The 57,671-nt window shown below is 61.7% G+C and carries 42 protein-coding genes and 1 pseudogene; 36 read left to right on the forward strand and 7 right to left on the reverse strand.

Features of this window, described 5'->3' with window-relative positions; all coding sequences use genetic code 11:
• From Mhypo_RS03800 to Mhypo_RS03820, 5 genes are all read left to right on the forward strand, one after another.
• On the forward strand, window positions 1-1,076 hold a 1,076-nt coding region (locus Mhypo_RS03800), incomplete at its 5' end, for a TolC family protein (RefSeq protein ID WP_147371338.1).
• Complete coding sequence (locus tag Mhypo_RS03805) at window positions 1,073-2,077, forward strand: TolC family protein (RefSeq protein WP_119339979.1); 1,005 nt, start codon at window positions 1,073-1,075, stop codon at window positions 2,075-2,077. The genes Mhypo_RS03800 and Mhypo_RS03805, both read left to right, overlap by 4 nt.
• On the forward strand, window positions 2,077-3,294 hold the full coding sequence (locus Mhypo_RS03810; RefSeq protein ID WP_119339980.1) for an efflux RND transporter periplasmic adaptor subunit: 1,218 nt from the start codon (window positions 2,077-2,079) through the stop codon (window positions 3,292-3,294). The genes Mhypo_RS03805 and Mhypo_RS03810 overlap by 1 nt, the downstream gene beginning before the upstream one ends.
• Before the next feature lie 208 nt (window positions 3,295-3,502).
• Entirely contained in the window at window positions 3,503-6,856 is a 3,354-nt protein-coding gene (locus tag Mhypo_RS03815; protein ID WP_119339981.1) for an efflux RND transporter permease subunit, read from the forward strand.
• A 63-nt stretch (window positions 6,857-6,919) separates the two neighbouring features.
• Window positions 6,920-7,663 (forward strand): alpha/beta hydrolase, encoded by a 744-nt coding sequence (locus Mhypo_RS03820; RefSeq protein WP_119339982.1) that lies wholly within the window; start codon window positions 6,920-6,922, stop codon window positions 7,661-7,663.
• A gap of 3 nt (window positions 7,664-7,666) precedes the next feature.
• On the opposite strand, the gene Mhypo_RS03825 is transcribed toward Mhypo_RS03820, so the two are convergent.
• Window positions 7,667-8,509 (reverse strand): SDR family oxidoreductase, encoded by an 843-nt coding sequence (locus Mhypo_RS03825; RefSeq protein ID WP_119339983.1) that lies wholly within the window; start codon window positions 8,507-8,509, stop codon window positions 7,667-7,669.
• A complete protein-coding gene (gene acpS / locus Mhypo_RS03830; protein ID WP_119339984.1) occupies window positions 8,506-8,877 on the reverse strand; it encodes a holo-ACP synthase in 372 nt (123 codons plus the stop codon). The genes Mhypo_RS03825 and acpS overlap by 4 nt, the downstream gene beginning before the upstream one ends.
• Window positions 8,878-8,897: 20 nt before the next feature.
• Between acpS and rsmF the strand changes: the two genes are divergently transcribed.
• Window positions 8,898-10,271, forward strand: a complete 1,374-nt coding sequence (gene rsmF, locus Mhypo_RS03835) for a 16S rRNA (cytosine(1407)-C(5))-methyltransferase RsmF (RefSeq protein ID WP_119339985.1) — start codon at window positions 8,898-8,900, stop codon at window positions 10,269-10,271.
• 372 nt (window positions 10,272-10,643) lie between these two features.
• On the opposite strand, the gene Mhypo_RS03840 is transcribed toward rsmF, so the two are convergent.
• Window positions 10,644-10,865 (reverse strand): transcriptional regulator, encoded by a 222-nt coding sequence (locus tag Mhypo_RS03840; protein ID WP_119339986.1) that lies wholly within the window; start codon window positions 10,863-10,865, stop codon window positions 10,644-10,646.
• A gap of 183 nt (window positions 10,866-11,048) precedes the next feature.
• Here Mhypo_RS03840 and murA point away from each other — a divergent pair, with 183 nt between their 5' ends.
• On the forward strand, window positions 11,049-12,332 hold the full coding sequence (murA, locus tag Mhypo_RS03845) for a UDP-N-acetylglucosamine 1-carboxyvinyltransferase (RefSeq protein ID WP_119339987.1): 1,284 nt from the start codon (window positions 11,049-11,051) through the stop codon (window positions 12,330-12,332).
• 165 nt (window positions 12,333-12,497) lie between these two features.
• A protein-coding gene (prfB, locus tag Mhypo_RS03850; RefSeq protein ID WP_119339988.1) for a peptide chain release factor 2 occupies window positions 12,498-13,596 on the forward strand; the annotation gives its coding sequence in 2 pieces (ribosomal slippage) (window positions 12,498-12,548 and window positions 12,550-13,596; 1,098 coding nt in all).
• Between the two features lie 557 nt (window positions 13,597-14,153).
• Here prfB and acs (Mhypo_RS03855) read toward each other — a convergent pair.
• Window positions 14,154-16,100: an acetate--CoA ligase gene (gene acs / locus Mhypo_RS03855; RefSeq protein ID WP_119339989.1), complete on the reverse strand. Its 1,947-nt coding sequence runs from the start codon at window positions 16,098-16,100 to the stop codon at window positions 14,154-14,156.
• Window positions 16,101-16,283: 183 nt separating this feature from the next.
• Here acs (Mhypo_RS03855) and Mhypo_RS03860 point away from each other — a divergent pair, with 183 nt between their 5' ends.
• The 10 genes from Mhypo_RS03860 to Mhypo_RS03905 all read left to right on the forward strand — a co-directional run bounded on the left by Mhypo_RS03860 (window position 16,284) and on the right by Mhypo_RS03905 (window position 30,016).
• Window positions 16,284-18,923 carry an AMP-binding protein gene (locus tag Mhypo_RS03860; protein ID WP_119339990.1) on the forward strand — a complete coding sequence of 880 codons (2,640 nt, stop codon included), beginning with the start codon at window positions 16,284-16,286 and terminating at the stop codon, window positions 18,921-18,923.
• Between the two features lie 146 nt (window positions 18,924-19,069).
• A complete protein-coding gene (acs, locus tag Mhypo_RS03865; protein ID WP_119339991.1) occupies window positions 19,070-20,953 on the forward strand; it encodes an acetate--CoA ligase in 1,884 nt (627 codons plus the stop codon).
• Between the two features lie 352 nt (window positions 20,954-21,305).
• On the forward strand, window positions 21,306-21,560 hold the full coding sequence (locus Mhypo_RS03870; protein ID WP_119339992.1) for a DUF4212 domain-containing protein: 255 nt from the start codon (window positions 21,306-21,308) through the stop codon (window positions 21,558-21,560).
• 10 nt (window positions 21,561-21,570) lie between these two features.
• Window positions 21,571-23,298 carry a sodium:solute symporter family protein gene (locus Mhypo_RS03875; protein ID WP_119339993.1) on the forward strand — a complete coding sequence of 576 codons (1,728 nt, stop codon included), beginning with the start codon at window positions 21,571-21,573 and terminating at the stop codon, window positions 23,296-23,298.
• Between the two features lie 66 nt (window positions 23,299-23,364).
• Entirely contained in the window at window positions 23,365-23,790 is a 426-nt protein-coding gene (locus Mhypo_RS03880; RefSeq protein ID WP_240637106.1) for a hypothetical protein, read from the forward strand.
• A gap of 4 nt (window positions 23,791-23,794) precedes the next feature.
• Entirely contained in the window at window positions 23,795-25,600 is a 1,806-nt protein-coding gene (locus tag Mhypo_RS03885) for a putative nucleotidyltransferase substrate binding domain-containing protein (protein ID WP_119339995.1), read from the forward strand.
• Window positions 25,601-25,638: 38 nt separating this feature from the next.
• On the forward strand, window positions 25,639-26,244 hold the full coding sequence (locus Mhypo_RS03890; RefSeq protein WP_119339996.1) for a 3'-5' exonuclease: 606 nt from the start codon (window positions 25,639-25,641) through the stop codon (window positions 26,242-26,244).
• Window positions 26,245-26,349: 105 nt separating this feature from the next.
• Window positions 26,350-27,858 carry an ABC transporter substrate-binding protein gene (locus Mhypo_RS03895; protein WP_240637107.1) on the forward strand — a complete coding sequence of 503 codons (1,509 nt, stop codon included), beginning with the start codon at window positions 26,350-26,352 and terminating at the stop codon, window positions 27,856-27,858.
• A gap of 362 nt (window positions 27,859-28,220) precedes the next feature.
• Window positions 28,221-29,174, forward strand: a complete 954-nt coding sequence (locus tag Mhypo_RS03900; protein WP_240637108.1) for an ABC transporter permease — start codon at window positions 28,221-28,223, stop codon at window positions 29,172-29,174.
• Window positions 29,171-30,016, forward strand: a complete 846-nt coding sequence (locus tag Mhypo_RS03905; protein ID WP_119339997.1) for an ABC transporter permease — start codon at window positions 29,171-29,173, stop codon at window positions 30,014-30,016. The genes Mhypo_RS03900 and Mhypo_RS03905 overlap by 4 nt, the downstream gene beginning before the upstream one ends.
• A 323-nt stretch (window positions 30,017-30,339) precedes the next feature.
• Here the strand turns inward: Mhypo_RS03905 and Mhypo_RS03910 are convergent, their stop codons facing one another.
• Complete coding sequence (locus Mhypo_RS03910; RefSeq protein WP_119339998.1) at window positions 30,340-31,065, reverse strand: GntR family transcriptional regulator; 726 nt, start codon at window positions 31,063-31,065, stop codon at window positions 30,340-30,342.
• A gap of 107 nt (window positions 31,066-31,172) precedes the next feature.
• On the opposite strand from Mhypo_RS03910, the gene Mhypo_RS03915 reads away from it, so the two are divergent.
• From Mhypo_RS03915 to Mhypo_RS03935, 5 genes are all read left to right on the forward strand, one after another.
• Window positions 31,173-32,909, forward strand: a complete 1,737-nt coding sequence (locus Mhypo_RS03915; RefSeq protein ID WP_119340026.1) for an ABC transporter substrate-binding protein — start codon at window positions 31,173-31,175, stop codon at window positions 32,907-32,909.
• A 149-nt stretch (window positions 32,910-33,058) separates the two neighbouring features.
• Window positions 33,059-34,027: an ABC transporter permease gene (locus tag Mhypo_RS03920; RefSeq protein ID WP_119339999.1), complete on the forward strand. Its 969-nt coding sequence runs from the start codon at window positions 33,059-33,061 to the stop codon at window positions 34,025-34,027.
• A gap of 9 nt (window positions 34,028-34,036) precedes the next feature.
• Window positions 34,037-35,119 carry an ABC transporter permease gene (locus Mhypo_RS03925; RefSeq protein ID WP_119340000.1) on the forward strand — a complete coding sequence of 361 codons (1,083 nt, stop codon included), beginning with the start codon at window positions 34,037-34,039 and terminating at the stop codon, window positions 35,117-35,119.
• A 182-nt stretch (window positions 35,120-35,301) separates the two neighbouring features.
• The gene (locus Mhypo_RS03930; protein ID WP_119340001.1) at window positions 35,302-37,071 is read left to right on the forward strand and encodes an ABC transporter substrate-binding protein; all 1,770 of its coding nucleotides are present in this window, start codon (window positions 35,302-35,304) and stop codon (window positions 37,069-37,071) included.
• Between the two features lie 137 nt (window positions 37,072-37,208).
• Window positions 37,209-38,339, forward strand: coding sequence for an exo-beta-N-acetylmuramidase NamZ family protein (locus Mhypo_RS03935; RefSeq protein WP_119340002.1), 1,131 nt, complete (start codon window positions 37,209-37,211; stop codon window positions 38,337-38,339).
• Here Mhypo_RS03935 and Mhypo_RS03940 read toward each other — a convergent pair.
• On the reverse strand, window positions 38,328-40,940 hold the full coding sequence (locus Mhypo_RS03940) for a MalT transcriptional regulator family protein (protein ID WP_119340003.1): 2,613 nt from the start codon (window positions 40,938-40,940) through the stop codon (window positions 38,328-38,330). The genes Mhypo_RS03935 and Mhypo_RS03940 overlap by 12 nt on opposite strands.
• Before the next feature lie 250 nt (window positions 40,941-41,190).
• On the opposite strand from Mhypo_RS03940, the gene nifJ reads away from it, so the two are divergent.
• The 13 genes and pseudogenes from nifJ (at window position 41,191) to Mhypo_RS04000 (ending at window position 55,487) form a co-directional block, all read left to right on the forward strand.
• Window positions 41,191-44,766 (forward strand): pyruvate:ferredoxin (flavodoxin) oxidoreductase, encoded by a 3,576-nt coding sequence (gene nifJ, locus Mhypo_RS03945; RefSeq protein WP_119340004.1) that lies wholly within the window; start codon window positions 41,191-41,193, stop codon window positions 44,764-44,766.
• Entirely contained in the window at window positions 44,763-45,788 is a 1,026-nt protein-coding gene (locus Mhypo_RS03950) for a dihydroorotate dehydrogenase-like protein (RefSeq protein WP_119340005.1), read from the forward strand. Before nifJ ends, Mhypo_RS03950 begins: the two co-directional genes overlap by 4 nt.
• A 257-nt stretch (window positions 45,789-46,045) precedes the next feature.
• Window positions 46,046-47,068: a 3-oxoacyl-ACP synthase gene (locus Mhypo_RS03955; protein ID WP_119340006.1), complete on the forward strand. Its 1,023-nt coding sequence runs from the start codon at window positions 46,046-46,048 to the stop codon at window positions 47,066-47,068.
• The gene (locus Mhypo_RS03960) at window positions 47,059-48,531 is read left to right on the forward strand and encodes a class I adenylate-forming enzyme family protein (protein WP_119340007.1); all 1,473 of its coding nucleotides are present in this window, start codon (window positions 47,059-47,061) and stop codon (window positions 48,529-48,531) included. Before Mhypo_RS03955 ends, Mhypo_RS03960 begins: the two co-directional genes overlap by 10 nt.
• The gene (locus Mhypo_RS03965) at window positions 48,524-49,333 is read left to right on the forward strand and encodes an alpha/beta fold hydrolase (protein WP_119340008.1); all 810 of its coding nucleotides are present in this window, start codon (window positions 48,524-48,526) and stop codon (window positions 49,331-49,333) included. The genes Mhypo_RS03960 and Mhypo_RS03965 overlap by 8 nt, the downstream gene beginning before the upstream one ends.
• The gene (locus Mhypo_RS03970) at window positions 49,330-49,737 is read left to right on the forward strand and encodes a MaoC family dehydratase (RefSeq protein ID WP_119340009.1); all 408 of its coding nucleotides are present in this window, start codon (window positions 49,330-49,332) and stop codon (window positions 49,735-49,737) included. Before Mhypo_RS03965 ends, Mhypo_RS03970 begins: the two co-directional genes overlap by 4 nt.
• A 172-nt stretch (window positions 49,738-49,909) precedes the next feature.
• Window positions 49,910-51,073 carry an ABC transporter substrate-binding protein gene (locus Mhypo_RS03975; protein WP_119340010.1) on the forward strand — a complete coding sequence of 388 codons (1,164 nt, stop codon included), beginning with the start codon at window positions 49,910-49,912 and terminating at the stop codon, window positions 51,071-51,073.
• A gap of 76 nt (window positions 51,074-51,149) precedes the next feature.
• Window positions 51,150-52,007 (forward strand): branched-chain amino acid ABC transporter permease, encoded by an 858-nt coding sequence (locus tag Mhypo_RS03980; RefSeq protein WP_119340011.1) that lies wholly within the window; start codon window positions 51,150-51,152, stop codon window positions 52,005-52,007.
• A complete protein-coding gene (locus Mhypo_RS03985; protein WP_119340012.1) occupies window positions 52,004-52,915 on the forward strand; it encodes a branched-chain amino acid ABC transporter permease in 912 nt (303 codons plus the stop codon). The genes Mhypo_RS03980 and Mhypo_RS03985 overlap by 4 nt, the downstream gene beginning before the upstream one ends.
• 52 nt (window positions 52,916-52,967) lie before the next feature.
• Window positions 52,968-53,339: pseudogene (locus Mhypo_RS18870) on the forward strand (ATP-binding cassette domain-containing protein); the annotation flags it as partial.
• A gap of 192 nt (window positions 53,340-53,531) precedes the next feature.
• Window positions 53,532-53,624 (forward strand): ABC transporter ATP-binding protein C-terminal domain-containing protein, encoded by a 93-nt coding sequence (locus Mhypo_RS18875; RefSeq protein ID WP_420845995.1) that lies wholly within the window; start codon window positions 53,532-53,534, stop codon window positions 53,622-53,624.
• Window positions 53,625-53,658: 34 nt separating this feature from the next.
• Entirely contained in the window at window positions 53,659-54,381 is a 723-nt protein-coding gene (locus Mhypo_RS03995; protein WP_206074892.1) for an ABC transporter ATP-binding protein, read from the forward strand.
• A 347-nt stretch (window positions 54,382-54,728) separates the two neighbouring features.
• The gene (locus tag Mhypo_RS04000; protein WP_119340014.1) at window positions 54,729-55,487 is read left to right on the forward strand and encodes a 3-hydroxybutyrate dehydrogenase; all 759 of its coding nucleotides are present in this window, start codon (window positions 54,729-54,731) and stop codon (window positions 55,485-55,487) included.
• Between the two features lie 215 nt (window positions 55,488-55,702).
• Here the strand turns inward: Mhypo_RS04000 and dnaG are convergent, their stop codons facing one another.
• Window positions 55,703-57,496 carry a DNA primase gene (gene dnaG / locus Mhypo_RS04005; protein ID WP_119340028.1) on the reverse strand — a complete coding sequence of 598 codons (1,794 nt, stop codon included), beginning with the start codon at window positions 57,494-57,496 and terminating at the stop codon, window positions 55,703-55,705.
• Between the last annotated feature and the right edge of the window lie 175 nt (window positions 57,497-57,671).

Here is a 57,671-nt window from a genome sequence, read left to right on the forward strand (position 1 = left end):
CCAACCCCCTCAACCCCCAGTGCATCGCCCTGCCCACCGATGGGCGGCAAATAACCCTGGGCCTGACCTTTACCCCGTTTCCCTTTGGCGATGTATCGGATGCGGCCAATCAGGCTGCTTTGGGGGTCGAGCAGGCTGCGCTGGGCTTGCGGCAGGCCCGTACCCAGCTCGAGGCCCAGGCTGTCGAGAGCGCCCTGCGGGTGCGCCTGGCCGAATCGGGCCTCGAGGTAGCCCGCCTTGGGGTGCGGCTGGCCCAGGCCAACCTGGAGGCCACCCGGCTGCGCGAAAGCCGGGGAGCCGCCAGCCCAAGCGAGGTACGCCAGGCCGAGGCCAACCTGCGGCAAGCCGCCCTGCAGCAAGCCGATGCCGAGCGCAACCTGGCCCTGGCAAAGCAAAGCCTGGCCGACCTCATCGGGCAAAGCAGTGCCACACCCCCCCGCCTGGCGGTGCCAGCCGAGGGTGTTCCGCCCCAGGTGCGGCAAGCCGAACTGCAGGTAGCCAACGCCCAGATTGGCTTCGACCGGGCCGTGCGCGGGGTGCTGCCGGTAGTACAGGGCAGTTACACGCGCAACACCTCCGACAACGACTCGCTCACGCTGTCCATCAACTCCCGTACCCTGCAGCCCAGCCTGAGCTACACCAACCAGTCCCAGGGCCGCAGCGCCCCACAGGATCGCATTGTGGGCACCCTGCAAATCGGGCTTTCGGCCAACATTGCTTTTGGGGTGCTGGACGCCCTCGAGGCAGCCCAGAAGCAGGTGGATGCGGCCCGACAGGCCCTCGAGGCCGCACGCCGCAACAGCAAGCTCCAGGAGGATTTGCTCCGCTCCTCCTTGCAAACCGCCGAGCAAGGCCTGGCCAATGCCCTGCAAGCCCGCGCCGACGCTGAACGCAGCCTGGCTGAAGCCCGCGAACGCGAGCGGCTGGGGCTCTCGAGCCCCCTGGCTTCCCTCCAGGCCGAGCTAGCCCTGGCCCAGGCCCGCCTTGGCGTTGAACAGGCCGAACTCAGTCGCACCCAACGAATTTTGGATCTGTACCGTTTTTATGCCCTGCCCCTCAGCGAGGTGAACCGATGAAAATGGCTCTTGCCACCCGTTTGATTTCCCTGGTTGCTGTGTTTCTAACCCCCTTCACCCTGTCTCAGGCCCAGAACCTGACCCTCGAGGCCGCGCTGGCCAGGGCCGCCGAGCAAGCCCCGGTAGCAGCGGCCAAGGCCGAACTAGACGATGCCAGCGCCAACCTGCAAAGGGTGCTCTCTGACCCACTTCTAACCCGCCCCAGCAAGGTACAGGCCGAGCAGCGGGCCGCACTGGCCCAGGCCAGCTACGAGCGGGCACTGGTTCAGGCCCAGAGCAGCATTGTTGGGGCGTATGCGCAGGTACTCGAGGCCCAGTTGCAAGTGCGCCTGGCCCAGAAGGCCCTCGAGGTAGCCACCCGCGGCCTGGAAATTGCCCAGATTCGCCAGCGCAACGGCTCCGGCACCGCCCTGGACGTGCGCAACGCCCAGAACCGCCTGGACGACGCCCGCAGCAACCTCACCCGGGCCGAGAACGGGCTGGCCCTGGCCCAGGCCTCGCTGCGAAGCCTGGTGGGTGCGTTCTCCACGGTAGCGCCGTTGCCCAATCCCCCTGCCCTGCCGGAAGCCACCTCCGTGCAAGGGCTGCTGGCTAAAAACCCCGACGTCATCCAGGCCCGCCAGCGAACCGAGCTGGCCAACCTCCAGGTGGAACTGCTCGACCCCAGCTACGCGGCCCAGGCCGAGATAGCAGCCGCAAAGTCGCGGGCCGAGCAGGCCAGTGCGGGCGCTCGGGAAATCGAGCGGGGGCTGGGGCTGCAATACGACTCGCTGTACCAGAACCTGCAGGCCGCCGCTCGGGCCCTGGCCGTGCAACAGGCCGCCCTGGCCAACGCCCGCGAAGCCCTGGCCAACGATAAAAAGCGCCTGGACGCCGGGCTGATTAGCCAGGTGGCCTACCTGCAGACCGAGCTTTCCTTCATCCAGGCCGAGCTGGCCGCCCAGCAAGCCTTGGGCAACTACTGGCGGGCCTACTACAGCCTGCTGGCGGGAGGGCGCTAATGGAAAAGTCGTCCTACAGGGTTTGGCTCTGGCTGGGGCTGGTGGTGTTCTTGCTGGCCGGGTGCGGGCCGCGCCGCGCCGCTTCTTCAGAAAGCCCTGCCCCAGAAACGCCGGTGTCTCGAAGCATTAAGGTGCGGGTGGTGCAAGCCGAGCGGGGGACGCTCAGTACCATGCGCACCACCGGGGCTACCCTGTCGCCGGTACGAGAAAGCCAGGTCGGGGCAACAGCCTCGGGCAAGGTGCTGGAGGTGCGGGTAGCCGAGGGTAGCCGGGTGGCCCAGGGCCAGGTGGTCTTGCGGCTCGACCCGGCCAACGCCCAGACAGCCTTGCGCAACGCCGAGCTGGCCTTGCAGCAAGCCCAGGTGAACCTCGAGCGCGCCCAGCGCTCCACCTCCGGCTCCCTGGCGCCGTTGCAAGCCAGCCTGGAGTCGGCCCAGGCCAACCTCCAGGTAGCCGAGCGGCGCTATGTGGAAGGGCAGCAGCTTTTCAAGGCCGGGGCCATTTCGCAAGTTGAGCTTACCGGCCTCGAGGCCGCCTACAACCAGGCCCGGGCTGCCTTCGACAACGCCCGTGAAAACCTGGCCCGCACCCAAAGGGCCTCCAGCGAAGACCTGGCCTTGCTCCGCCTCCAGGTGCAGCAAGCCCAGAACCAGCTGGCCCAGGCGCGGCGGGCCGTGGCCGATACCGAGGTGCGGGCTCCCTTTGCAGGGGTGGTGGTAGAAATATTCGTGAACCCCGGCGAGTTCGTTTCGGCGGGGCAGCGGGCCTTCCGGCTGGCCGATACCAGCCAGCTCGAGGCCACCTTCCGCCTACCCCCCGAGGAGGCCGCCACCTTACCTCTGGGAACCAGGGTAGAGGTGCTTTATGGCGGTAATAACTACCCCGCCACCCTTCGCAAAAGCAGCAAAGTGCCCGGCACCGATCGCCTCGTCGAGCTGACGGCCCAGGTAGAAGGCAGCCTGCCCCCCGGGGCCAGTGTACAGGTACGCTACAGCCTCTCCCTGGCGCAGGGCAGCCTGCTGCCGGCCGGGGCCCTGCGCACCGAAGGCCGCAACACCTATGTTTTCGTGGTGCAAGATAACAAGGCCGTGCGCACCCCGGTGCGGGTGCTGGGCGATACCGGAACCCGGGTGGCGGTTGAAGGGGTCAACGGGCCGGTGGTTTTTCCGGTGCCCTCGAGCCTCTCCGACGGCGACGCGGTGGAGGTGGTACAGTGAGGGTTCGCCAGGCCCAAATCTATATGAACCCTTTGCCTTCTCCCCTTGCGGGAGAAGGTGACGACACCCCACCGGCGCCATTACGCTTCATTACAGCGACGCCATTGACTGGAGCGGGGGTGTCGCCGGATGTGGGGCACATGAAACGCCGCTCAAAAATAACCCTTCAGGTTGGGTTGGTATTAGCACAGCAGCAGGGGGTGCTGGCATGAGCCAGAAAGAACGTAAAAACCCACAGCCCGAAACCGGCGATAAACCGGAGAACCCGGTCATTGCGTTCTTTGTCAAGCGCTTCGTGTTCTCCACCGCGGTATTTCTGGCCATGGTGCTCTTTGGCCTCATCTCGGGCAGCCGGGTGGGGGTAGACCTGCTGCCCCGCTTCGAAATTCCGGTGGTGGCAGTCACGACGGCCTACCCCGGGGCCGGGCCCGAGGAGGTCGAGCAGCAGATAAGCCGGCCCATCGAGGATGCGGTCTCGACCCTTTCCGGCCTCGACCAGATCGCTTCGCTCTCGGGGGAGGGCTTCTCCCAGGTGATCGTTTCGTTCGAGTTTGGCCAGGACATCAACCGCGTGGCCACCGACGTCTCCCAGCGGGTGGCGGCAGTGCGGGGCCAGTTGCCGCGCGATGCCCAGGCTCCGGTGGTGCAGCGCTTCGACCCCGCGGCCGCGCCCATCCTGTTCATCGCGCTGTCCGCCGAGGGGCGTGACCTGCGCGAGGTGGCCAAGTACGCCAACGACGTGCTCAAGCCCCGTTTACAGCTTGTTTCGGGGGTGGCCGATGTGCAGGTGCAAGGCGCCCCCGACCGCCAGGTGCAGGTGCTGCTGGATCCATACAAGGTAGCCAGTTACAACCTTTCCCCTGCCCAGGTGGTGGGGGCCATCCAGGCCTCGTCCCTGGCCGTGCCCGCGGGCACCCAGAGCGACCAGGGGCAGCGCCTCCTGTTCACCATGCGCAACACCCCCGCCACCCCGGAAGAGGTGGGGCGCATTCTGGTAGACCCAGCCCGCGGCCTTCAGGTGCGCGATCTGGGCGTGGTGCGCGACACCCAGGCCGAGCCCACCCGCTTGACCCGGCTCAACGGCCAGCCGGTAATTCCCCTGGCCATCCGTAAAACCCCCGACTCCAATGCCGTAGCGGTAGCTCAGGGCATCAAGCGCACCCTGCAGGAAGCCCGCCTGCCCCAGGGCTACCAGGCCCGCATCGTGGGCGACACCACCACTTTCATCGAGAACACCGTCAACGATACCTTCCGCGAGGTGCTGCTGGTTGCAGCCATCGTCTCCTTCATCACCCTGATCTTTCTGGGCAAGCTGAACTCGGTGTTCAGCGTGGTGCTGGCCATTCCCATCACCATGTCGGGCGCTTTGATCGTGTTTGGCTTGCTGGGCTTTACCTTCAACATCATCAGCCTGCTGGCTATCATCGTGGCGGTCGGCATCGTGGTAGACGACTCCATTGTGCTGGCCGAAAACATCGAGCGTTACCGCAAGATGGGTTACGACAACCTGCAAGCGGTTCTAAAAGGGGCCACCGAGGTGCTCTCGGCGGTTTCGGCGGCCACCCTCTCGCTGCTGGCGGTGTTCTTGCCGATTAGCTTCCTGCCGGGCATTATCGGCGAGTTCTTCCGGCAGTTTGGCATCGTGCTGGCCGCGGCCATTGCGGTGAGCTGGCTCGAGGCCCTGTTCTTCCTGACCGTGCGCCTGGCGTATTTCCCCGACCCCGAGCCCCCAACCTGGCGGCAACTGGGGGCCCGCTTCCTGGGTCTGGGCCAGGACCTGCGCTGGGGGCTGCGGTTGCATGTCTACCGGCAGCCAGGCCTGAGCTGGGAGCGCCGCCTGTTCAATATTCTGATCACGCCCGTCACCCTGCTCCTGGCCCCCTTGCGCTGGTTGTTCTCGGTGATTTTTGGACTGGCTGGGGCCATTACCGGCAGCCTGCACGGGGTTTCGGAGCGGGTATTCCTGGGGCTGCGCGAGTTGTATGCCCGCACCCTGGCCGCAGCCCTGAAGCGAAGCGGTCTGGTGCTCTTGCTGGGCCTGGGCTTCTTCCTGAGCATTGGCTATGTAGGCCCCAAAATTCCTTTCAACTTCACCGCCAAAAACGATAACGGCCAGATGAACGTGGATCTGGTACTGCCCAAAGGCACCGCCCTCACCGAGACCGATGCCCTCGCCCGGCGGCTCGAGGGCTGGCTGGCGACCCGGCCCGAGGTTCGGGCGGTGCTCAACACCGTGGGCAGCTCACAAAACATCCTGGGCGCGGGCAACCCCGAACGGGCCCGCCTGGTAGTTGAGCTGGTCAATAAAGATAAGCGTCAAAACGTCTACGACCTGCTGCCCATCTACCGCGAGGCCCTGCAAAAACTGCTCGATGACCGGCCCGAGGCCGACCTGCGGGTGACCGTGCCGGAAGGGGGACCGGGCGGCGCCGCCGACCTGCAGTACACCCTGACAGCCCCCAGCCCCGCGCTGCTAGCCGAAAAGAATCGCCAGGCTCTCCAGGTCATGCGGCAGCTCCCCTACCTCATTGATGTGCGCAGCAGCCTCGAGGAGACCGCCAGCGAGCGGGTACTAGTGCCCAACCCCAACAAGCTCCAGGGCACCGGCCTGACCCCCAACGACCTCGCCCAGACCCTGCGCATTTACAACGCCGGCACCGAGGCCGGCAACCTGCGCTCCGGCGGCGACGATATCCCCATCGTGGTCAAGGCCGACCCTCGCTTTGTGCCCGACCAGTCCAGCCTGCTTTCGCTCCCGGTGGCCGCGCCTGCTCTACGGAGCAGCTTGCCCCTAGGCAGCCTGGGACAGTTCGAAAACCGCCAGACCCCCGCCCAGCTTTCGCGCACGAACCAGGCCTTCTCCACCGGCATCAACGCCAACCGTGCGCCCGGCACCGAGGTCGGCACCTTCCAGCTTTCCAACCTGGTGCGCCAGGAGCTGGAAAAAGCTGGGGTCTTTACCGATGGGGTGCGCCTTGAGACCCAGGGCTCCACCGCCTTCGTGGGTGACCTGGCCCGGAGCGCCCCCATTGCCTTTGGGCTGGCCCTCCTGCTCAACTTTCTGGTGATCTCGAGCCAGTTCAACACCTTCCGCTACCCGCTTTACCTGCTCCTGCCCGTACCGCTCGCGCTAGTGGGGGCCTTCTGGTTCCTCTACTTCTTCCGAAGCGGCCTGGACGTGGTTTCGGTGCTGGGGGTGGTCATTCTGATTGGCCTGGTCACCAAAAACGCCATTCTGCTGCTGGACTTTGCGGTGCGCGAGGCCCGCGAAAAACCCCTCTACGATGCCTTGGTGGAGGCGGCCCGGCTGCGCCTGCGCCCCATCCTGATGACTACCCTGACAGTGCTGATGATCTCCATACCCCTCATCGCCGCGGCTGGTGAGGGCTCGGAGTTCCGCAAGCCCCTGGGCATCATCATCCTGGGCGGGGTCTCGGTTTCGATGCTGCTGACGCTGTTTGTGGTGCCGGCTGCGTTCTACCTGTTCGAGCGAAAACGCTACGAGAAGCTGCGCCAGGAGCGTACCAGCTTACTGGGTGCCGCACCAGCGGTGGGGGACTAAAACACCTCCAGGCAGCACACCCGCGCTGACCCCTACGCCCTGTCCCCTGTTCGCTACGCATTTATGAGCAAATACCGCGTTTTCTGGCTGGTTTTCTTTGGAGGTTTGCTGCTTTTTGCCGGGGCCATGGTCTGGTACACCCGGCAGGCCCTCAAACCTTATCCGGCAAACCAGGCTGCTCAAGCAGCCCTACAAACCGATGCCCAGGTGCAGGTACGCGCCGCCCCCTACGGCTGGGTCTTCCTGCCACAAGGGCCGGTCAAGGGCGGGCTGGCCTTTTATCCGGGGGGTCTGGTCGAACCCCAGGCCTATGCCCCCGTGATGCGTCGAATTGCCCAGGGGGGATACCGGGTAGCGCTGCTCCAGGTGCGCTTTAACCTGGCCGTCACCGAGCAAGGCAAGGCCCGCCAGGCCATCGCCGAGGCGCCCGACCTGCCCTGGGCGGTGGGGGGGCATAGCCTGGGCGGGGTGGTAGCCTCCAACTTTGCCGACAGCAACCCCAGTGTAAAAGCCCTGGTGATGTGGGCGGCCTACCCGCAAAACAACCTCTCGGGAAAGCGCATTCCCACCCTGGCCCTCTTCGGTGAAAAAGACGGGGTGATTCGGCAAGAACAGCTCCAGGCCGCTCAGGGTAAGTTCCCGCAGGGCACCCTTCGAGAAACCATCCCCGGCCTCAACCACGCAGGGTTTGGTTCGTACGGCCCCCAGCGTGGCGATACCCCCGCCACCATCGCCCCTGAGGCCGGCTGGGATGAGGTTGCCAAACGAACCGAGGTCTTCCTGGATCAAGCGCTGAGCGCGCCTTGAGGTTTACCGCTGCCCAAAACGGCGCCCGGCGATAAAGCGGTCTACCCAGCGGTCGGGCAACACACGTGCCAGAAGGGCCCCTGCTCTGGCATCGCGCCCCACCACATAGCGGGTTCTGGGACGGGCCGCAGCGAGGGCCTGCGCCACCACCCGGGCTACCTCGTTGGGGTGTAAACCGCTGCCATCTTGCGCCCGGATGTAGTTCAGGATGCCGTCAATGGCGCGGCCGTACAATCGGATGGCTTCCGGGGGCAGTTGTTGTTTGAGCGCCTCGCCCCAGGCCACCCCCTTGCCCCAGATGGGGGTTTGGATGTTGCCCGGCTCGATAATCGAGACCTCTATTCCCCACGGCCCCAGCTCCCGTCTGAGGGCATCGCCGATGGCCTCGAGGGCAAATTTAGAGGCGGCATAGGGCCCCATCAGGGGTGCAGCCACCCGCCCGCTGATGGAGCTCATCAGCACCACCCGCCCCCTGGCTTTTCGCAGCAGGGGCAAAAAAGCCTGGGTGACGGCCACCTGCCCCACCACGTTGACCTCCAGCACCCGCCTGAGCTCCTGCAAGGGCAAGAACTCGAGCGGCCCCGCCACGGCAATCCCAGCGTTGTTCACCAGACCATCGAGTTGGGACACCTGGCTAAAGACAAACTGAGCCGCTTCGCGAATAGAGGTTTCGTCCATCACATCCAGCAGAACCGGCCTGAGGTGGCCTTTTGACTTTTGTTTGAGCGCCTCGGCATCGGTGTTTTTGCGCACCCCAGCAAAAACCCGGTAGCCCCGATCCTGCAGCCACAAAGCACAGGCCTCTCCAATGCCGCTGGAGGCGCCGGTAATCACAACGGTTTTCAAGCTTCCACCCTTTCCAGCACCACCATGGCCAGGGCGTAGTGCTTCTCGTGCGAAAGCGAAAGATGGGCCCTCAAGCGACCTTCTTCCAGCCTGGCGCGTAGCTCTGGAGCAAAACCCAGGCCTGGTTTAGGCCCTTGCATCTCCACCCAGACCTCGAGCCAGCCAAAGGATTCCGGCCAGCACTTCTGAAAGGCTTCCTTGGCCGCAAAGCGAACCGCCAACGAAGGGATCGGATCGGCCCTGGCCAGGCAGTAGGCGATTTCGGAGGGAACAAAGTGGCGCTGCAAAAAACGCTCAGCATGACGCGCCCAGACCCGGCGCAGGCGCTCGAGCTCTACAATGTCGGTTCCAATGGCCACGATGGACATCGGTTAGCATTGTAAGCGCTGTGCTGCCTAAAGCCTTCCTGACCCGAATGTCCGAGCTGTTGGGCGAGGAATTCCCCCATTTTTTGCAGGCCCTCACCGGGGCCGACCGCAGCTATGGCCTGCGGGTCAACACCCTCAAGCTAAGCCCTGAGCAGCTTTTACAGATAAGCCCCTGGAATCTGGAGCCCATTCCCTGGTCGCCTGAGGGCTTCTACTACCCCGCCGAGGCTCGCCCGGGGCCCCACCCTTACTACTACGCCGGGCTTTACTACATCCAGGAGCCTTCGGCCCATGCGGTCGGGGTGCTGGCCGATCCCAGGCCGGGGGAGCGGGTGTTGGATCTGGCCGCCGCGCCGGGGGGCAAAACCACCCATCTGGCGGCCCGAATGCAGGGCCAAGGGCTCCTGGTTTCCAACGAAGTGGATCTCGGCCGGATGCGCGGGCTGCTGGAAAACGTCGAGCGCTGGGGGGCCCACGTAGCGGTGGTCTCGGCGCCGGTGGAAAAGCTGGCCTGGGCCTGGGGGGCCTACTTCGACAAGGTGGTGCTGGATGCACCCTGCTCGGGCGAGGGGATGTTCCGCAAGGACCCCGAGGTGGTGCGTCACTGGGGGCCGGGGGCCCCGGCGCGGGCAGCACGGGTGCAACAAAGCCTGATTGCGGCGGCAGGCGAACTCGTGCGCCCGGGGGGTTTGCTGGTTTACTCCACCTGTACCTTCGCTCCCGAGGAAAATGAGCAGATAATTGCCCAGTTCCTGCGGAATCCTGGCTGGGAACTCGAGGACGCCCAAATCCACCCCTCCTTCGCACCGGGGGTTCCGGTTTGGGGCGATGGTAACCCGGCCCTGGCCCGAACCGCGCGGCTGTGGCCGCACCAGCTGCGGGGGGAAGGACACTTTTTAGCCAAACTTCGCAAGACCGAGGGCGAAGAAAACCACCCGGCCCAGGAGCAAGCCCCGCCGCTATCCCGTGAGGTGCGGGCGCTGTGGGAGTCCTGGCGCGAGGAGCACCTGAAAGGGGACCTCAGGGGGGAAATCCTCGAGCGCGCCGGACACCTTTACCTGCTGCCACCAGAGCTGCCCAGCCTGGCGGGCATCAAAGCCCCAGCGCCAGGGCTCTATCTGGGGGAAGCCCGGGTGGGAAAACGCAAGGACGCAGGGCGATTCCTGCCAGGAAAGCCCCTGGCCCACTACCTCCACCCCAGCCAGGTCAGCAATACCCTGCCGCTGCAATCCGACGACCCCCGGGCGCTGGCCTTTGCCCTGGGGCAGCCCGTCTTAGTCGAAGGGCCGGAAGGCTGGTATCTGGTTACGCTGCAAACGCCGGTGGGTTCTTTTGGCCTGGGCTGGGGACGGCTCAAGGGCGGTGTGGTACGACCAGGGAAGGCCGGGCTATAATACCAGATTCGGTTAGTTTGTCACCCTTTGGTGACGAACTAACCCGACCGAAGTTATCCGCGTAGCGGAGGGCGATACCGCCCCTTGGAAGGGAGACGCTTTCTTCGCCGACCGACAGTGAAGGGCCATCGGCCCCCGGCTAGCGCCGGTACTCAAGGGAGGGGTGTGCTCTAGGATTCAAAAAGACAGCCTCTAGTGTTTTTGGTTTTGTAAACTGTCTTTTTGAATCCGGTATAAAACCCTTTCCATTCATATGCAGCCCCGCTCAGCATGTGCCTTGTGCGCCCAGGTGTACCACCACACCCGACCGGCTCTTGCTGTGGGGTGTCTCACTGAGGTCAGGCCCAAACAGCTTTAGAGGAGCCATAGCGCTTACTCTTCCTGGGCCTCGAGCCGCTTCAGAAGCTCCTTGAGCTGCGCTTTTTGCTGACCCTCTTCCATCCCGTCGGCAAGTTTCTCGATGGCCAGGCGCACCACCTCCGACTTGGAGACCAGCTGCTCGGGGCTGGAAAGCTCGTAGGCCAGCTTGGTCAGGAGGGCATCCTGATCATCGCTGATGACCACCTGCAATCGCTTTTTTTCCTTTTTGGGCATAACCGATATACTTTGCGGCAGTACGAGTATGGTAACGGATAAATACTCGTATGCGTTTATGACTAAACTTTAGCACGTTACATTTGTGCTTGACAATACGGTTCCAACTTACTATGCTCAATGTGAGCATGATGTGTAATATACACAACCAAGCTTGGTAGCACGCTGGAGAAGCCCTTTCTTATGGATCGAACCCTTATTATTCGCGGTGGAATTCCCCTCAGCGGGGATCTGAGAATTTTTCCCGCTAAGAATTCTGCGCTCAAGCTCATGGCGGCCAGCATCCTTACCGCCGAACCCGTGACCCTCGCCGAGGTTCCGCGCCTGCGGGACATCGACGTTTTACTCGAGCTCCTGGGCCACCTGGGTACCCGCCACGCCTGGGAGGGCCGCACCCTGCATCTGCACACCCCGGAAATCCGCTCCACGCAGGCACCCTTCGAGCTTGTCAGCAAGATGCGGGCCAGCTTCAACGTACTGGGGGCGCTGGCCGCCCGGGCCGGGGAAGGCACCGTACCGCTGCCGGGGGGCTGCAACTTCGCCGAACGTCCGGTAGACCAGCACATCAAGGCCCTGCGCGGCCTGGGTTTCGAAGTCTCCACCGAGATTACCGAACAAGGGGTGGCCTATACCGTGCGCCGCCACAAACCCGCCTCGGGCCGGGTGGTCTACGACCTGCCGACCCTGGGGGGCACCGAGCAAGCCCTGATGGCCGCAGCCCTGGGCGGCGAGGCCGTTTTGGTCAATACTCCACAGGAACCCGAGATTGTAGACCTGTGCAACTTCCTGAGCAAAATGGGCGCCGAAATCAAGGGTATTGGCAGCAGCATCCTGCACATCAAGGGCAAGCCCAGCCTGCGCGGAGTCAGCTACAGCGTGATCCCCGACCGAATCGAAGCAGGCACTTACCTGTTTGCAGCGGCGGCCACCAGAGGCTCCATCACCCTGTCCAATGTGGAGCCTTTCCACATGGATGCGGTGCTAGACAAGCTCATTCAGTCGGGCCACCGCATCACCACCGGCAAGGACTGGATTCGCCTCGAGTCCACCGCACATCCCCAGCCCTTCAACCTCGAGGCCCGCGAATACCCCGGCTTCATCACCGACCTGCAACCCCCTGCCGCAGCCTACCTGGCTACCGTACACGGCACCTCGCTGGTCTCGGACCGGGTCTACCCCGACCGCTTTACCCACGCCAGCGAGCTGGCCCGCATGGGGGCCGATGTCACCCTCAAAGACCGCACCCTGATTATTCAGGGGCGCCAGCTTACGGGTGCCGCCGTGGAGGCCCGCGACATCCGTGCCGGTGGCGGCCTGATAATCGCGGCCCTGGCCGCCGAGGGCGAGAGCCATATCGCCGGCATGAAGTACATCGAGCGTGGATACGACGACATCGAAAACCGCCTGCGCTGCCTTGGCGCCCAGGTAGGGGTGCAGGTGCCCGAGCTGGCTTTGGCCGCGGACTGATTGATTCTGGCCGGGCAAAGCTTTCCCGTTTCTCCGCAAATCCTGGGGATTATTGCGCCCGTGGGTCACCCCCGGGCTATTGTTGTGCTGTCGATTGAAGGCCATCGGGGGTAGACCCCCGGCTGCATTTGACGTCTGCCCTCCGAAACCCTAGACTCAGGTGCTATGGATTTGCAGACCCTCCAACACCGACTCGAGGCCCTTCGGGGGTATCTTTGACATCGCTGGTAAGGAAGCCCGCCTAGCCGAACTCGAGCAACAAATCAACGATCCCCACCTCTGGAACGACCCGGCCCACGCCCGCAAGGTTTCGCAGGAGTCGGCCCGGCTGCGCAGGGTGGTGGAGGGGTTCAAGCGCCTGGAGTCCGACCTGCAGGGGCTTTTGGAGCTCTGGCCGGAGCTTATGGCCGAAGAACGGGAGCAGATGCAGCCCGAACTCGAGCGGGCCGGACGCGAGCTCGAGGACCTCTACCACCAGACCCTGCTCTCCTTCCCCTACGCCGAAAACGCCGCCATTGTAACCATCAAACCCGGCGCAGGCGGCACCGAGGCCTGCGACTGGGCCCAGATGCTCTATCGCATGTACACCCGCTTCGCCGAGCGCCACGGCTTTACCCTGGAGCTCATTGACCTGGAGCCGGGAGCCGAGGCCGGCATTGACTACGCGCAGTTCATTGTGCGAGGCGAGAACGCCTTTGGACTGATGTCCCCCGAAGCCGGGGTACACCGCCTGGTGCGGCCCTCCCCCTTCAATGCCCAGGGCAAGCGCCAGACCAGCTTTGCCGCGGTAGAGGTCATGCCTGAGGTAGACGAATCGGTGGATATACAGATTGCCCCCGAAGACCTGCGCATAGACGTAATGCGCTCGCAGGGCAAGGGCGGCCAGGGTGTGAACACCACCGACTCGGCGGTGCGGATAGTACACCTACCCACCGGCATCATCGTGAAGTGCCAGGTGACCCGCAGCCAGCAAAAAAACAAAGAGATGGCCATGAACATCCTGCGCTCCAAGCTCTTCGAGATTGAGTACAAGAAAAAGCAGGAAGAACTGGCCCGGCTCAAGGGTGAGGCCCGCCCCATTGAGTGGGGCAGCCAGATTCGCAGCTACGTGCTGGATAAGCAGTACATCAAGGACCACCGCACCGGCGAGATGCGCCACGACCCCGAGAACGTGCTGGACGGCGACCTGGAAAGCCTGATCTGGGCGGGGCTCGAGTGGAAAGCCGGCCGAAGAGAGACCGTGGCCGCAGCTGAGGATGAGTAGGCACTGGGAAGTCGCCATCTCCACCCAGCTAGAGAAACATCCTTTCGCCGAAGATACACTGGCCAAGCGCACCATCCGCAAAGGCGAAGTCGCCCCTGCTCTTCAAAGACTTGGCCGCCCGCGAAAACAAGAAGGGCCAAAGAGACCTGCCTCACCGCGGTGACACCAACTTTGATGGCCAGTTATCTTTGGGAGCCGCTCCTATGTCCCCTCATCCGGCGACACCCCAGGTGTAGAGAGTTGCGTTCCCATCACTGGTAAATAGGGTGGTCGGGGTGTTGCCACCTCCCGCCCAGAGAAGGCACGGGGTTCATGGTGGATTTGGGGTGATACGCTTTCTTCGCAGCGAAGTGGGGTGGCACACTGGTCTGCATTGAGTCTGGGCACAGACGCATTCTCGTTTTTGCGGGCAGCAACGTCTATGAAGGGCGCGATAAGCACCGGTGGGCCAAACCCGGCCCACGGGTGCTTGGGTTTCAAGTTTCTAGGCAGCAATAGTCTTGGCTGCAACTAAGGGTTCCTGATCCTGGGGGAACAAGACCTGTGTTACGAGCACTCTATTGCGCGGGTGTTGCTTTAAGCCGCTCCACCACCGCCCGGTCTTCCAGGGTGCTGGTGTCGCCCTTGATCTCCTCGCCCGAGGCCACCTGTCGCAGCAGGCGGCGCATGATTTTGCCCGAGCGGGTTTTGGGCAGGGCATCGGTCAGACGAATCTCGTCGGGGCGGGCGATGGCCCCTATGGCCTTGACCACGTGGGCCTTGAGCTCGCTGGCCAACTCAGCGCTAGGGGTCTGGCCGGTTTTGAGGGTTACGAAAGCCACAATGCCCTCGCCCTTGATGGGATCGGGGCGGCCCACCACCGCGGCCTCGGCCACGGCAGGGTGCGAGACCAGGGCGCTCTCCACCTCCATGGTGCCCAGGCGGTGACCCGAAACATTGAGCACGTCGTCCACCCGGCCCAGAATCAGGTAGTAGCCATGCGCATCACGCCGGGCCCCATCGCCGGTGAAATAGTTGCCGGGGTACTGGGCAAAGTACTGGCGCTCGAACCGCTCAGGGTCGCCCCAGACGGTGCGCAGCATGGAGGGCCAGGGTTTTTGGATAATCAGATGGCCGCCCTCGTCGGGGTTGTTCACGGGCTGGCCGGAGGTGTCTACAATTTCCGGCTGAACGCCAAAAAAAGGCTTTCCGGCATGGCCGGGCTTCATGGGGTGCACCCCCGGAAGGGTGGTAATCATAATGCCGCCGGTCTCGGTCTGCCACCAGGTGTCCACAATGGGGCAGCGCTCCTTGCCAATCACCTTGTAGTACCACAGCCAGGCTTCGGGGTTGATGGGTTCCCCCACCGAGCCCAGCAAGCGCAGGCTGTCAAGGTTGTACCTGCGGGGCCACTGCTCGCCCCACTTCATGAAGGCGCGGATAGCGGTGGGAGCGGTGTAGAGAATGCTCACGCTGTATTTTTCGATGATGTTCCAGATGCGACCCTCGTCGGGGGCGTTGGGGGCCCCTTCGTACATGAGGGTGGTGGCCCCGTTTTGCAAGAGCCCGTACACCACATAGCTGTGGCCGGTAATCCAGCCCACGTCGGCGGTGCAGAAGTAGGTGTCGGTGTCCTTGAGGTCGAATATGTACTGGGCGGTCAGGTAGGTGTAGACCGAGTAGCCGCCAGTGGTGTGCAGCACCCCCTTGGGCTTACCGGTAGAGCCCGAGGTGTAGAGGATAAAAAGTGGGTCTTCGGCGTCCATGGGCTCGGGCGGGCAGTCGGGGGAAGCATTGACCATGAGCTCGTGATACCAGTGGTCGCGGCCCGGCTCCATGTGTACCTCGTTTCCGCAGCGCTTGACAACCACCACATTCTCGATGGTCTTGGCGTCCGCTAAGGCCTCGTCGCTGTTGGCCTTGAGGGGCACCACACTCCCGCGCCGCCAGCCGCCATCGGCGGTAATGAGCACCTTGGCCTGGGCATCGTTGATGCGGTCGGCCAGCGCCGAAGCCGAAAAGCCGCCAAACACCACCGAGTGCACCGCGCCGATGCGCGCACAGGCCAGCATGGCAATGGCAGCCTCGGCAATCATGGGTAAGTAGATGGTGACGCGGTCACCCTTCTTGACGCCGAGCCCCTTGAGCACGTTGGCGAACTTACTTACCTCGCGGTGGAGTTGCTGGTAGGTCAGGGTGCGTGAGTCACCCGGCTCTCCCTCGAAGATGATGGCGGCCTTGTTGCCGCGGGTGGCCAGGTGCCGATCCAGGCAGTTGTAGGAGAGGTTGAGCTGGCCGCCAATGAACCACTTGGCGTTGGGGGGGTTCCACTCGAGCACCTTGTCCCAAGGTTTGAACCAGTGTAGCTCCGAGGCCACCCGACTCCAGAACTGCTCGGGCTGCTCGAGGCTCTCGCGGTAGAGGGCCTCGTAGGCCTCGAGTTCGCGGATCCGGGCCGACTGCCGGAAGGCTTCAGAGGGCTGAAAAACGCGTTCCTCTTTCAAAACCGCTTCTATTTTTTCCATATTCGACTCTCCAGCATTCAACAAGCACCGGTTCTTTTGCAAGTGAGCATAGGCGGCCTGAATGGCAACGTCAAGAAAAAGCCGGCTTTGGCAAATGTACGAAATAAGGCATTACTTGACAGTCTGTTGTAACATCGCCATCATATCGCCAGAAACATCTATTGCACCACCGATCGGATTGCTATGGCCCAAAGCCGTAAACTCACCACCGTTCAGGCCGCTTTGCGGGTTCTGGCTTACCTGGCCGAACACCCAGAAGGGGTGGAGGCCGCCAGACTGGCCGCTTTCCTGGGCAAAAGTCTTTCCACCGCCTATGCCCTGCTGGCCAGCCTGGTTTCGGAGGGTTTCGCCGAACGGGAGGGTAGCACCTACCGGCTATCCAGGACAGCCCTGGCACCTGCCCCGACCCGCCTGGCCGAGCCAGAGAAGCTGAGCGATGCACTGGAAGAGCTGTACCTGCGTACCCGTGAACGCTCCTATCTGGCCTTGCTCAACCACGAAGGCAAGCTGCGTCTGTCTACCAGGGGACGGCAGGGTTTGCCCAAGCTGGCCGGGCTGGAAGAGCAGGTATTTGAGGGTTTTCATGCCCTGGCCCTGGGCAAAGCCGTCTTGGCGTTTCTAGATGCCGAGGCCCAAGCACCCCACCTGCAAAACCTCCGGGCCTTTACCCACCTCACCATCACCGACCCCCTGACCCTCGAGGAAGAGCTGACCAAGGTGCGCCAGATGGGGTTTGCGGTAGAACTCGAGGAACATGCCGATGGCATCTCCGGGGTAGCCGCCCCCATCTTTGGCCCGGATGGGGTAGTGATGGGCGCTTTGGGGGTGGTGGTGCCCTCGAGGCGGTTTCCCTACGCTTTTACCCGACTGGTACAGGCCGTGCAGGAGGTAGCCCGGGCGGCCTCGAGCCGTTCGCGGGTGGAACCACCCCAGGGCGAAGCCAAGCCTCTTCCACCCAGCGAGCCGGTTTACCTGGGTTCGGCCAGCGAAGAGACTCCGGTCTGGGCCCCCAAGGCTTTAGTTGATCAGGCCAACCTCCAGGATTACCCTTCGGAGTACCGCAAAAGCCAGGAGCACCCCGAGGCCTTTTGGGGGGCCTGGGCCGAGCGGTTTCACTGGTTCACCCCCTGGAGGCAGGTACGGGAAATTAGCCCCCCCAACCACCGCTGGTTTGTGGGAGCCACTACCAACATCACCTACAACGCGCTGGATCGACACGCCGAGGGCCCCCGCCGCAACCAGCTGGCCCTGATTGCCCTGGCCGGCGATGGCAACGTTCACAAACTGACCTACCGCGAACTGCGCGACCTGACCGCCCGCCTGGCCGGGGGACTCTTGTCGCTGGGCATCAGGCCCGGCGACCGCGTGGCGGTCTATATGCCCACCGGCCTCGAGATGGCCCTGACTTTTCTGGCCTGTGCACGCATTGGGGCGGTGCATGTGGCGGTTCCTGCGGGGTTGGGGAGCCAGGCTCTACGCGAACGCTTGCAGGACACCGGGGCCCGTTTGCTGGTAGCCGCCGACCGCATGTACCAGGGCGGGCGCACCCTTCACTTCACACACCTGATCGAAGAGGCCACCCAGGGCCTGGACGTACCGGTGCTTTGGTTTAGCCGGGGGGGTGCTCGCAGGTCGCTGGAGTTTTGGGATTTGCTCGAGGCCCACCGCCCCACCACCAGGGCCCTACCAGTGGACAGCGAACACCCCTTGTTCATCCTGTACACCTCGGGCTCCACCGGCAAGCCCAAGGGCGTGGTGCACGTGCACGGGGGCTATATGGTGGGTATCACCTACCACCTGCGCACCCTGTTTGACCTGAAGGAAGGCGAAATCTCCTGGGCCACCGCCGACCTCTCCTGGATTGTGGGGCACAGCTACGGCCTGTACGCCCCTTTGCTCGAGGGCCTGACCACCGTACTGCGGGCCGAACGGCTCGACTACCCCGACCCCAACAGCTTCTACGAGACCCTAGAGGACTGCGGGGTCAACGTCCTGATCATCAGCCCCACCTGGCTGCGCACCCTGCGCAAACACGGCGACGAGTTTGCCCAGAAGGCCCACCTGTCCGACCTGCGGCTGGTGGCCAGCGTGGGCGAGTACCTGGCCCCCGAGGTCTGGCACTGGGCCGCCAAACACCTGGCCCACGTGGTGGATAACTGGTGGCAGACCGAGACCGGCGGGCCCTGCCTCTCCACGCCCCTCTGTATGCCCGCCAAGCCCGGCAAGGTGGGTTTTCCGCTGCCTGGGGTCGAGGTGCAGGTGGTGGACGCAGCGGGGCGCGAACTTCCCCCGGGTCAGAAGGGCCATCTGGTCATCCGCCGGCCATTTCCTCACTTTATGCGTACCTTTTGGAACAACGACGAGCGCTACGTCGAACAGTGGAGCCGCATCCCCGGCTGCTACAGCACCGGTGATATCGCTGTGCGCGACAGCGAGGGCTACATAGCCCTCCTGGGCCGTTCGGACGATGTGATTAAGGCCGGTGAAATGCGCATCGGCACGGCTGAAATCGAGGGGGCCATGCTTTCGCACCCCTCGGTGGCCGAGGTTGCAGCAGTCGGGCTTGCCAACCCCGAGCTAGGCGAGGTGATTAAGGTGTATGTGGTGCTTAAAACCCGCGAGGCGAGCCTCGAGGTTCGCACCATCCTGGCCGACAAGCTACAAGCCCACCTGCGCCGACAGCTTGGTAGCATCCACCTCCCCACCGAGGTTGAAATTATCGATCAGTTGCCCCGAACCAAGAGCGGCAAAATCCTGCGCCGCCTGCTCAAAGCCCAGGAACTCGGCGACGATCCAGGCGACCTCTCCACGCTAGAACCATGAAGGCGTATCCGAGCGCTTACCAAGCCGTCGTCCTTTTGCTTGTGCCGGTGCAGTTCAGGCGGCCCATTCCGGGAACTTGCTGCCCCTGAACCAAAACGGCATTTGTCCCTCAGTCCCTCTGCAAAGATAAACCCTCAGGAGGCCCCATGGAACTCGAGCAACTGCTAAAATCCAAGGTCAGTTACCAAGCCCCCGCCGCCTTACGCCAAAATGCCAACATCCCGGACTTCTGGGCCGAATATAACCGCAGCCTACAAGACCCCGAAGCGTTTTGGGGTGAGCAAGCCCGGCAGTTTCACTGGTTCGAGCCTTTTGAGCGGGTGCTCGAGTGGAACTTCCCCGACCACAGGTGGTTTTTGGGTGGGCAGACCAACATCACCTACAACGCCCTGGACCGCCATGCCAAAGGCGCCAAGCGCAACCAGGTGGCCCTTTTGTACCTGGGCGAAGACGGCAGCGAGCAAAAGCTTACCTATGGTGAGCTTCTGGATCGGGTTTCGCGCCTGGCCACCGGGCTAAAAAGCCTGGGGGTGCAGAAGGGCGACCGGGTAATTATCTACATGTCGCTCACCCTGGAAGGTGTGATGGCCATGCTGGCCTGTGCCCGCATTGGGGCCATCCACTCGGTGGTGTATGCGGGCCTGGGGGTTTCGGCCCTACGCGAACGCATTACGGACGCAGGGGCCAAACTCGTCATCGCAGGGGATGTCTCCTACCGGCGGGGCAAGCCCGTGGATCTGGAATCCATTGTCCTCCAGGCCATCGAAGACCTGGACGTGCATACGGTCTGGTTCAGCCGCAGCAAAGCGGTTCCAGAGGGGCCGCGCTTCCACAATTTCAACCAGCTGCTCTGGTCGCACAAGCCCGAAGCTGAGGCCGTTCCCCTGGACAGCGAACACCCCCTGTTCATCCTTTATACCTCGGGCTCCACCGGCAAGCCCAAGGGGGTGGTGCACGTACACGGGGGCTACATGGTGGGCACCGCTTACCACCTGCGCTCATTCTTCGACGTGAAGGACACCGATGTCTACTGGGCCACCTCGGACATCGGCTGGATTGTGGGGCACAGCTATATTGTGTACGCACCGTTGCTGATGGGCATTACCAGCGTCTTGCGCGAGGGCGCGCCCGACTACCCCAACCCGGCAGCCCTCTGGCAGGCTGTGGAGCGGTATCGGGTGAATGTAATGTTCACCGCCCCCACCGCCGTGCGCATGTTCATGAAGTTTGGGCCCGAGTGGCCCGCTCGGCACGACCTCTCTTCGCTGCGGTTCATTGGCGTGGCCGGCGAACCGCTCAACCCCGAGGCCTGGCAGTGGGCGGTTGAACACCTGATGGATGGCGGCCGGCGCGGTTTTGTGGCCGACAACTGGTGGCAAACTGAGCTGGGCGGCCCCACCCTGGGTACCCCGCTGACACTGGAGGGCAAGCCCGGTTTTGTGGGTGTGCCTCTGCCGGGCGTGGAAGCAGCAGTGGTGGATGCCGATGGCAACGAGGTAGCACCCGGAACAGGGGGTTTGCTGGCCCTCAAGCGCCCGTTCCCCCACATGATGCGCACCGTTTGGGGCAACCACACCCGCTATACCCAGTATTGGACGGAATTCCCCGGGAACGTCTATGCCGCCGGCGACGTGGCCAGCAAAACCGCCGAGGGCTACTTCACTGTGCTGGGCCGCGCCGACGACGTGCTCAACGTAGCCGGGCACCGCATCGGCACGGCAGACGTGGAGAGCGCCCTGGTCTCGTACCCCGCCGTAGCCGAGGCCGCCGTGATTGGGGTGCCCGACCCCATCAAGGGTGAAAACATCAAAGCTTTTGTGGTACTGCGGATGGGGCACGAAAAAACCGAAGCGCTCAAGACCGAAATTGTGCAGCACGTGAGGCTCGAGCTCGGCCCCATCGCTACCCCCAGCGAGCTGGTGTTTCTGGACAAGCTCCCCAAAACCCGCAGCGGCAAAATTCTTCGGCGCTTGCTCAAAGCCCAAGAGATGGGGCGCGATCCCGGCGATCTAAGCACGTTGGAAGAGTAGCTTTTGATAAGCCCTAGTTATGAGCTGATAAGGGATTCCCCTCTATCCGTTGCACAAAAGGCCTCGAAGGCTACCTCGAGACATGCAGGGGTGTACTACTTAGATTCAGCGCTCAAACCGCATTGCATGGACAAATCCTGCGCTGCGCTTTTCCTCCAGCGAAGCTACGTTCGACTCGAGTGCGGCTCTCATCAATCAAATAAAAGCGACGACTTTCGCAGATATACAAAAACATCAAATAACTTGCCAGACTACAATCTCGGTGTTAGATTCATGGCGCAAGTCTGAAAAGCGCTAAAGCGACCACCCCAATGGCTCTGGTGGCCGGACTTGTGTTACATGGAGGTTAGGCATGGATAAAGCTAAGGCCGATGCGTACTGGAAGGCCAACATCAGCCTGATCCGTAACCTGCTTATCGTATGGGCAGTGGTTTCTTACGGGTTTGGCATTCTGTTGGTTCAGCCCCTCAACAACATAAAGCTCGGGGCCGTTCCGCTGGGCTTCTGGTTTGCCCACCAGGGTTCCATCATCATCTTCGTCATCTTGATCTTCATCTACGTTTCGCAGATGAACAAGATTGACCAGCAGTTCGACGTGCACGAATAGGGGGCTGCTCATGAGCGTAGAACTCTGGACCTGGATCATTGTGTTGCTGACTTTTGGCTTGTATGTGGGCATTGGAATCTGGGCGCGGGTGCGCGAAACCGAGGGCTTTTATGTAGCCGGACGCGGCGTCCCCCCCATTGCCAACGGCATGGCCACCGCCGCCGACTGGATGAGCGCCGCCAGCTTCATCTCGATGGCGGGGCTCATCTCATCCCTGGGCTACGACGGCACCATTTACCTGATGGGCTGGACCGGCGGCTACGTGCTGCTGGCCTTGCTGCTAGCCCCCTACCTGCGCAAGTTTGGCAAGTTTACCGTGCCCGACTTCGTAGGCGACCGCTACTACTCCCAGACCGCGCGCATTGTGGCAGTGGTGGCCGCCATCTTTGTGTCCTTTACTTATGTAATCCCGCAACTGGTTGGGGTGGGTACGGTTTTTGCCCGCTATCTGGGTGTACCCAGCATAACAGGGTTGTGGATTGGGGTGGCTGTCACGGCGCTTTTTGCAGTGCTGGGCGGCATGAAGGGCATCACCTGGACCCAGGTAGCACAGTACACCGTCTTGATTATTGCTTACCTGATTCCCGCCTTTGCCATTGCCAGCATCCTTACCGGCAACCCCATCCCCCAGCTGGCCCTCACCTTTAGCGATATCACCACCCGCCTGAACCAGTTGCAGGTGGACTTGGGCTTTACCCAGTACACCCAGCCGTTCCAGCGCTTCGACATGCTAAACATATTACTCATCACAGCATGTTTGATGTTCGGCACGGCGGGTCTACCCCACGTGATTATCCGCTTCTACACCGTACCTACCGTGAAGGACGCCCGGGCTTCCGCTGGCTGGGCCCTGCTCTTCATCGCCCTGCTCTACACCACCGCTCCGGCCATCTCGGTATTTGCGCGGTACAACCTCATCAACACCCTGCACGGCAAATCCTTTGAAGAAGTGCGGCAAATCGACTGGGTGGCCAAGTGGGAGAAAACCGGCCTGCTGCGCTTCGTAGACAAGGACAACAACGGCATCGTCACCATCGCCAAGGGCAACGCCTTCAAGTTCATTCCGGGCACGACCCGCCCCGACGTGAATAACCCCGATACCGCCAGCGCCAACGAGGTCTTTATCAACAACGACATCATCGTGCTGTCTACCCCCGAAGTGGCCAAACTGGCTCCGCTAATCATTGCTCTGGTGGCGGCTGGAGGTCTGGCGGCAGCGCTTTCCACAGCCTCGGGGCTTTTGATTGTTATTTCCTCGGCGCTCTCGCACGACCTGTACTACCGCATCATCAATCCGCGGGCCACCGAGAGTCAACGCTTGCTGATCGCCCGTATCGGCATCTTGTTGGCTGTACTGATTGCCGGGTACTTTGGGCAAAACCCGCCGGGCTTTATCGCCCAGTTGGTGGCCTTTGCCTTCGGGCTTGCTGCGAGTAGTTTCTTTCCCACTATACTGCTGGGCATCTTCGATAAGCGCACCACCCGCGAGGGGGCCATTGCCGGGATGATTGTGGGGCTGGTTTTTACGGCAAGCTACATCATCGGCACCAGCTACTTTGGCATGCCCCGCTGGTTCCTGGGCGTGAGCCCGGAGGGTATCGGCACGGTGGGCATGGTGCTGAACTTTGTCATCACCTACTTTGTCTCCCGCATGACCCCCGAACCTCCTAAAGAAGTGCAAGACCTGGTGGAGTCGGTACGGATTCCACGCGGCGCCAAAGACGCCCATTATCACTAGCTAACCGCCGGGGTGGGCAGACGCCCACCCCAGTTTTTTGGGTAATATCACCCTATGGCTGGCAACATGGAATCTGCAAAAAAGAGTCCTGTTTACGTGCCCCCCGACCTTACCCTGCGTTTGTTGAGGCTTTTGCTGGGGATTTCGGGGTTTTTGTTTTTGTTTTATACCGTGGGCCACTACCTGACCGGCTGGCCCTTCCCCACCCCCATTGACCTGCTGCGTATCGCCTCGGCGGTGGTGCTGGGCGGCTTGTTGGGTCTGATTTTTTCCCGTTTTTGGCCACTGCCCCCCAAACCTGGCCTGGAGCGCATTTTCCGCATCTTCTTTCTTTTGCTGCCCGCCCTGCTGCTTGGCTATGCCTTGCAGGTGTTTTTGGGGGCCAATCAGGCCCTGAGCATCATCCTGCCTCTTTCGGCCTGGCTTGGCTCGGGGTTGATTATTCGTCTACCGGAAGAGGGGCAAAAGGCTCCAGAAAAGTCGGCAAAATAGGGCTGTGAACCCGATTGAGTTTGTTCGTGAGCAAGCGCCATTTCACCTGCTGCCAGATGAGGCCCTGCATCAGGTAGAACGCGGCCTGGAGATTACTTTTTACCCCAGGGGAAGCAAGGTTTTAGCGCGCAACGGCCCCAAGAGCGAGCATTTGTATATGATTCGCAAGGGGGGGGCACGCCTCGAGCGCGACGGGCAGCCCGTGCTGCACCTTGAAGAAGGGGAGCTATTCGGCTACCCTTCCCTCCTTTCGCAGGACGCCCCCGCTTTTGACGTGGTGGCTGAGGAAGACCTGCTGGTGTACCGCTGGCCCTGGGCCGTATTCCAAAAGCTGCTGGGGTACCCCGCTTTTGCCGAGATGTTTACCCGGGGGCTGGCCGAAAGCCTGCGGCTTTCCACACGGGCCGAGGGGTTGGGCCTGGTCAATGTCGATATGGCCCTGCCGGTTGGGGAGCTAGTCACCCGGCCCCCGGTGTTTGTGCCCCGCTCCTTTACGGTGGGCGAAGCAGCCCAGGTCATGCGCAGCCACCAGATCAGCTCGGTGCTGGTTGAGGGCGAGCCCACCGGCATCCTGACCGACCGCGACCTGCGCAACCGGGTGCTGGCGGCCGGTAAGGGGCCCGACACACCCCTGCAAGAGGTGATGAGCGCCCCGGCCAAAACCCTGCCCGCCAGCACCCCGCTGTTCGAGGCCCTTTCGTTCATGGTGCGTCAGGGCATTCATCACCTGCCCCTGGAGCAAGACGGGCAGATTATCGGCCTGATTACCGACACCGTCTTCATGCGCCAGCAGACCAAAAGCCCCCTCTACCTGCTGCGGCGGCTCGAGCGCACCCGCAACCCAGGCGACCTGGCAGGCTACGGCCAGGAGCTCTCAGGTGTGGCTGAATCGCTCTTGCTGGGCGGGCTGGGCGCCAGCGAAATTGGTCGCAGTGTAAGCGCCCTCAACGACCAGCTTGTTCGTATTCTGCTTGAGCTGGCCGAGGAGCGGCTGGGGCCGCCCCCCACCCCCTACGCCTGGATCGTCTTTGGTTCCGAAGGGCGCATGGAGCAAGCCCTCCTCACCGACCAGGACAACGCCCTGGTCTACCAGCAGGACGCCCCCGAGACGGCGGCCTATTTTGAGCAACTGGCAGACTTTGTGGTGAATGGCCTGATTCAAGCCGGCTTTCCCCCCTGCCCTGGGGGTTATATGGCCACCCGGTGGCGCAAATCGCTATCCGAGTGGGAGCAGCTCTTCCGGCACTGGCTCGAGGCCCCCAAACCCCAGGAGCTGCTGGAAGCACAAATTTTCTTCGATTTTCGCGCGGTGCATGGGGAACTCTCGCTCGAGCCCCTCGAGCGTATTCTGGCCCAGGGGGCCGAAAAGGGCATCTTCCTGGCCCAGCTGGCCAGGGCCTCGCTGCAGTTCCGCCCGCCCATTGGATTCTTCCGCCAGATCAAGGAGGAAGACGGCGGGGTCGACATCAAAAAGGGCGGCATCGCCCCCATCGTGAGCCTGGCCCGGGTCTATGCCCTGGAGGCCCGCAGCCTGGCCAAAGGCACCGTGGAGCGTTTACAGGCCGCGGCTCGAGAGAACAAACTTAGCCAGGACGGAGCCGAGACCCTTATCGAGGCCTTTGGATTCCTGATGCGACTGCGCCTGCGCGAGCAGCTGGTGGCGCTGCGCCGCGGCGAGACGCCCAGCAACAAGGTGCCCCTGGAAAGCCTCTCGCCCCTCGAGCGCCGGCATCTCAAAGAAGCCTTCTCGCAGGTGCGCGAGATGCAGGAGGCCATGAGCCACCGCTTCCACACCGACCGGCTGGGTTAATCACATCCAGCACCCGTCGCGATAACGCGCCTTTTGCTATGAAGCTCTGGCCTTTTCCCAAAAGCCCTGCCTGGAACGAGGTTATCTACTGGGCCCTGGATCTAGAGACGAGCGGACTTAGCCACGACGATCAGATTCTTTCCGTGGGCATGGTGCCCATCCGCAAGGGCATCATCGAGTTTGGCGCACACTATTACAGCCTGGTTCGTCCCATAAGACCAGGTGCACTCTCCGCCGAAGGCATCAAGGCCCATCACATCCTGCCGGGGGAGCTGGACAGCGCCCCTCCACTCGAACAGGTGCTCGAGGAAATCAAGGCACGTATCGGTCACGGTGCCCTGCTGCTGCACTATAGCTCGGTGGATTTGAGTTTTTTGCAGCGATACTTCCGCGCCACTGGCAAGCCCTGGGTCAGGCCGGTGGTGGTGGATACGGTGGTCTTGCTGGCCCGGCTGGGCGAACGGCGCAGACAGCTCGAGCCGCACGCCAAGCCCTTTCCCACCGGCCTGGCAGCCGCCAGGGCCACGTTTGGCCTGCCAGGACATCTGGAACACCACGCGCTCTGGGATGCCCTGGCAACGGCCGAGCTTTTTCTGGTACTCCGCCACAAACTCCAGGCACGCACCCTGCGGCAGCTCATTTGATACAAACCCTGCAATAGACGATGGTGGGACACCTGTACCACTTGAGTACCAAAGTTTTGTGGCATAGAATACACCCGAGCAGCCCTAAGCTCAAAAGGAGGCGCTATGAAAGGTCGCAGGTTTGGTTTCTTAATGGCCTTGATATTGGCAATGGGGTGGTCTTTTGCCCAGACCCCGGTACGAGGCGGCACGCTGCAAATAGGAGCAGACGCCTCTCCCTCGGGTCTCGACCCCCACGTGGCCACGGCTTTTGCTTCGTTCATCGTGACCGGCCAGATCTACGAGGGTCTTACCGAAATTGACGAGCGTTTGCGGCCCCGCCCCGCCCTGGCCGAGTCCTGGACGGTTAGCCCGGACGGCCTGACCTACACCTTCAAGGTGCGCTCGGGGGTCACCTTCCACGACGGCAAGCCCCTAACCGCCGGGGATATCGCTTTCTCCATCAACCGCGTGCGCGACCCCAAGACCGGCTCCCCCATCGCCAGCCGGGTCAACCTGATCAAAGATGTGCGGGCAACCTCCCCCACCCAGCTGGTTGTCGAGCTTTCCCAGCCGTTTGCCCCAATGCTCATTGAGTTGGCAAACATTGCAGTAATGTCGGAAGAGTACGTCAAGGCGGGCAACGACATGCAGCGCAGGCCCATGGGCACGGGGCCCTTTGCCTTCAAGGAATGGGTGCCCGATACCTACATCCTGCTCGAGCGCCATCCCCGCTACTGGCGGCAGGGGCGGCCCTACCTGGATGCCCTGCGCTACAACATTGTTCCTGATGCAGCAACCCGCCAGGTTGGCCTGGCCAGCGGAACCTATCAGTTCCTGCCCAACATTGACCCCTCGCTGGCCGTGACCCTGCGCAATACCCCCAACGTCAAGCTCATCACCACCCAGGATCTGGCCTACAGCCTGATTGGCATGAACGTCTCGCGCAAACCCTTCGACAACCCCAAAGTACGCGAGGCCCTCAACTATGCCCTCAACCGCCAGCAGATTGTCCAGGCGGTCTACTTTGGCAACGGCACGCCCGCCGGGCCCCTGGGGCTGCGCTCCTGGGCTTCGCCGCAGAGTGCCTTCCCCTGTTACAACACCAACCCTGCACGGGCCAGGGAACTGCTGGCCCAGGCAGGCTACCCCAATGGCGTGGACTTTGGCATGATCGTGATCGGCTCCAACAAAACCGTGGTGGATGCCGCCCAGGTGGTGCAACAACAGCTCGCCCAGGCCGGCTTCCGGGCCAGGGTCGAGGTGTTGGAGCAGGGCAAGTTTATCCAGGAGTGGCGCAACTCCAACTTCGATACTTTTGCTTCCATCAATGGCGGTAACGCCGACCCCGACGGCTACCTGTTTCGTACCTTCTCCACCGGCGGCTCGACCAACGTTTTCAAGTACTCCAACCCCACGGTAGACCGCCTGCTCAACCAGGGCCGCACCACCGTAAACGAGGAAGCCCGCCGCCCCATCTATGCCCGTTTGCAAGTAGAGCTGGCCTGCCAGGGGCCCATCGCGCACCTGGTCTACGGCACGCTGTTCTCCGCCGCCCGCGAAAACGTGCAGGGCTTCAAGCCCATTCCCACCCGCTCGCTCATCTACCTGCGCGATACCTGGTTGGCCCGGTAATACCGGATTCAAAAAGACAGTTTACAAAACCAAAAACCCCATAGGTTGTCTTTTTGAATCCTGGAGCACACCCCTCCCGAACGGTTGGCGAAGAAAGCGTCTCCCTTTCAAGGGGCGGTATCGCCCTCCGCTACGCGGATAACTTCGGCCCTGTTGATTCGTTGCCATTCGGTAACGAATCAACCAAATCTGGTATAAAGGGCTCGAGCTCCGTGCTTTTGTGGGGTCTGCGGGTTCTATGCCCCTGGTCACCCCGGAATCCTCAGGGGCCCAGCCTGGACTCTAAACCAGGCGCACAACAAGCTACTGGAGCATCGCGTACCGCTGGAGCCGGCGGCAACCCTGGGTTCTATGTTCTCCTCATGATGCTTTCCTTTCTTGTCAAACGCTCGCTCGACCTCCTGTTCGTGTTGTTTGGGGTCTCGGTGCTGGTTTTTCTGATGATTCGGCTCATCCCCGGCGATGCTGTGCAGATCATGCTGGGGGCCAACACCGAGATTACCCCCGAAGGGCTTGCCGCTCTGCGCGAAAAGCTGGGGTTGAACAAGCCCATCTTCGTGCAGTACTGGGACTGGCTCAGCGCCGCCCTGCGTGGTGACCTGGGGCAAAGCATCTGGACGGGCAGGCCCATCAGCGAAGAAATCTTGCAGCGCTTGCCCATCACCCTGGAACTGACCGTCCTTTCCCTGGTCATCGCCATCGGGCTGGCCATTCCGGTGGGGGTGCTGACGGCTTACTGGCGGAACTCGAGGGCAGAGTACCTCATCCGGCTCTTCTCTATCACCGGGGTAACCCTGCCCTCCTTCTGGCTGGGTACTTTGCTCATCTTTCTGGTGTTCAAGCTGGCCCCCGGCTGGCAGAGCCTGGGCTACGTGCCTTTCAGCCAGGACCCCTGGGGGCACCTCTCCCGGCTGGTGCTACCGGTCGTCACCCTTTCCCTGCCCATGCTGGCGGGTCTGAGCCGTGTGCTCCGCTCTTCGCTACTGGATGTGCTAAATCAGGACTACATCCGCACCGCCCGCTCCAAGGGGCTCTCCGAGCGGGTGGTGCTCTACAAACACGCCCTTCGCAACGCCATGATTCCCCTGGTCACCGTTATTGGGATTCAGGTGGGCTATCTCTTTGGGGGCGCCATTGTGGTAGAGCAGGTGTTTGCCATCCCTGGGATGGGTCGCCTGATTTTAGGGGCCATCAACGAGCGCAACTACCCGCTGATCCAGGGTGCCATCCTGCTGGTTACCACGGCTTTTGTGCTGATTAACCTGCTGGTAGACCTGATCTACGCCAAGCTCGACCCAAGGGTGGAGTACGCATGACCCTCACCTGGCAAAAAACCCTTTGGCCCCTATTGCGCAATCCACTGGGTTTGCTGGGGCTCTTGCTGACCCTGGTGGTCGTGCTCTGTGCCCTACTCGCCCCTACCCTGGCCCCCTATAGCCCCGTCGAGCAAAATATCCTGACCCGGCTTTCCGGCCCCACCAGCGCCCACTGGCTTGGCACCGACCAGTTTGGGCGCGACCTTCTTTCCCGCATCCTCTTTGGCTTTCGCAACTCCTTGATGGTGGCCTTCAGTTCGGTGTTCATTGCGGTGCTGGTGGGCACCTTGTTGGGGGTCTCGGCGGCGTATGTGGGCGGCTGGTACGACCGCGTGGTCATGCGCCTGATGGATGTGCTTCTGGCTTTCCCAATTATCCTTCTGGCCATTGGCATCATCGCCATGCTGGGGCCCAGCCAGTGGAACGCAGCCCTGGCCATTGGCATCGTCTACATCCCCACCTTTGCCCGCCTGACCCGGGGGCCAGCCCTGGTGGTTCGCAACACCGATTATGTGCAGGCGGCCATAGCCATTGGCGCCGGCAATCGCCGCGTCATCCTGCGGCATATTTTGCCCAACCTGGCCTCGGTGATTCTGGTGCAAACCACCTTGGCCCTTTCCACCGCCATTCTGGTGGAGTCCTCGCTGGCCTTTTTGGGACTGGGAACCCAGCCGCCCAACCCCTCGCTGGGCCAGATGCTATCGGAGGGCCGCGCCTACCTGACGCTATCTCCCTGGACTTCGGTGTTTTCGGGGCTAGCCATTCTGGTGGCTTCGCTCGGATTTAATCTGCTGGGAGACACCCTGCGCGATACCCTTGACCCTCGGCTGCGGGGGCATTAGCGCCGGTCTCATACCGGATTCAAAAAAGACAGTTTGCAAAAGCAAAAACCCCATAGGTTGTCGTTTTGAATCCTAGAGCACACCCCTCCCTTGAGTACCGGCGCTAGCCGGGGGCCGATGGCCCTTCACTGACGGTCAGCGAAAAAAGTGTCTCCCTTTCCAAGGGGCGGTATCGCCCTCCGCTACGCGGATAACTTCCAAGGGGCGGTATCGCCCTCCGCTACGCGGATAACTTCCAAGGGGCGGTATCGCCCTCCGCTACGCGGATAACTTCGGCCCTGTTGATTCGTTGCCATTCGGTAACGAATCAACCGAATCTGGTATCAGCGATTGCTGCGCAACTCCGCCACAAAATCGTAGCGGTCACCCCGGTAGTGGCTGCGGGTGAACTCGAGCACGCTGCCATCGGCCAGGTAACTCAGCCGTTCGATGTAGAGCACCGGCTCATCGGCCCGAATGCCCAGGAGTTCAGCCTCCTGCCGGCTGGCCGCTACTGCACGCAAGCGTTGAAGGGCCCTGACCGGACGCAAACCCTTGCTTTCCAGGTAGGCATAAAGCGAATCCTTAACTTCTTCCGGGTTGGGCAGCAGGTGCGCAGGCAGGGCGGCCCGCTCGACGGCCATGGGTTCGCCCTGGGCGCTGCGGACGCGCTCGAGGCGGGCTACTTTTTCCCCCGGTGAAAGCGATAAGGCCAGCACCTCTTCTGGCGAGGCTGTAAACAAACCACGCTTCAGCCAGCGCACTTTGGGTTCCAGTCCCCTGGCCCGCATATCCTCACTAAAACCCGTAAGGGTGGAAAGGGGCTGCTCGAGGCGGGGGGCTACATAGGTGCCCGAGCCCTGTCGGCGCTGTACCAGACCCTGGGCCTCGAGGCGCTCCAGGGCTTTACGCAGGGTGAGCCTCGAGACCCCAAATTGATTGGCCAGTTCCCGTTCTGGGGGCATGGCTTCACCCGCTTTCCAGGTATCTGAAGCCAATGCCTCACGTAGAACTGCTTCGAGTTGCAGGTACAGCGGTGTAGCCGAATGGGTGTTCAGTTTAGCGTGCATAGGTTATTTTGTATTATACCACTTGCATACCAATATTGCTTGGCGTATACTCGCCCTTGAACCAAAGCGATGTCCCCCTCGGGTTCGAGAACTTTACGGAGGAAACCATGAAAAAGCTCTTGTGGCTCATAGCCGTCAGTCTTGCAGCAGGAGGGCTGGCACTGGCACAGCCTAAAACCATGCCTGCTTACGCCAACCTGGGCGTAACCGCAGGCAAGCCAGGCGGCAGTCTGACCTTATCGCTGGCCAGCGCCCCCCAAACCTTCTTTTACTACGGGGCTATTGATTCGGCCATCCAGAACCTGGCCAACCAGATGTTCGATGGTCTGATTGAGTACAACCTGGCTAATTACCAGATCGAACCGGCCCTGGCCACCCGCTGGACCATTACCAACAGCCGGGTCTACACCTTCGATTTGCGGCGCGATGTGCGCTGGCACGATGGCCGACCCTTCACCGCCGACGACGTAGTCTTCACCTACACCCAGATTGTGGCCAACCCCGAGGCCCGGGGGGGCGATGCGGCCAACTTCGACGGTGTAAAGATTGAAAAGCTGGGGGACTTCCGGGTGCGCTTCACCCTGCCCAAGCCTGCCCCAGCCTTTATTCATTACATGCGCCTGCCCATCATGCCCAAGCACAAGCTGCTGCCTTTCAGCCAGGAGGGAGGCAAGCCTCGAGCCGAAATCAACACTGCTTGGCCCACCAACGTCAACCCCGAGGAAGTGGTGGGCACCGGGCCCTTCCGTCTGCGCAGCTACACCCCCGGGCAACAGGTTACGCTGGTCAAGAACCCCAACTACTGGAAGCGCGATGCAGCTGGCAATGCCCTGCCCTACCTGGATCAAGTCCAGTACCTGATCATTACCGATTCCCAGGCTCGTGTAGCGCAGTTCCTGGCAGGCAACCTGGGCCAGATTAACATCACCGGTGCCGAGTTCCCCGACCTCAAACGCCGTGAGACCCAGGGGGCTTCTTTCCGGGTCGTACAGTTCCGGGCGCTGTTTGGCTCACCCCCTAACCTGTCTTTCAACTACAATGCCAAGAACCCCGAGCTGGCCGCGCTCTTCAAAAACTCGGACTTCCGCCGGGCCATGCAGTTTGCGGTCAACCGTGAGCGGATTATCGAGGATGTGTATAACGGCCTGGCCGAGCGGGCCAGTTACGGGGTTGCGCCCCTTTCCGAGTGGTACTACCCCGAGGTAGCCCGCTTGCAAGGCCGCTTTGACCTGAACGCAGCCAACGCTGCGCTGGACAAACTGGGGCTGCCGCGGGGTGCCGATGGCATCCGGCGTTTGCCGAGCGGAAGACCCCTCGAGTTCACCCTCACCTACGGCTCCAACTCAGCGGTCTTTACGGCCATCGCCACCATTCTGCAAAACGATTTCCAGCGTGTAGGGGTAAAGGTCAACCTGCAAGGCATCCTGGCGGCCAACCTGCTAGGCACCGGGCGTGGAGCCGACTGGGAAGCCATTTTGCTGGCCCTGGGGGACCAGCCCGACCCCGAGCTACGTACCCCCATCTGGAAACCCGGGGGCGCGCTGTACTACTGGCATCAGGCCACCCAGCCCACCACCCCTACCGGACAGCCGCAGTTCAACAACTTTTTGCCCTGGGAGCGGGAGATTTACGACCTGTGGGAGCGTGCCGCCAGCACCACCAACTTCACCCAGCGCAAAGCCCTTTACGACCGCTGGCAGTCCATCGCGGCCCGCGAGGCCCAGGTCATCATGATTGCCAAAGAATACGCGGTGGGCGCTGTTTCCAACCGCTATGGCAACTATATCTATAGCCTGGGCGTAATTCCTGGCTTCAATCCCTTGCCACTGATGTTCCAGCGCTAAAGACCTGGGGTAGGCTTCTTTCGCCTACCCCTTTTTTTGTTACTCATTGCTTGCACATGCCCATCCAGATGCCCCGGCGCTGCCTGCAAGCTCCAAGGCCTCCTGGGCTCGCCCGATTTCGGTCGGGTTTTCTTGAAACTTAGTCGCTCATGACCACCTTTATACTTCGCCGAATTCTGGTAGCCGTACCCACCTTGCTCCTCATCTCGGTGCTGGTGTTTGGGGTCATACAGCTTCAGCCGGGGGGTTTTTTAGAAAACATGCTCGAGGATCCCCGCGTCAGCCGCGAGACCGTCGAAAACATTCGCCGCCAGTACCTGCTGGATCAGCCGGTCTGGGCGCAGTATTTGCACTGGCTGGGGGGAATCGTGCGGGGGGATTTTGGCTTCTCGTTCCTGAATAGTCGTCCGGTCTCCGAGCTGATCTGGGAGCGCATGGGCTGGACGGTCTTCCTGGCCGCCCTGACCATTCTGGCTACCTGGGTAATTGCCATTCCGCTGGGCATCTACACCGCACTGAACCGCTACGGCCCTACCTCGACTGCGCTCAACTTTGTGGGCTACTTCGGGCTGGCCACGCCCGATTTTCTGGTAGCGCTGCTGCTCATCTATCTGGTGCTCATCAGCGGCGGCACCACGGTGGGGGGGCTCTTCAGCCCGCAGTACATCGATGCCCCCTGGAGCTGGGCCAAGTTTCAGGACATGCTGGGGCATCTCTGGATTCCCCTCATCGTGATTGGGCTCGACGGCACTGCCACCATCATGCGGCAAATGCGGGCCAACCTGCTGGATGTCCTGAACCAGGACTACATCCGCACTGCTCGAGCCAAGGGGCTGGCCGAGCGGGTGGTGCTCTGGAAACACGCCGTGCGTAACGCCATCAACCCCCTGATCAGCCTGGCCGGGCTCCAGCTCCCTACCCTCATATCCAGCACCATCATTGCCTCGATTGTGCTGAGCCTGCCCACCATCGGGCCCTTTTTGTACGATTCCCTCTTGAACAAAGACCAGTATGTGGTGATGGCTCTGCTGATGCTTTCGGCGGTGCTTTTGATGGTGGGTAACCTCCTGGCCGACATACTGCTGGCCTGGGTAGACCCCCGCATTCGCTACGAGTAGAGGTGCGGCATGGATAAACGCAACAACCCCCTCTACCTGGCCTGGCGGCGATTTCTGCGCTCCAAACCCGGCGTGATTAGCGGGGTGGTGCTGATTGTGCTGTATGGGGTGGCTCTCTTCGCCGGATTTCTGGCCCCCTACAACCTGACCGTACAGCACCCCGATGCCATCTACCAGCCGCCCCAGCGCATCCACTTCTTTCGGGACGGCCGTCCGGTTCGACCCTACGTCTACCAGCTCAAGCGCGAGCGCGACCCGGTAACCTTCATCAGTAGCTATAGGGAAGACCCCAGCCGCCCCACCCTCATCCGCTTTTTCATCGCCCAGGGGGAGCCCTACCGCTTTTTTGGGCTCAAAACCAACTGGCACCTGTTTGGCGTCCCGGAGTCCGAGGGCTACTTCTTCCCGCTGGGCACCGACCAGTTTGGGCGCTGCCTGTTCTCCCGCATCCTGGTCGGCTCACAGGTCTCGCTCACGGTTGGGGTGATTGGGGTGCTGATCTCCTTTGTCATCGGGATTCTGCTTGGGGGAATTTCTGGCTATTTTGGCGGCTGGATCGACACCCTCATTCAGCGCACCACCGAGGTATTGCTCTCCATTCCGCGTCTGCCCATTCTGATGGCCCTCTCGACGGTTATTCCGGCGAGCTGGCCCAGCACCTACGTCTACCTGGGTATTATCGGAGTACTCTCGTTTATTGGCTGGGCCGGGCTAGCTCGGGTGGTGCGGGGGCAGGTACTGGCCTTGCGCGAGGTGGACTACGTAACCGCCGCCGTGGCCCAGGGGGCTTCCAACCTGCGCATTATCCTGCGGCACATCGTGCCCAACCTGAGCAGCTACCTGATCGTAACCGCTACCCTGGCCCTGCCTGGCTACATCATTGGGGAGTCGGCGCTCTCGTTCCTGGGGCTGGGCATCAAAGAACCCATGGCAAGCTGGGGGCTCCTCCTGAAGGACGCGCAAAACTTCCAGTCACTTTCTCTGTACCCCTGGCTGCTGACACCCGGCATTCTGATATTTATCTCGGTGCTGGCCTATAACTTTCTGGGGGACGCGCTGCGTGATGCGGCAGATGTGCGGCAAAGGGACTGAGGCATGGGGTAGCTGAGGCGTATGAATCCATATCTGAACGGCCAGGATTGCCTACCCGAACGACGAGTTCTCGCTTTGAACTGCGACAAGAACCCTCAGGTACGGGTATCTCTTCAAGGGCATAACGGGGCCGGGATTAGCTATAAACAATCGTACTCTCGAGGCAACTAAAGGAGGTGCACATGAACCGTCGGAAGTTGTTAAAGCAGGCCGCCTTTGGCATAGGCACGGGGGCGCTGGCTCCCTGGCTCTTTAGCAAGGCAATGGCCCAGCAAGCCGGCCAGACCAACGTGCCCGCCAGCCTGTTCCAGGAGATTGGCAAGCGCGGGGGCACCCTGACCCTGCCGCTCGGCTCCACACCGCAAAGCTGGAATTACTTTGCGGTGATTGATAACTTTGCCTACACCGTACTGAACAACGTTTTTGATCGGTTGATGCAGCTCGATCCGGTCACCTTCGAGCTGGTAGGGGTACTGGCCGAGTCCTGGACAATTTCCAGGGATGCCCGCACCACCACTGTGAAGCTTCGCAGCGGCGTGAAGTGGTCGGACGGCACTCCATTTACTGCCGACGACGTGATTTTTACCTTTACCGAGGTGGCCTCGAACACCAACCTGCGGGCCAACCAAGCCGCCACGTTGACGGTGGGGGGGGTGCCCCTGCGCTTCGAGAAGGTAGACGACCTGACCTTCAGGGTGGTTTCCAACAAGCCCTATGGAGCCGTCTTGCAAGCCCTGACCTTTTCACCCATTATGCCCCGGCACAAGCTGGCCCAGTTCAAACCCAGAGAAGACCCCAGCGGCTACAGCCGGGTCTGGGCTACCAATACCGACCCCAGGGAAATCGTGGGCACGGGGCCTTTTATTCTGCAAAGCTATGTACCCGACCAGAAGGTAACCCTGGTGCGCAACCCCAACTCCTGGCGGCGCGACCCCCAGGGCAACCCGCTTCCCTACTTCGACCGGCTGGAGTACCTGATCATCCGCGACCCGAACATTCAGGTAGCCCAGTTTTTGGCGGGAAACCTCGACCAGGTACCCGTTTCCGGGGCTCAGTTCCCCGACCTCAAGCGCCAGGAGGTAGCATCTGGAAAAATTCGGGTCTTGCGGGGCAGCACCATCTATACTTCTCCACCGCACTGGGGTTTCAACTTCGATGTCCCCAACCCCGAACTGCGTGAGCTTTTCAGGAATCTGACCTTCCGCCGGGCCATGCAGTTTGCCGTGAACCGCAAGCGCATTATCGAGGATGTGTACAACGGCCTGGCCAGTCTGCCCGGTCACGGGGTTGCTCCCGGTACGTTCTGGTACTACGACACCCGCAGCTACCTGGGTGAGTGGAGCCTCGAGCGAGCCGCGGGGCTGCTGGACTCGCTGGGCCTTCGCCGGGGTGCGGATGGACAACGGCGCTTGCCCAGTGGAAGGGTGCTCGAGTTCAGCTTCACCTATGCCTCGGACTCCCTGCCTTTCTCGGCGATTGCCGCCATTTTGCAAAACGACCTGCGGCAGATTGGCGTTAAGCTCAACCTTCAGGGCATTCAGCAGGGCACCCTGCTGGCTACTGCTACCAGCGGTAACTTCGAGAGCATTCTGATGGCCTACGGCGACCAGCCCGACCCCCAGCTCCGCAAGGACATCTGGCAACCGGGGGGCCAACTCAACTACTGGCACCGCTCGGTCTGGCCCGAACGCGGCAGCAGCGAGCCCAAGTTCGACCAGATGTTTCCCTGGGAGAAAAACATCTGGGAGATTTTCCGCCAGGCTGAGCAACTGGGGGATCAGAACGAGCGCAAGCGCCTCTACGATCGCTGGCAGCTGCTCTCGGCCCAGAATCTGCCCGTGATCATGATTGTCAAACCCGATGCCGTAGCCGCTGGTCACGCCCGCCTGGGGAACTTCTACGCCCGCGATAACCGGATCATCTACACCAATTTCAGCATGTTCGAGAAGTAGCGGTTGGGTTTAGATCTCATGGGCATCTGGGACAAGGGGGTCTGGTTGCATCCCGGCCAATTGTATCCCGGCAAACATGGGGCCTGGCCCGGCGCATGTTCTGGGCAGAAGCAATAGACCCGGCATCGCAAGGTAAGATGAATACCCCACCCCTTTACCCTGGGCTCGCGCCTACCGGCCTGGAGCAGCTCCTGGACGACCCCGCCTGGCTGGGTACAAGCGGGAAGCTGGGCCTCCTGACCCATCCGGCGGGGGTCACCCGGACACTCGTGCCTTCGGCAGTGGCACTTTTGCAAAGGGGTTTCGCACTCGAGCGTCTTTATGGGCCCGAGCATGGAATAGATGGTTCTGGGCAGGCCGGCGAGGCCCCAGAAGTGCTGACAGACCGGGCCACCGGACTGCCCACCCATAGCCTCTACGAAAAAGGTGTTGCTGAAATCGCAGAGCTTATCGCGCAGGTAGACACTCTGCTGGTAGATCTGCAAGACGCAGGGGTGCGTTTTTATACGTTTGTTTCCACCCTGGTACAAGTACTCGAGGCGGCTCGCATCAGCGGAACCCGTGTGGTAGTACTCGACCGACCCAACCCCCTGGGCTTTACCCTCGAGGGGCCCGTTCTTCAGCCAGCGTTTCGCTCCTTTGTGGGGATGCTGGAAGTTCCTCTGCGGCACGGGCTAACCCTGGGGGAGTGTGGGCGGCTGGTAGAACCCGGGCTCGAGGTAATCCCCTGCGACCCTCAAGCAAATTTCGGCTCGGGCGGGCTGCCCTGGGTGCCCCCCTCGCCCAACCTGCCCAACCCGCAAACCGTTCTGCTGTATGTGGGCATGGCCCTGATCGAGGCTTCCACGGCCTCCGAAGGGCGTGGAACTGCCCTGCCCTTTCAAGTAGCAGGCGCACCCGGCCTGGATGCAGAGGCCCTGGCCCAAAGGCTGGGTGGGCTGGGCCTGGCCGGGGTGCGTTTTAGGCCACACTACTTCAGACCTACCTTTTCCAAGCACCAGGGCCAGCTTTGCGCCGGGGTGCAGGTGCATGTGCTGGAGCTTGAGAAAGCCCTCCCGGTAGGCCTGGCTGTGCTGGGTGCGCTGGCCGAACAGGGCGTAGAAATCAGGCACGACTGGCTGCAAAAGCTACTGGGCATTCCGTTTGAGCCCAGTTTGCTAGAGCCCGAAAAAGCGCTTGAGCATGCCCGGGCCTGGGCCGAACGGGCTCATCTCTTCGCACAGGAGCACCTGAGGCCCATCTGGCTGTATCCACGTTCAAGCCTCTAGCTCGAGCTCCCGCAATGCAGCTTGCCGAAGCCTCCGGGCCTCAGGGGCCAGTTCGGTTTGCAGGAGCCTGGTATAGAGGTCCTCGTCCAGGGGCTCGAGGGCCAGCCCCTTGAACCAATCGGCAGGACTGTCGCTCTGACGGTAGCGTTGCAGCACCCCCTGAAGCCAGGCCGCCTGAAAACGCTCCAGCTCAGGATGATCCATACCTGCAAACGGCAAGACATCCTCATCGGTGGGGTGCCACAAGTCCACCCATAACTCGGGCACGGTTGCCAGGCCATAGGGTTTCAAAAAATACCCTGGCGCACGGCTGGGACGCCCTGGCTCCAGGGTACCCAAAAGCTCCGACCAGAGCACGCGGAACTCCCCGTCGGAAACCTCGAGGGTATCCAGCAGAGCTTCTTTGCTCCAGTCGCGGATCAGCAGCAGCGCCAACAACACCCGGGTCTTCTCACGCTTGAAGCGAGCTTCCTGGTAGCCCACCCACACCCGCAAGACGCCCCGGGCGCGAATCTCGACGCTCACACCCGGGTGATAGGGTACATTCAACTTTCCGGCTTCCCACAATAGCCTGCGGCTGCGATGGATGGGAGGAGCGAACAGGGTGGGGTTGCACAAGAAGGGGTAGCGTTCCAACAGCCCACCCGGGTCTGATTGCCAGTCTGCGTTCTGGGCCAAAGCCAGCAAGAAGGGGTCATCCACTCCTACCATTGCAGGCAGTACAAAAGACCGGCCCCGGCGTAAGTGGGCCTGAGCAGCCATCAGGGTCATGAAGGCTTCGACCCAGGCGTCGCCCGATTCGCGCGCAAAGCGTACCATCTCGCTAAAAGCCTTCTCTTCTCCCAGCGCGGCAAGCCCTCCCAGGGGCTCTACCTTGAGCCTCGAGGGCCCTCCTTGTGAAAGGGAAAGCGAGCGCCGGTAGGCTTCTTCAGCCTCCTGCCAGCGGTTCTGCGCCAGCAGGGCGTGTCCGAGCCGTGCTTCCGCCAATGCCACCACAAACGGGCTACCAAGGGTCTCCCCTTCGCGCCGCCCTTTGCGGGCAGCTGTTTCGGCGGCCCTGGCATCACCCGCCACAGCTTCCAGCAAGGCCAGCAGCAGGGTACCCTCGCGGTGGTTTTGCGGGGCTCGAGCGGTGGTTGCGGACTCCCATTGCCTTAACTCGCTCAGGGCGCGTTCTGGCTGCCCGCTGCGCAGCCAAACCCGAGGGCCATCCAGCCCTAGCTCAATAGCCTCCTGCACCCTTCCTGCGTTGAGTAAGTTTTCGGCCCATAAAGGGGCCACTTCCTCGGGATAGCGTGCTTTTGCCGCCAGCAAGTAACCGCTCGCTTTGGCCGGTTCTACGGTGTCAAGATACAGGCGAGACAAACCAATTAAGGCCCGTTCCACACCTTCTCCCAGCGCCTGCTGGTAAACTTGCTCTGCTTCTGCGTAGCGTCCGGCTTGTCGCAAGGCTTCAGCCTGCAAAAAGCGTAGGGTAGGGCGGGTATGAAGCATGCTTTCAGATAGTCGCTCGAGCATCGCCAGCACCGTATAGGTCAGCCCCCTGGCCAGCCACTCCTCCCCTCTCTTGAGCACCAAATCTGCTGCATGGCCCAGACGGCCGGCCTCGAGCAGGTACTCCGCCGCCCGCACATCCTCCCCACGTCGCAAAGAGGTATCTGCGGCCCTGGACAACAAATTTCGCACCTCAGCAGGCTCCAGCAAGGTCATCAGAGCCTGGCGCACCAGGGGATGAAAGCGTATCCGCCCACCGACCTTTTCGAGGAGCAAATCCGCTTCGTAGCGCTCGAGCTCTTGCAAATCACCTACCCAGTGGGCTTCCTCTGGGCCCAACTCCCCCAGCACACTGGCCCGGGCCGCAAGTTGCTGCACACTTTCAGGAACTGCAGGCACCAAATAGGCCAACAGTCCAGCCGGGTCGGGATGGGCATAGAAGGCCTGTTCGGGCTTAGCCCCCCGCCGCATGGCCCGCAACAACAACCGCAAACCCAGGGGCCAACCCCGCACCAGGCTATGGGCCTGTTCTATCTCAAAAGCCGGCAGTTCAGGCGCAATGGCCTCGGCCAGTTGCAGTGCTTCTGCCGCATCGAAGGCCAGCTCGCTTTCCCCCAGTACCCGCCCCAGCACTTCCCAGGGTGCTGCGCGCCGGGTTAGCACGGCGATTCGCAATCCTGGTAGCTGGCTCAGTGTGCGCATCAAGGCCACCGCCTCGCGGCTGGCAGCCCGCTGGGCTTCGTCCAGTACCAGCAAATGCGCAGGCAGGTGGCTCAAGGCTTCCAGCAAAGCCTCTCCCGCGCTGGCCCATGCCCCGCGCTCGAGCGCTGCTATCGCCCCCTCCAAACCCGCTTCCACTTTAGGGCTATAGGCTTCAACCAGATGCCAGCCCAAAACCACCGGGTCGGAGCAATCCTCTCCCAGCGTGAGCCATACCGCAGGCCAGGATGTCAGCAAGGTGGACTTGCCATACCCCGCCCCGGCTGCCAGCACCAACAGGGGGCTCCTGGCAAAGCCCTGATTTAGGACCTCGTACAACCGAACCCGCTCCACCTCCCGCGCTGTGCGCGGGGGCAGCAAGCGGCTTTTAGGCACACGATAGGGCATGGAGCTTTATTTTACTTGCCAGGGCTGGTGGTGGAGTTTGAGCGAATTTCTTTTCGAGGGCTGCTGCAAAGTTCCCCAAAATCTACCCTGTGGAATCTATTCCAAAAACATTAGCTACGCCCACCCTCCAACCGCTCTGGCTCAATTGTTTGGCCATTCAATCAACGTCCAGGGGTGACCTATTTCCAAGGGCAATGTGTCCCTTGGGAAAGGACTAGATTAGAGCTAGGTTCTTTCGCAGGAGGCCACCATGCCACAAGTCATCACGGTTGATGGGAACGAAGCGGTCGCCAGGATCGCCCATAAGCTCAACGAGGTCATCGCCATCTACCCCATTACCCCATCTTCTCCCATGGGCGAGTTTGCCGACCAGTGGAGCGCCGTAGGTCAGAAAAACCTGTGGGGCACCGTTCCTTTGGTGCAGGAGATGCAGTCTGAGGGAGGGGCTGCTGGGGCCGTGCACGGGGCCCTGCAAACCGGGGCGCTCACCACCACCTTCACCGCCAGCCAGGGCCTGCTGCTGATGATCCCCAACATGTACAAAATTGCTGGAGAACTCACCAGCACGGTCTTCCACATTGCAGCCCGCTCGATTGCTGCCCAGGGGCTCTCCATCTTTGGCGATCACTCGGATGTAATGGCCACCCGGGCCACGGGTTGGGCCATGCTCTTTGCGGGTTCGGTACAAGAAGCCCAAGACTTCGCCCTGATTGCCCAGGCCAGCACCCTGGAGAGCCGGATTCCCTTTCTGCACGTTATGGACGGGTTTCGCACCTCCCACGAGGTGATGAAGATCGAGGCCCTGAGCGATGACGACCTGCGTGCGTTGGTGAGTGAAGATTTGGTTCGGGCCCATCGCGCCCGGGCGCTTTCGCCCGACCGCCCGGTGATCCGTGGAACAGCCCAGAACCCGGATGTGTATTTTCAGGCCAGGGAGACCGTCAACCCCTTTTACCAAAAGGTTCCCTCCATCGTGCAGGGCTACATGAACCGCTTTGCCGAACGCACCGGCCGGCAATACAAGCTTTTTGAATACTTCGGCTCCCCCGATGCCGAGCGGGTGGTGGTGCTGATGGGCTCCGGAGCCGAAGCCGCTCAAGAAACCGTCGAATATCTGCAAGCCCGGGGTGAGAAGGTCGGGCTCATCAAGGTACGGCTCTATCGCCCATTCAGTGTGGAAGCCTTCGTAGAGGCCGTTCCAGCGAGCGCCCGGGTTATCGCCGTTCTCGATCGCACGAAGGAGCCCGGTAGCGCTGGCGAACCGTTGTACCAGGATGTGGTCACTGCTGTGGTGGAAGGCATTGCCGAGAAGCGCCCAAAGGTCATCGGGGGCCGCTATGGACTTTCCTCCAAAGAATTCACCCCAGCCATGCTCATCGGGCTCTTCGAGGAGATGAAAAAACCCTCGCCTAAAAACCACTTCACCCTTGGTATCCACGACGACCTCTCCCATACCAGCCTGCCTTACGACCCTCAGATGAGCATCGAACCCCCTGAGGTCAAGCGCTCGGTGTTCTGGGGGCTAGGGTCGGACGGAACTGTGGGGGCCAACAAAAACTCCATCAAGATCATCGGCGAAGAGACCGATTATTATGCGCAGGGATATTTTGTTTATGACTCTAAAAAGTCGGGGGCTCGCACCATCAGCCACCTGCGCTTTGGCCCCAAGCCCATCAAGAGCACCTACTTGATTCAGCAGGCCGACTTTGTGGCAGTTCACCAGTTTGGCTTCTTCGAACGCTTCGATGTGCTGGAGAGTGCTGCCGAAGGGGCCACCCTCCTCATCAACAGCCCCTACAGCCCCGCCGAGACCTGGAACCACCTGCCTTACGAGGTACAGCAGCAAATTATCCAGAAACGGCTACAGGTCTACGCCATCAACGCCTATCAGGTAGCCCGTGAAGTGGGGCTCGGCACCTTGATGAACACGGTCATGCAGGTAGCCTTCTTTGCCCTGTCTGGCGTGCTTCCGCGTGAAGAGGCCATCGACAAAATCAAGGAGGCCATCCGCAAAACCTACGGCAAACGCGGCGAGGCTGTGGTGCGCAAAAACTTTGCGGCGGTGGATGCCGCGCTGGCCCACCTGTACCCGCTGGAAGTACCCGCCGTCGCCACCAGTGCCCGTCACCTGCCCCCGGTGGTCTCGCCCGAGGCGCCCGAGTTTGTGCAAAAGATCACCGCGCCCATGCTGGCCGGCAAAGGCGACCTGCTCCCGGTAAGCGCCCTGCCTGCCGATGGCACCTATCCCACCGGCACCAGTCGATGGGAGAAACGCAACATCGCCCAGGAGGTGCCGCTCTGGGATCCGGCCGTCTGTATTCAGTGCGGCAAGTGTGTGCTGGTCTGTCCTCATGCGGTTATTCGCTCGAAAGTTGCCCCGCCGGAGGCTTTTGCCAGCGCCCCCGAGGGCTTCCAGACCGCCAAAGCCATGTGGAAGGGCCTGGAAGACCAGCGCTACACCCTGCAGGTTGCAGTGGAAGACTGCACGGGCTGCTCGTTGTGTGTGGAGGTTTGTCCGGCCAAGAACAAGAGCCAGGTCGGGCGCAAGGCCATCAACATGACCCCCCAACTCCCGCTGCGTGAACAGGGCAGAAAGCACTGGGACTTCTTCTTAAGCCTGCCCGATTATCCCCGCCATGACAGCTTGAGTTTTAATAGCGTCAAGAACGTGCAACTTCTGCAACCGCTCTTCGAGTTCTCGGGAGCCTGTGCCGGGTGTGGCGAGACGCCGTATTTGAAGCTTTTGAGCCAGCTCTTCGGGGATCGCAGCCTAATTGCCAACGCCACCGGGTGCTCCTCAATCTATGGGGGCAATCTGCCCACCACGCCCTGGACGCAAAACCGCGAGGGCCGCGGCCCGGCCTGGAGCAACTCGCTGTTTGAAGACAACGCCGAGTTTGGCCTGGGGATGCGCCTGACCCTGGATAAGCAGATCGAATATGCCCGCGAACTCCTGGGCCGGATGCGTGAATCGCTGGGGGCTGAACTAGTAGATGCCCTGCTGCAGGCCGACCAGTCCGATGAGGCGGGCATAGATGCTCAACGAGAGCGCGTTGCTCTGCTGAAATCGCGACTGGAAGGGCAGGACGACCCCAAAGCCAGAGATCTGCTGAGCCTGGCAGACGTGCTGGTGCGCAAGTCGGTGTGGATTGTGGGGGGCGACGGCTGGGCCTACGACATCGGCTTTGGCGGCCTCGACCATGTGCTGGCCAGCGGGCGCAACGTGAAGCTGCTGGTGCTCGATACCGAGGTATATTCCAACACCGGCGGGCAGTCTTCCAAAGCCACCTCGCTGGGAGCGGTGGCCAAATTTGCCTCCGGCGGCAAGGCTACACCTAAAAAAGACCTTGGGCGCATTGCTATGAGTTATGGATATGTGTATGTGGCCCAGGTAGCTATGGGCGCCAACGATGCCCAGACGCTAAAGGCCTTCCTGGAAGCGGAGAGTTACGATGGCCCGGCGCTAATCATTGCCTATAGTCACTGCATCGCGCATGGTATTGATATGGCCAAGGGCATGGAACAGCAAAAGCTCGCCGCGGAATCGGCCTACTGGCCGCTTTACCGCTACGACCCCCGCCTTAAAGCCCAGGGTAAAAATCCTTTCCAGCTCGACTCGAGACCCCCAAAAATCAGCTTCAAGGACTACGCCCTGCACGAAAACCGCTACCGGATGCTCAGGCAAATCAACCCTGAAGCCGAGCAGATGTTCCAGGCTGCCCAGGAGGCGATACTGGCCCGCTGGAAGACCTACGAAGAAATGGCCCAGTCCCACGAACAAGAGGCCGCCGCCCGGACCCCTGCAAAAGCTACGGAGGAAGTATGACCCAGCCCGACCTTGGCACCACCTACCTGGGGCTGAAGCTAGCCCACCCGCTCGTCGCTTCGGCCTCGCCCCTTTCGTACACCCTGGATGGCATCCGCAGCCTGGAAGACGCAGGCATTGCCGCTGTGGTGATGTACTCGCTTTTTGAGGAGCAGATTGAGCAGGAGAGCCACGCTTTGCACCATTACCTCGAGTACGGCGCCCACAGCTACGCCGAGGCTCTGGACTACTTCCCTAAAGCCCACGAGTTCAACGTGGGGCCCCACGAGTATCTGGAACTTCTGCGCAAAGCCAAGGAAAACACGCAAATTCCCATCATCGGCAGCCTCAACGGGGTATCGTCAGGTGGCTGGACAGAGTATGCCAGGCTGATGGAGGAGGCCGGGGCCGATGCCCTCGAGCTCAACCTGTACTATCTGCCCACCGACCCCACCCTGACCAGCCTCGAGGTCGAGGAGATGTATCTGGATGTGGTTCGGGAGGTGAGCCAGAGCCTTTCCATCCCCATTGCGGTAAAGGTGGGGCCCTTCTTCAGCAACTTCTCTCACATGGCCGCCCGGTTTGTGCAGGCTGGGGCCTCGGGGCTGGTGCTTTTCAATCGCTTTTATCAGCCCGACTTCGACCTGGAGCACCTCGAAGTGACCCCCAACCTGGTGCTGAGCCGCCCCGACGAGCTGCGCCTGCCGCTGACCTGGGTCGCCATTCTGTATGGGCGCATCCAGGCCGACTTCGCTATTACCAGCGGGGTGCACACCCACCTCGAGGTGCTCAAGAGCATGATGGCCGGCGCCAGGGTCACCCAGATGGCCTCGGAGTTGCTCAAAAACGGACTGGGGCGCGTTGGAGAAATCCTACAAGACCTGAAGCACTGGATGGAAGAGCGCGAGTACGAGTCCATCCGCCAGATGCAGGGCAGCATGAGCCAGATTAACGTTGCCAACCCCGACGCCTTCGAGCGGGGCAACTACATGAAGGTGCTGCGCTCCTGGCGGCCCGACCCCACCGGGATGCTGCTTAGGTGAGGATGACCAATCGTCGCTTCAACTAGCTTGTATGGTCGCAACGACGATTTAACACTCAGGGTAGTGGTTCTTAAGTGTTTCGCAAAGCATGGCGGGAATTATGGCGCTTCGATTCAAGGAATATGAGGATGGCAAACCGCTTTCTCGATGATGTTGCCAACTGCCTCGCTCTGAAGTTATCGCTCTAATTGTTGGGGTGTAACAACCTTGTAACAGCCCCCGGGTAAACTCACCTCAATCAAGTTTTGAGGTTCGAGATGGCGTACCTTCGGGGCCTAGGGGTCTACCTACCTGTACCACGCATGACCAGTGGCGAAATCGCTGCGGCCAGTGGACTGCCGGAGTGGGTGGTGCGGGAGAAGCTGGGCATCCATCAGAAACCCGTGCCTGGCCCCGAAGACCACCCGGCCCGTATGGGGGCCTGGGCCGCTCGGGAGGCCCTGAAGGAAGCCGGTCTCGGCGGGGCCGAGCTGGACGTGGTGATCAGCATTACCGACGAGCACAAGGACTTTCCGGTCTGGACCAGCGCACCCCTGATGGCCCAGGTGCTGGACGCCCACCGCGCCTGGTGCTTCGACCTCAACCAGAAGTGCGCCACCTTTATCACCGCCCTGACCGTGGCCGAGGGGCTTTTTGCCAGCCGCCCCGAAATCGAGTCCATCCTGATTGCGGGCGGCTACCGCAACGGCGACCTGATCGACTACCGGGACGAGTCGGTGCGCTTTATGTACGACTTGGCCGCTGGAGGGGGCGCTGCTGTCCTGACCCGTCACGGGCCGGGTCTGAGCCTGCTATCCACGCAGCTCAAAACCGACCCCGTGCTAGCCAACACCGTCCGGGTTCCGGTAGGAGGCACGGTGGCTCCGCTCACCCCCACCAACGCCGCGCAGTACAAGCTGCGTGTGGCCGAACCGGATTTGATGAAATCTCGGCTCGAGCAAGTCTCCTTGCCCGGTTTTATGGAGGTTATCAACGGGGCCTTGCGACAGGCTGGCTACACCGCCGCCGACCTGGATTATCTGGCCCTCCTGCACATGAAGCCTTCCGCGCACAAAGCGGTGCTCGAGGGCCTGGGGCTGGGGGCAGAACGCTCGATTTACCTTTCAGACTACGGGCATCTGGGTCAAATTGACCCCATTCTCTCGGTACAACTGGCGAGGCAAGCCGGCAAGATTGGGCCGGGCAGCCTTCTGGCGCTGGCCGCAGCAGGGGTGGGGTATCACTGGGGTGCAGCAGTGTTGCGCTGGGAAGAGGAAGCAGCGGAGGCCCCATGGAGCTAAACGCCAACTGGCTGGCCCGTCTGGCCGAGTACCACCCCGACCGCCCGGCCGTGCTGTGGCGCGGGCACTGGGTAAGCTACGGTGAACTTTACCAGCGAGCCCGGCGAGCTGCAGCATCGCTGGCCGGCCTGGGTATTCAGAAAGGCGACCGGGTAGGGGTCTTGAGCCTCAACCATCTGGGCTACCTCGAGCTCTATTTTGCCGCGCCCCTGCTGGGCTTTGTGCCCACCCTGCTCAATCACCGCCTGAGCGAAGCCGAGCTGCGGGGGCTGCTCGAGTACACCCGCCCCAGGGCACTCTTTTACGGGCCGGACTTCGCCGACCTGGCCCGGCAGCTAGACCCAGGGGCCTGGCCGCTCGAGGCGCTGCAAACCCTTTCGCCCGCCCCACTCTCGCCCTACCAGGCAGCACCCGACGACCCCGCGCTGATTCTTTTTACCGGCGGCACCACCGGCCTGCCCAAAGGGGCGCTCATCCCATACCGGCAGCTACTGGTCAATGCCTTCCAGACCTGCTTGAGCTGGGGTCTGCAAAAAGACGACGCCTACATCGTCTCGACCCCCATGTTCCATGCGGCCCTGAACGCCCTGGCGACCCCATTGCTGTATCTGGGGGGCCGCGTGATTATTCAGGAAAAGTTCGACCCCGCCGAGTACCTGCACTGGGTTTCGGAACACCAGGTGAGCCTCCTGTTCCTGGTGCCCACCATGTTCCAGATGCTGGCCCTGCACCCGGACTTTGCCACAGCCAACCTGCAGAGCGTGCGCTGGGCCATCTCGGGGGGGGCACCCTGTCCGGCCCCAGTGCGCGAGGCATTCAGGGCCAAGCTGGTTCGCTTCAAACAAGGCTACGGCCTAACCGAGTGCGGCGTGAACTGTTTTACCCTCGAGCTCGACGAGGCCGAGCAGTTCCCCGAGTCGGTAGGCCGCCCCATGCCCCACCTGTGGGCCCGGCTGGTAGATGCCAGCGGCCAGGAAAACCCCCATAGGGGGGAGCTCTGGCTGTCTGGGCCGGTGGTCATGTTGGGCTACTTTCACCGCCCCACTGACACCGCCGAAGCGCTCATCGAGCACGAAGGGCGCATCTGGCTGCGCACCGGCGACCTTGCCGAGCGCGACGAGCAAGGGCGCTACTTCATTGTGGGGCGGGCCAAGGAAATGTTCATTTCCGGGGGTGAGAACGTCTACCCCATCGAGATCGAACGAGCCCTCTACGACCACCCCGCCGTGCTGGAGTGTGCGGTGGTAGGCGTGCCCGATGCCCGCTGGGGCGAGGTGGGGCTGGCTGCCATCGTGCTCAAGAGCCCGCTGAGTGAGGAGGAGCTGCGGGCCTACCTGAAAACCCGGCTGGCCGGGTACAAGGTGCCTAAGCACTTTCTCTTCACCTCCGAGTTACCCAAAAGCGGCCCCGGCAAAATTCTCAAAAGCGCCCTGGCAGCGCGTTTCAAGGGGGAACATGCCTAGCGCTACCGTCAACGGCACCGAGCTCTATTACCGGCTAGACGCGGCCTCATCCGACCATCGTCCCACATTGGTTCTGCTCAACGGCATCTTCCAGCGCACCGAGGCCTGGGAGCCGCTCATGCCCTACCTGCAAGGCTTTCGGGTTCTGCGCTACGACATGCGCGGACAAGGCCAGAGCGCCGTACCCGAAGGCCCCTATACCCCCGAACGCCACGCCGACGATTTACAGGCACTTTTAGCAGAACTGGAAATCGGGCACTACCACCTGCTGGGGCTTTCCAACGGAGGCATCGTAGCGCAGGTGCACGCGGCCCGGCAGCCCAGCGGCTTGCAGAGGCTCATTCTGCTCTGTACCACGGCTCGAGTAGACCCCTTGATCCGGGCCAAGGTGCGAAGCTGGCAGCTGGCCCTGGAATGGGGTGGCACCCTGGGTCGCTTGCAGATAGCGCTGCCCTGGATCTGGGGGCGGGCCTTTCTGGAAGCCCATCCGGAGATCGACACCCCCGCATCGCTCGAGCAGATGTTCCTTGCAGCCCCCAGCACGGAGGCCCAGCACAACCTGATGAATGGCTTTCTAACCCTGGGCGACCTGCGGCCCCGGCTTGCAAACGTCAAAGTCCCCACCCTGGTGCTCTCGGGCGAGGAAGACCTGTTATTTCCGCCCCTCTATAGCCAGGAAATAGCCGAGGCCATTCCGGGGGCCGTCCACCGGATTTTACCCGGCGTAGGGCACGTCGCAGCCCTGGAGAACACGGCCATCCTGGTTCAAGAAATCCAATCCTTCTTGGGGGTAAGGGCATGAAATTCAAAGTCGGCGACTCGGCCAGCTATACCCAGACCATCGGCGAAGCCCACATCGCGCAGTTCATCGGAGCGGTAGGTGATACCAACCCCCTACATGTGGATGCAGAGTTTGCCCGCAAGAGCCGCTTTGGGCAGCGCATAGCCCAGGGCATTCTGGTAGCCGGGCTTATCTCGACCGCCATCGGCACCAAACTACCGGGGGTGGGGGCCATTTACCTGGGCCAGACCTTGAAGTTTCTGCGGCCCACCTTCATTGGCGATACCATCACGGCCACCGTCACGGTCAAGGCCATCCGCAAGGATAAGCCCATCCTAACCCTGGAAACCGTCTGTACGAACCAGCGGGGCGAGCAGGTCATCAGCGGAGAAGCCACCGTCTTGTACGAGGAGGCTGTTGCGTGAGTGCGAACCCTTATATCCCCACGCTCCCGACCCTTTTCCCACGAGCAACAGAGCGCGGGAAAATGCCGCTGGTTTTTGCGGTCATGGGCCCTTACACCCCCAATCCCCCGGCCCCATTCCCCCTTTGTGGAGGAATGGGGTGGCTGAACAATTTAGTTTTCAGGAGGAAGGCATGAAAAAAGTTCTGGTGGTACTTCTGGCAGTTTTGGGCTTGGCCGGCCTTGCGCTGGCCCAAACCACGGTACGGGTAGGGGTGCTGTTGCCCATCTCGACCGTCGCAGGCAAGGCTGCACTCAACGGGGTGCAGTTGGGCGTAGATCAGGTCAATGCAGGAGGAAAGGTCAAGATTGAGCTGGTAGTTGTGGACGACGGCAACGCGCCTGCGGCAGCCGTACCGGCCCTGACCAAGCTGATGACGGTGGATCGGGTAGACATCGTAATCGGGGGGCTGGCCTCCGGGGTGACCTTCGCCCTCTCGGGCCCGGTCAAGCAGTACAATCCGCTGTTTTTGTGCATCGGCGCGGCCAGCAGTGTGGTGGAACAGGCTTTCAGCGACTATGGGCGTTTCTTTCACTACCACCCCTGGGACTACCACAACGTAGCGGCTGCACTGAGCTTCTTCAAATCGCTCTACGATGGGGGGGCCCGCCGCGTAGCCATTCTTTACGAGGATGGGCCTTTTGGTTCGGCAGGTATTCAAACCTACCGCCAGCAGTTACAAAATCAGGGCTACACCGTGCAAGCCGAGCCCTTCAAGTCGGGCTCTGGCAGCTTTACCGCCATCCTGACCCGGCTTAAGTCGTTCCGTCCGGATATTTTGTACTGGATTGGTTATGACGTGGACGCCCTGCCCATCGCCGCGCAAACCCGTCAAGTGGGCCTGGAACCCAAGCTAATTTACGGCGCTCCGCCAGCCTGGCCCCTGGGATTTGAAAAGAACAACCTCTCCAATGATGTGGCCGGCATGACGGCCTGGCTGCCCTCGGTCGCCAACAATGAAAGCCGGCGCTTCGTGACCCTGTACCGCCGCAAATATAACGAGATTACCGACGAGTACATGGCGCCCATGGGCTACGTAATCGCCCTCAGCCTGGGCAAAGCCGTGGAAGCAGCCAACTCCGCCGACAAGGATCGCATTGCCGCTGAACTGGCCAAGGTGCAGATGGATACGCCTTTTGGCCCCCTTTCCTTCAAGCCATCAGACACCGGCAAAACCCGCTTCCAGGGCTTCAACCAGAGCATCTGGCTGCAGTTCCAATACCTGGAAGGCTCGCGTCGTCCGGTCTTCCCGGCCAACCGTGCTGCCCGTCCGCTGCGGTACCCGGGCAATTACTAGAGGCTTATAGCTGATAGCCGATGGCCTGTAGCCTGAAACCCCGCCCGCTATCAGCTATTAGCTGTCAGCCAACCCTATGGACTTACTGCTTCAGACCCTCATCAACGGCATCCTGGCCGCCGGTATTTATGCCCTGGTGGCCAGTGGCCTGGCCCTGGCGGTAGGCGTGGTGGGTATTGTGAACTTTGCCCACGGCGAGTTCTCCATGATCGGGGCTTTTGTCTCCTACCTGCTTTTTGTGGGGGCGGGGATTGACCCCCTGATCTCGCTGGGGCTGGCCGCCCTGGTGCTCTTTGTGGTCGGGGCCATTACCTACTATGGCCTGATCCGGCCCGTGCTGGCCGCGCCAGAACTCAACCAGATGCTGCTGACCTTTGGTATCTCGGTGGCGCTCCAGAACATCGCCTTGCTACTGTTTGGCGCGGATACTCGAGTGGTCTCCACCAGTTACCAGGGCGCTACCATTACCCTGGGCGGCATTTCATTTGGCGCGCCGCCCTTTGCCGCTTTTGTGCTATCTGTGGGCTTGCTGGGTGCTTTGTACTGGTTCCTGGGTAAAACCCGACTGGGCTTTGCAGTTCGAGCGGTGGCCCAGAACCGCCTGGCGCCGGGTTTGCTGGGCATCGAGACCCAGCAGATTTACCTGCTGGCCTTTGGCCTTTCCGCCGCGCTAGCGGGAATTGCCGGGGTGATGCTCTCGGTGATGCTGTATGCCTCTCCTACCGTGGGCTTTGCCTATACCCTAAAAGCCTTTGCCATCATCGTGATGGCCGGTTTGGGCAACCTGCGGGGCGTGGTTCCAGCCGCCATCACACTGGCCCTGGCCGAGGCTTTTGTGAGCACCTACGTGCCGGGTGGGGGGGGCTGGGTGGAGGCGGTGTTCTTTCTTGTGATCTTTGTCGCCCTGACCTGGCGTAGCTGGAGGCTGTCATGATCCTGGCCGGGGTTCTGTTGCTCCTGGCGCTGGTTTTGCCGGGGCTTCCCCTGGGCGAGTGGCGGGCCTTCTTGCTGGATACGGCACAATTCGCGTTCTTGATCAGCGGCCTGGCGCTGGCCTGGGACCTGCTGGCCCGCACAGGGCAACTTTCGCTGGCCCACGGGGCTTTTTTTGGGCTTGGGGCCTACGCAGCCGCCCTGAGCGCCCCCGCGCTGGGGACCGTGCCGGCGCTCCTGGTGGGGGGGGCGGTGGCCACTCTCTCGAGCCTGCTGCTGGGGCTGGCGACCTTGCGGTTGCAAGGCATGTACTTTGCCATCGCCACCCTGGCCTTCAGCGAGGTAATGCGCACGCTGGTGCTAAAAGCGCAGTTCACCGGCGGCTCAATTGGCCTGCCGGTCCAGCCTGCTTTTGGGGGGGCCTACCCGCTGGGCGGCTACTACCTGGCGGTAGCCGTGCTGGTCATTTGCACCTTAGCCAGTTTGCTCCTGAGTAAAAGCCGCCTTCATTTCGCTATGGCGGCCACCCGGCAGGGGGAAGCGGTGGCCCGGGTGCTGGGGGTGCCGGTGGTGCGGGTCAAGCTGGTGACGTTCATGATCTCGGCCTTCCTGGCCGGGCTCACGGGCGGGGTGTACGCCATGAAGACCCTGTTTCTCTCGCCCTACGATGCCTTCGGCCTGGGCCGGGCTGTCGAGGCCCTGGTGATTCCGATTTTTGGGGGGCTCTATACCACCACCGGACCGCTCCTGGGGGGCTTAATTATCGTGAGCCTCGAGACCTGGCTGCGCCTGCGGATTGGCGAAGGCTATCTGGTGGTGTACGGCCTGGTGCTGGTGCTTACTATCCTGTTCCTCCCCAAGGGCCTGATGAGCCTGTTTGCCCGCCGCAAGGGAGCCCGCCATGCTTAGGGTTGTCGGCTTGAGCAAACGCTTTGGCGGGGTGGTGGCAGCCCGGGAGGTGAACCTCGAGGTTCGCGCCGGCGAAATCCTGGCGGTAATTGGCCCCAATGGAGCGGGCAAGAGCACCCTGCTCAACCTGCTATCGGGCCTTGTACGCCCCGATGCCGGGCGGATCGAGTTTCTGGGCGAGGACATCACCCACGCCCCACCCGAAGTACGGGCCTGGAAGGGGCTGGGGCGGGCTTTTCAGATCGTGCAGCCCTTCCACGAGATGACCGTGCGGGAAAACCTGATGGTGGGCGCCCTCTACGGCAAGCCCGGCGCCTCCCTGAAGACTGCACAAAAGGTGGTTGAGGAGGTCATCGAGCTGACCGGCCTAAGCAGCAAGGCCGACACCGAAGCGGGGGAGCTGACCCTGCTCGAGGACAAGCGCCTCGAGCTGGCCCGTGCGCTATGCACCCAGCCCAGGCTACTGCTCCTGGACGAGGTGATGGCTGGCCTTCGCCCGGCAGAGGCCATGGAGGCGGTGGAACTGGTCCAGCGCACCCGGGCCAGTGGGGTGACGGTTTTGTTCATTGAGCACCTGATGCCCGTGGTGCGTGCCCTGGCCGACCGGGTGGTGGTGATGGACTACGGCCAGGTGATTGCCGAGGGTCGCTACGAGGAGGTCGCGGCGAATGCTAAGGTGCGTGAAGCCTATCTGGGGAGGAGTGCTTGAGAAGGTCTAGGCAGGCCCGGCGGTCTGCGTCCGCATGGTACAGGAGGCTACCTTGAAGCTCACCGTGAACGACCTGACCGCAGGCTATGGCAAGGCGCAGGTGTTGTTTGGGCTGGGCCTCGAGGTAGCCGAGGGTGAACTTGTAGCCCTACTCGGAGCCAATGGTGCGGGCAAAACCACCGCCCTGCGCACCGTTTCCGGCCTCCTCAGACCCTGGGCAGGCAGTGTTGACCTGGATGGGCAGAGTTTGCTGGGGTTTTCGGCAGCCAGGCGGGCCCGCCTGGGACTGGGGCACGTGCCAGAGGGCCGCCAGCTTTTTTCGCTGATGAGCGTGGAGGAAAACCTCTTGCTGGGGGCCGCCTTCCTGGCCTGGAGCGGCAAATCTGACCAGCTGGAGCGCATCTATGCCCTTTTTCCCCGCCTGGCCGAGCGCCGTGGGCAGATGGCCGGTACGCTCTCGGGGGGCGAGCAGCAGATGCTGGCTATTGGGCGCGCCCTGATGGGCAAACCGCGCATCCTGATGGTGGACGAGCCCAGCCTGGGCCTCTCCCCCAAGCTGGCCGAGGAGGTGCTCAGCACCCTGTCGCAGGTGAAAAAAGAGGGTGTGGGGGTACTTCTGGTGGAGCAAAACGTAGCTTTGAGCCTCGAGGTAGCCGACCGGGGCTATGTGGTGGAACACGGCAGGGTGGTCTTGCAGGGCAGCGCCAAGGAGCTCGCCAGCGACGAAGGCGTGCAAAAAGCCTACCTGGCGCTGTAAGCAGGTAAAGAGGCCCAGTATTGGCCAACCTTCACCATGCGCTCGAGCCAGCTTGGATGGGCTCTTGTACCAGATTCGGTTAGTTCGTCACCCTATGGTGACGAACTAACCCGACCGAAGTTATCCGCGTAGCGGAGGGCGATACCGCCCCTTGGAAGGGAGACGCTTTCTTCGCCAACCGTTCGGGAGGGGTGTGCTCCAGGATTCAAAAAGACAGCCTATGGGGTTTTTGGTTTTGTAAACTGTCTTTTTGAATCCGGTATGACCTGCGACAGGGTTTCGGCCGCTGCTCAGCAGAGCACCTCAACGACTACTAACCACCCCCACTTTTGCCCGATAATGAAACCATGATGCTACAAGGCAAAACCGCCCTCATTACCGGCGCCGGAAGCGGCATCGGCAAGGCCATAGCAGAAGTGTTCGCCCGCGAAGGGGCCCGGGTCATCCTGAACGACCTCTCCCCTGCCGCAGCCGAAGTTGCGCGGGCCGTCGGCGGGGTCTTTCTCCAGGCCGACCTTTCTGACCAAAACGCGGTCAAGGCGCTGGCCCAGCGGGCCCTCGAGCAAGGGCCCATCGACATCCTGGTCAACAACGCCGGTTTGCAGCGCATCAACCCGGTGGACGAGTACCCCGAGGAGACCTGGAACATGATGCTTCAGGTACTCCTGACGGCTCCTTTCCAGCTCATCAAGTACACCTTGCCGGGCATGAAAGCTCGCCGGTGGGGGCGCATCCTGAACATTTCCTCGCTGCACGGGCTGGTGGCCAGCCCCTACAAGTCGGCCTACATTTCGGCCAAGCATGGGCTGATGGGCCTGACCAAAACGGTGGCGCTGGAAGTGGCCGAGTATGGCATCACCTGCAACGCCATCTGCCCGGCCTACGTCAAAACCGGCATCGTGGAAGCCCAGATTGCCGACCAGGCCCGCACCCTGGGAATTCCTGAAGCCGAGGTGATCGAAAAGGTTATGCTGGCCCCGGCGGCCATCAAGCGCCTCATTGAGCCGGAGGAAGTAGCCGAGTACGCCCTGTTTTTGGCCTCCGACAAAGCGGGGGCCATTACCGGATCGGCCCAGGTGATCGATCTGGGCTGGACCGCACGATAGCGCACTATTCACATATGTTGACCATCCGACTTCAAAAAAGCTTTGTCCTGGACTGAATAGTGGCCGCCTGGATGAGCGGCCACGTCTGTGAAGACCACAGTAACAATGCATAAGGTGAGTACTGGGAAGCATTACTTAGCCCTACCCCCTAACCCCTCACCCCTTTATCTTCATCCTGTGGTGTAAAAAGTGTTCGAGTAATGATGCTATTACATTTAGCGCTTGTAGACCCGCCGCTCGGCCTCGATGGCCTGCAAGACTTCCTGGATGTCTTTGGTCAATGCACGAATCTCGTCCAGGTCGCTGGTGCTCTTGAGCTGGGTTTTGAGTTTATCCAGGCGCATTTCATAGTACACCTCGCGCACCCGGGCCATAGCCACGGTCAGGTGGGCCTCGAGGTTCACTCGATCAAAACTGGGGCTTTTCATCAGCACATCAATTAACCGGGCCCCCTCCCCCCGCTGCTCGAAGTGCTTGAGGATGCGGTTTTTGCCCTGCTCGGAGCGGGCTGCTTGCATGAAGTCGGCCAGCAAGCTGCCCTCAGGCGGCCAGGTATGGTCTTCGACGTACATGGCCCACTGCACAAACTCCTCCTCGGGCACCGAGTACAAAAGGGCAATCACATCCAGCTCACGCAGCAGGCGCTTTTCGGTGAGGTCGGGGCGGCTCAGCCCAAGGCTGGCGACCCGGTCAGGTCGCAGGGGCGCAGCGCCGGGGGTTTGGCGTCCTGAGGTGGATCGTGCCCTGGCCAGATAGTCTTCCAGCGCACGCGGCGAGAGTTCCAGGGCCCCGATCACCTTGGCCTTCAGCTTTTCCACCACCCGGTCGAAGGGCTCGCTCGAGACTAGGCGGGGCTTGAGGGCCTCGAGGATCTTTTGCTTGTGTTCCGGACGACGCAAGTCCAGCCCACTGGCAGCCACCTCGAAGCGGTACTCCACTTCGGGCAGCGCCGCATTCAGGGCCGCTTCAAAGCGCTCTTTGCCATCCGGTACCAGCAGCAGGTCGCCGGGGTCTTTGCCACCCTGAAGCAGCACCGCATACACCACAAAGCTTCGGGCAATCTCCAGGTTCAGGCTTTGCAGGGTGGCCTTGCGTCCGGCCTCGTCGGCATCGAAGGCAAGGTAAAGTTCGGCAGCATCGGCCCGCTTCAGGAGGTGGGCCTGCTCGGTGGAGAGCGAGGAGCCCAGTACCGCCACCGCCTCGCTAAAGCCCATCTGATGTAACGCAATCACATCAAAAAGCCCTTCCACCACCACCGCCCGTCCCTGCTCCCGGATGGCAGCGCGGGCCTGGGGGTAGCCATAAAGCAGGAGGCTTTTCTTGAACAAAGGCGTTTCGGGTGAGTTGAGGTACTTGGGGTTGTCGTCTTGGGCCAGGGCCCGGGCCGTAAAGGCCACGATACGGCCCAGGGCGTCCAGGATGGGAAAAGTGATGCGATTGCGGAAACGGTCAAAAAAGCGTCCTTCGCGCTCCATCAATACCCCGGCCTCCAGGGCCTCCTGGGGGCTCACCCCTTGCGCATGAAGGTACTTGAGCAGGCCATCCCAGCTACCTGGGGCGTAGCCCAGGCCAAACCGCTCGATGGATTCAGGGGTCAGGCCGCGGGCTTGCAGGTATTGCAGCGCTTCGCCCCCCAGGTGAGAACGGAAATAGGCCTGGGTCAGCTCGAGAACTTGCAGGGTTTCCTTGCGCGCAGCAGTGCGCCCTTTGTACTGTGGCAACTCCACGCCGGTTTCCTGGGCGAGGCGTTCTAAGGCTTCGCGAAACTCGATGCCCTCAATCTTTTGCAAAAAGGCAAAGATATCGCCGCCGTTTTTACAACCAAAGCAATAACACAGCCCTTTGGCCTCGTTGACCTGGAATGAAGGGGTTTTTTCCTGGTGAAAAGGGCACAAACCCTTCCAGGTACCCTTGCCGCTGGGTTTAAGCGCCACATACCGCCCCACCAGCTCCTGAATGGGCATCCGGGAGCGAATCAGTTCGATGGCCTGGGCAGTCTGGGCATCCATAGCGGGCATGGGTAAGGTAGGCGAGACAGAGTCAGGCCCCTATTCTAACGCGCGGTAGACCTGGGGCAAGCAAAAGTAAAGATGCGTAGAAATTGCCGATGGGGCTTGCGATTTGCACTTCTCATACCGGATTCAAAAAGACAGTTTACAAAACCAAAAACCCCATAGGCTGACT

It is taken from the genome of Meiothermus hypogaeus (assembly GCF_003574035.1).
GTDB classification, from domain to species: Bacteria; Deinococcota; Deinococci; order Deinococcales; family Thermaceae; genus Meiothermus; species Meiothermus hypogaeus.

What these genes read in the sequence shown, in the direction of transcription:
- Mhypo_RS03805 (WP_119339979.1), top strand. Translation starts at nt 1,073, where the DNA reads ATGAAAATGGCTCTTGCCACCCGTTTGATTTCCCTGGTTGCTGTGTTT.
- Mhypo_RS03810 (WP_119339980.1), top strand. Translation starts at nt 2,077, where the DNA reads ATGGAAAAGTCGTCCTACAGGGTTTGGCTCTGGCTGGGGCTGGTGGTG.
- Mhypo_RS03815 (WP_119339981.1), top strand. Translation starts at nt 3,503, where the DNA reads ATGAGCCAGAAAGAACGTAAAAACCCACAGCCCGAAACCGGCGATAAA.
- Mhypo_RS03820 (WP_119339982.1), top strand. Translation starts at nt 6,920, where the DNA reads ATGAGCAAATACCGCGTTTTCTGGCTGGTTTTCTTTGGAGGTTTGCTG.
- acpS (WP_119339984.1), bottom strand. Translation starts at nt 8,877, where the DNA reads ATGTCCATCGTGGCCATTGGAACCGACATTGTAGAGCTCGAGCGCCTG.
- Mhypo_RS03840 (WP_119339986.1), bottom strand. Translation starts at nt 10,865, where the DNA reads ATGCCCAAAAAGGAAAAAAAGCGATTGCAGGTGGTCATCAGCGATGAT.
- murA (WP_119339987.1), top strand. Translation starts at nt 11,049, where the DNA reads ATGGATCGAACCCTTATTATTCGCGGTGGAATTCCCCTCAGCGGGGAT.
- acs (WP_119339989.1), bottom strand. Translation starts at nt 16,100, where the DNA reads ATGGAAAAAATAGAAGCGGTTTTGAAAGAGGAACGCGTTTTTCAGCCC.
- Mhypo_RS03860 (WP_119339990.1), top strand. Translation starts at nt 16,284, where the DNA reads ATGGCCCAAAGCCGTAAACTCACCACCGTTCAGGCCGCTTTGCGGGTT.
- acs (WP_119339991.1), top strand. Translation starts at nt 19,070, where the DNA reads ATGGAACTCGAGCAACTGCTAAAATCCAAGGTCAGTTACCAAGCCCCC.
- Mhypo_RS03870 (WP_119339992.1), top strand. Translation starts at nt 21,306, where the DNA reads ATGGATAAAGCTAAGGCCGATGCGTACTGGAAGGCCAACATCAGCCTG.
- Mhypo_RS03875 (WP_119339993.1), top strand. Translation starts at nt 21,571, where the DNA reads ATGAGCGTAGAACTCTGGACCTGGATCATTGTGTTGCTGACTTTTGGC.
- Mhypo_RS03880 (WP_240637106.1), top strand. Translation starts at nt 23,365, where the DNA reads ATGGAATCTGCAAAAAAGAGTCCTGTTTACGTGCCCCCCGACCTTACC.
- Mhypo_RS03890 (WP_119339996.1), top strand. Translation starts at nt 25,639, where the DNA reads ATGAAGCTCTGGCCTTTTCCCAAAAGCCCTGCCTGGAACGAGGTTATC.
- Mhypo_RS03895 (WP_240637107.1), top strand. Translation starts at nt 26,350, where the DNA reads ATGAAAGGTCGCAGGTTTGGTTTCTTAATGGCCTTGATATTGGCAATG.
- Mhypo_RS03900 (WP_240637108.1), top strand. Translation starts at nt 28,221, where the DNA reads ATGATGCTTTCCTTTCTTGTCAAACGCTCGCTCGACCTCCTGTTCGTG.
- Mhypo_RS03905 (WP_119339997.1), top strand. Translation starts at nt 29,171, where the DNA reads ATGACCCTCACCTGGCAAAAAACCCTTTGGCCCCTATTGCGCAATCCA.
- Mhypo_RS03910 (WP_119339998.1), bottom strand. Translation starts at nt 31,065, where the DNA reads ATGCACGCTAAACTGAACACCCATTCGGCTACACCGCTGTACCTGCAA.
- Mhypo_RS03915 (WP_119340026.1), top strand. Translation starts at nt 31,173, where the DNA reads ATGAAAAAGCTCTTGTGGCTCATAGCCGTCAGTCTTGCAGCAGGAGGG.
- Mhypo_RS03920 (WP_119339999.1), top strand. Translation starts at nt 33,059, where the DNA reads ATGACCACCTTTATACTTCGCCGAATTCTGGTAGCCGTACCCACCTTG.
- Mhypo_RS03925 (WP_119340000.1), top strand. Translation starts at nt 34,037, where the DNA reads ATGGATAAACGCAACAACCCCCTCTACCTGGCCTGGCGGCGATTTCTG.
- Mhypo_RS03930 (WP_119340001.1), top strand. Translation starts at nt 35,302, where the DNA reads ATGAACCGTCGGAAGTTGTTAAAGCAGGCCGCCTTTGGCATAGGCACG.
- Mhypo_RS03935 (WP_119340002.1), top strand. Translation starts at nt 37,209, where the DNA reads ATGAATACCCCACCCCTTTACCCTGGGCTCGCGCCTACCGGCCTGGAG.
- Mhypo_RS03940 (WP_119340003.1), bottom strand. Translation starts at nt 40,940, where the DNA reads ATGCCCTATCGTGTGCCTAAAAGCCGCTTGCTGCCCCCGCGCACAGCG.
- nifJ (WP_119340004.1), top strand. Translation starts at nt 41,191, where the DNA reads ATGCCACAAGTCATCACGGTTGATGGGAACGAAGCGGTCGCCAGGATC.
- Mhypo_RS03950 (WP_119340005.1), top strand. Translation starts at nt 44,763, where the DNA reads ATGACCCAGCCCGACCTTGGCACCACCTACCTGGGGCTGAAGCTAGCC.
- Mhypo_RS03955 (WP_119340006.1), top strand. Translation starts at nt 46,046, where the DNA reads ATGGCGTACCTTCGGGGCCTAGGGGTCTACCTACCTGTACCACGCATG.
- Mhypo_RS03960 (WP_119340007.1), top strand. Translation starts at nt 47,059, where the DNA reads ATGGAGCTAAACGCCAACTGGCTGGCCCGTCTGGCCGAGTACCACCCC.
- Mhypo_RS03965 (WP_119340008.1), top strand. Translation starts at nt 48,524, where the DNA reads ATGCCTAGCGCTACCGTCAACGGCACCGAGCTCTATTACCGGCTAGAC.
- Mhypo_RS03970 (WP_119340009.1), top strand. Translation starts at nt 49,330, where the DNA reads ATGAAATTCAAAGTCGGCGACTCGGCCAGCTATACCCAGACCATCGGC.
- Mhypo_RS03975 (WP_119340010.1), top strand. Translation starts at nt 49,910, where the DNA reads ATGAAAAAAGTTCTGGTGGTACTTCTGGCAGTTTTGGGCTTGGCCGGC.
- Mhypo_RS03980 (WP_119340011.1), top strand. Translation starts at nt 51,150, where the DNA reads ATGGACTTACTGCTTCAGACCCTCATCAACGGCATCCTGGCCGCCGGT.
- Mhypo_RS03985 (WP_119340012.1), top strand. Translation starts at nt 52,004, where the DNA reads ATGATCCTGGCCGGGGTTCTGTTGCTCCTGGCGCTGGTTTTGCCGGGG.
- Mhypo_RS18875 (WP_420845995.1), top strand. Translation starts at nt 53,532, where the DNA reads ATGGACTACGGCCAGGTGATTGCCGAGGGTCGCTACGAGGAGGTCGCG.
- Mhypo_RS03995 (WP_206074892.1), top strand. Translation starts at nt 53,659, where the DNA reads ATGGTACAGGAGGCTACCTTGAAGCTCACCGTGAACGACCTGACCGCA.
- Mhypo_RS04000 (WP_119340014.1), top strand. Translation starts at nt 54,729, where the DNA reads ATGATGCTACAAGGCAAAACCGCCCTCATTACCGGCGCCGGAAGCGGC.
- dnaG (WP_119340028.1), bottom strand. Translation starts at nt 57,496, where the DNA reads ATGGATGCCCAGACTGCCCAGGCCATCGAACTGATTCGCTCCCGGATG.